The sequence below is a fragment of the Alteribacter aurantiacus DSM 18675 genome, assembly GCF_000429705.1.
GTDB lineage: Bacteria > Bacillota > Bacilli > Bacillales > Salisediminibacteriaceae > Alteribacter > Alteribacter aurantiacus.
On sequence record NZ_KE386941.1, the window covers coordinates 1668163 to 1724529 of the forward strand.

The following is a 56367-nucleotide window of genomic DNA, read 5'->3' on the forward strand; positions in this document are numbered from 1 at the left end:
GCAGGGGAAAAAACGGTTGATTTTTTTGCCTATCTAAACAAAAATAGGGAAATGATAATGTTAGTTTATTACGCAAGTTGACGAAAAATGATACCGATGAATGGGTCAAATAGCATAAATAAAAGAACCCCGAGGACGCTTCATCCTCGGGATTCCTTTGTTTCTATATTCACCCGTTAAGGCTTTCGCTGGTATGTCCATTTCCGGTCTTTGTTTGCTGTAGCCGGAAATTCGTCTCCCGCTTCCATGTGCACTTTGCGGGGATTGTTCACCATGCTTCCTGTCTCTCCGATTTCAACGTAAAATCCGTTGTTCGGTGCCTTATCACCCGGGTTAAATTGACGTCGCTGACCCACGCGCGTTCCCTCCTCATTCGTGATGATCTTAGGATGTGTCTTTTTCATGGGAATTATGAAGGGAGAATTTGTGGGGCGGCGGTGAGATTTGGGCAGAGTTGCTTAGGTGCGGGGTGAGGGTGACGAGGTCCTTCGCCACCCGTAAGAAGCACTTCGTTTTTCTTTAGCGGGGATAAGTATGTAATTGACCAACTTATTTTTCGTTTAGCGGAGTTAATTATGTAATTGGCGGACTTATTTTTCGTTTAGCGGCGTTAGGTCCCAAGCAAGCTAAAAAAGACCGAAAAACAGCTGAACTGCTTTTCGGTCTCCTTACTTATTTACTGTTTTTCTCCTGTTTCGTGAAGATAAACAATTTCTCCGTTGTCTTCATTCAACTCGACGCTCAAGTCTTTATCATCAAAGTACCATTCGTCTTTTTTCTCCACATAGAAGGTTACACCGTTCACTTCTTTCGTGACTGCCGGGTCTTCTGGGTCTTTTTTTGCCATGGCTAGGGAGAAACTGCTTTGGAAGTTACCGCAGCCACCATATCGTACGTAAAAATGGACCGCTTCACCTTCTTCAAGTTCTAACTCTTCTTTAAACCAGTCATACGCTTTATCTGAAATTGTAAGTTCCATTGTTTTTCCCTCCAGCTTGTTTGGGTATATGCTTCTGTTCCCTTGTTCAATCTCTCACTAAACCATGATAACCTCGAACCCTGACTGAACACAATAGGTTAAGCGTTAGTTTGCTCCTTACTCTGATCGATACTCGGCAAGCACAACTTTTTATACCGCTTTACGTAAAAGAAAAAGGCGATTGCCAAAACGATTGCGGCTACACTGATTAGGAATAAAACACTCTGTCCAAGAAGTACCGGTGAATCCATAAAAATCACGGAACGAAAGCCAAGCACTGAATACGTCATGGGGAGCCAGCCGTGCAAGGATTGAAGTGGGGACGCTAATAGTTCGACTGGAAATGTACCTCCACTACCTCCAAGCTGTAGGATTAATAAAATAATCGCCACAAACCGACCTGGATTATCGAGAACTCCCACAAGCATAAAGATCATACTCATGAACACGAAACTTACTAAGTAGGCAAAACCTACAAATGCTCCCGGTGAAGAGACGTCCAAATTGAGACCAAACAAAATGAAAAGTAAAAGAATCGATACTTGAACAAATCCAACAATTAAAACAACACCAAACTTACCGAAAAACCACTGCGTTCCGTTTGCATGGGGTCCGAGTGGCTCGCGGAATGGGAAAATGATCGATAGTGTTAATGCTCCTACATATAACCCAATGGATAAGAAATACGGCGTTAGCCCCTCTCCATACGAATAATCACTTTTGGATTGCGTACTTAAAGACTCTACTGGAGAAGATAACATCATTTCATGTTGATGTCCCGGGTCGAGTTCATTCGTAAATGCACTCACATCCGTGACACGATCGTTCAACTCGCTTGATCCTTCGGCAAGGTCGTCAAGCCCGTTTACCAATCGCTCGCTCGCTTCTTCTGCATCTGTTAAATTATCCGAGAGTGAGTAGGCGCCATCATGGACACGATTTGCTCCTTCACTTAACTCACCGAGTCCGTTCGTCACTTGTTCAGAACGTTGAACGGCAACTCCATATGCGTCTTCCAAAGTAGTCAATCCTTCGTTTACTTTTTGTAATGATTCGTGAAGGTCTTGTTCAATATCGTCCGGATTGACTTGTTCATCCATTTTTTCAAGAGACTGTAGCGCTTGTTCAAACGTATCTAATGACTGGTCCACATCATCTAAAACACCGACCATTCGCTCTATATCAACCGTTGTTTCTTCAATCAGGTCAAAGGCCTCTTCCACATTGGTTAAAAAAGCATCGACCCGATCCTCTCCGGCGGTTACACTTTCTCTAAGGTCATGAACGCGGTTGTTTATGTTCTCCATTTGGTCATGCAGGCTAGATTGAAGTAGAGGCACATCCTCAAATTGCTTCTGCCCTCGTTCATACCATGAAACCACTTCGTCATTCTCATACCATTCTGGCCAATGCTCGTCCAAATAATCAGGTAGTGCTTCGTAGTGATTTTCCACGTCTTCGAGAGTTTCGATCGGCTCTTTCAACAGCTGTTCCACTTCTAGAAGACTCTCTTCTATTTCATCGATTCTTTGTTTTTTCTCTTCGTAGCCTTCGCCAAGCTCATTTCTCCGCTCGTCTACATCAACAACCACCGTTTGAAAGGTTTCTTCTGTTTTTTTCAACCTTTCTTCAATCGTGATCAGCTTCTCTTTTCCATCTTGAAGAGAATCGTTGATTTGACTAACAGATTGTTCAAGGTCGGCTGCTTGTGAAAACCAGTGATCAAACTGTTGGCTAGCTTTCTCGAACTCACCGTTTTGTAGAAGCTTTTCAATTTCACCTGTGGTCTCTCTTACTGTAAAAAAGCTACCCTTCGCTCCTTCAAGCTCATCTGCCTCTTCCACAGCATGAACCACTGATTGCCATTCATTCTTAAGAGTGGTTACACCTTCGTTTAGTTCTGACGAGCCTTCTGATAAATCACCGGCTCCTTGATTGATTTTCACAACCGCTTCAAAAAGGCTTTCACCGCCTTCAAAAGCGTCTTCGTTGCCTCGTTTAATTTGATCGGTCCCTTCTTCTAGCTCAAGAACTTTCTTCGTAAAGGAACTAAAGGAGTCATTTGCGACTTCAATGTAAGCTAACGTAAGGGCCTCAGCTAGTTCATTTTCCATCGTTTCTATGGCTGTACTGGCAATTTGAGAGCTCACATAGTTGTAATCCTCATTGACCTCGTAAAGTAACGTTCCTTTAACCGGTTCAGAATCGATGACACTCGCCACATCTTCAGAAAACGTGTCGGGAATAAGCACGTAAAAATAATAATCAAAGTTCTTCATGCCTTCTCTTGCCGTTTTATTGTCCACAAAATGAAAGTCTAAAGACGGGTCTTTTTTCAACGTCTCAACAAACTCTTCACCCGCTTTTAATTCTTCTCCTTCTACAAACGCACCTTGGTCTTCGTTTACAACGGCAACAGGTAGATCTTCAATTTGTCCGTATGGATCCCAAAAGGACCAGATTAAAGCCCCTCCATACAATAAAGGCATAAGCATAATTCCAATAAGAGCGATAAGAAGTTTCTTTCGCTGAAGAATGCCTCCAAGTTCATGTTTTAAACCTTTCATTTATAACGAACTCCTTTTTGACCATTCTGTTTACATGGTCATTTTTTAAAAGATATAAAAAATGACCATTTTGTTCAATTAGTCATTTATTAGTAAAAAAAAGAGACAATACTACATCTCTTTATTGTGAACAAGGGCATACATGAAATGCTGATCGAGAAGATGGGCAATCGCTTTTTTCCCGAGCGGTCCGTATTTTTCCTCATAATCAAACACGAGTGCCATGTACTGTTTATAGAGTAGGAAGGCCGCAATTCTTGGATTCGACGTATAGATTTTATCTTGCTCTAGTGCAGCAATGAGCTGCTTTTCCAAACAACCAATGATCGCATCTTCCACTTTGTCCATGGCTCGCTTAGAGTGGTCTGTACCAAACATGCGGACCTCGTTGGTAAGCTTCATCATGACTTGATGGTCTTTTCTGAACTCTAAAAGTTCATACAAAGCGGAATGGAGGTTTTCAGACACCGATTGTTCAGGAACAATACAGTTGAAAAAGATATTTTCCATTTCTGAAATGATTTGTTGCAAAACGGCATCAAAGAGATCTTCTTTATTTTTAAACGTCGTATAAATCGTTCCTTTCCCCACACCGGCCAAAGCAGCAACCTTGTCCATTGTTGTTCCTTTAAAGCCGTACATGGAAAAAGCTGAAGCTGCCCCATCCAAAATAAGTTTCCGTTTGTTTTCAAGCATGCGACTGTTCCCTTCTACCGAAAATAAAATGACCAAAATGCTCATTTGGTCATTTTGTTCTCATTCTAGTCTACTCGTTTCTCAACTAAAATTCAACCGCCACTCACAGGGGGAATAAACGCAATCGTATCCCCAGCTTTCACTTTGTCATCACCATTGGCGTACTCTTCATTCACCGCAGGCATGGCTTGATCGATGGCATTTAAATTAGGATGCTTTTCTTTAAGGATGGCGCGGACGTCCGATACGGTTCCTTCTTCCAACGAAAGGTCAAGTTCCCTCGCACCAGCCGCATCTTCCAATTCAGCAAACAACAATACTCGAATCATATAAGGTCCTCCTTTCTTGGCTTCCCACTTGGATACGCGGTCGTTTCTCGTTGGTCACCGATCCACTTCGTTCCGTCTTCCCAATGTTCTTTTTTCCATATTGGCACGATTTCTTTTATCCGCTCAATAGCGTAACGGCAGCCGTCAAAGGAATCTCCTCTGTGTGGGGTCGATACGGCAATCACTACAGCAACATCGCTGATCGCCAGTTCCCCTATTCGGTGGACAATGGACACTTTCGCATCAGGGAATTTCTGGATGATTTCATCTCCGATTTGTGCGAGCTTTTTTTCAGCCATCGGCACGTATGCGTCGTATTTTAAATAAAGAGTCCGTTTTCCTTTCGTCATTTCCCGAACGGTTCCAATAAACGTATTGATTGCACCTGCATTTCGGTCCTCTACCTGTTCTATTACTCGTCCGACGTCAATCGGCGCATCTGTTATTTTAAACACCATGATCCCCTCCAAAAACCAACTCTGTCAATGTTTTGATTACTGTTTCTGTGTCATGAATATGAATAGCCACTCGTTCTTGTTGAATAAAAAAGTCCACATCTGTTTCTTCCCAACAGACGATCGCTTGAACATTTTTACTTTTCCCGACCAGATGCCGATCTCCCGCGTTTCGAACGAGAACGGCTTTCGGATAAGCTGCTCCTTTATATCCTTCAATAAGGAGAACGTCCGGGGATGTGTGAGCAACCAGGTCAACCATCGCTTCAAGAGGTGCCGGGGTAGAGCCGATCCACTGAAACTCATTTCGTGAGACCACTACGGTATTCTCTGCTCCGGCACTTCGAAATCGGCCGCTGTCTTTTTCCAAATCAGCACATTCTAGTGGTTGCTCGTGCCCGTGGTGCTTGATGATGCTTACGGTTCGGTTCATGGTAGTGAGCTGTTTGATCCAGGCTTCCAAAAGCGTCGTTTTGCCGCTGTTTGAATAGCCGGTTACTTGAAAGATGTTCATTTATCTTTTCTCCGGTAAGACGAGTGGTGTTTCGGAGCCTTGTCCACCTATGAGAAGGACGTCCACCTGCTCACCGGCTTTGTACCCGCGACTGCCCCCAGGCAACACGGTGAAGCACGTGGTATGGGCAAGGGAGGTGACTGTGGATGATTTGTCAAAGCCCACTGGCCCAGTCGTTAGTGTGCCGTCGTTTGTGTAACCGACTTCGCTTCGAATAAAGCGGGTAAATGGGTTCGGCTTCGGAAAGTCCTTTGTGAGTGTGGCTTTTGTTTGGGTTAAAAACGGCGTCTTGGAGCCCAAAAACGTTTGGATCACTGGGCGGGTGTATAACTCGAAGCCTACAAAGCATGCACTCGGGTTTCCCGACAGCCCAAAGAGGAAGGTTCCGTCCAGCTCCGCGACGGTGGTCACACTTCCGGGACGCTGGGCGATTTTGTTAAATAAGACACGAGCGCCGAGCTTCTCGTAAATGGCAGGCAGAAAATCGAAGTCGCCCACGCTTACGCCTCCGGTTGTGATGAGCATGTCTACGTCTTTAAGCGATTCAGATATGGCGTGATAGCACGGATCAAAGTCATCGGCCAGTTTTCCGTAATAGCGGGCGGTCGCTCCGGCCTCTTCGACTTGCGCCGCTATCATATAGGCGTTGCTGTTTCTAATTTTCCCCGGTTCCATCGGCTCGTCTACTTCTAGAAGTTCTGTTCCGGTTGCGAAAATGCCTACCACCGGCCTTTTTATGACGTTGATTTTGGCATAGCCGAATGTGGCGAGTACTGCCTTTACACCGGCTGTGATGCGTGTTCCTGCTTGGATTAAGGGGTCTCCTTCTTTCGTTTCTTCTCCTTTAAACGAAACAAAGTCCCCTTTTTTAAATGGTCGTTTGATTTCTATGTATGTTTTTCCGTCTTTTTTCACTTCATTCGTAAGCTCAAACATGCAAATGGCGTCACAACCGTCAGGCATCATCGTCCCTGTCATGACGCGAACAGCTTGTCCTTGTTTTGTGACGGGCTTTGCCACATGCCCCGCTCCGACTGTCTCCATCACTTCCAAGAGTACAGGAGTTTCGGAGGTAGCATGGGTCGTATCTTCACTTTGGACGGCAAACCCGTCTAGAGGTGAGCGATCAAAGGGCGGGATGTCATGATCCGCGTAGATCGGTTCGGCAAGTGTTCGATTATCTGCCTCTTGAATCGTCACCGTTTCTGTTTTGGTGCTTTTTTTCGCCAATTCTATGACCCGCTTTTGGGCTTCGGGCACAGGGATCGGTGTTCGTTTCTCGATCATGATGGTCACACCTTTCGAGCTTGTTTCCTCTAGGATAGCAACGAATCTTCTAACTTTCCAGATAATTGTGTGAGTCGAATGGAAATGAAGAGATTTTTGATAGAAAAAAAGAGCAAAGTCCCTTGGACTTTGCTCACCATTTATCGTTGCAAGTATTTCAAATCGGCTGTGATGGCTTCTAGGTCGAAGCCTTGCTCGCCTCGGTAAAACCGAATCACATCGCCTTCTTCGTCAAAAAGATAAAAGCGTGTTGGATGTACGATGTCGTTTTCAACAGGCTCGACACGAGTGAAGAGTGCTGGTGCAAGGTCGTCTTGAAGGAACTCAGGATCGTAACCGGTTAGAAGCTGCCAGTTATCAAAATGAGCACCGTACGATTCTGCGTAGTCTTCTAGTCGTTCCGGTGTGTCAAAGTCAGGGTCAACGGTAAAGGATACGATGTTAACTCCTTCAATCCCTTCCTCGTCCATGGCTTGTTGAACTTGAACCATGTTTGGTGTCATCGTCATACAAACGGTCGGACACCGAGTAAAGATTGTTTTAACGAGTGTTTTAGATCCTTTAAGGTCCTCATTCGTTACGGTTTCACCGTCTTGATTAACTGCTTCAAATTCAGGCATTCTCCAATGATGCTCTTCTTCCCGTTCCACTTCTGTCAAATCGACGATCGCTTCCGATTCTGCGGCCGGGTCAGAGTACAAAAAGCTGCATCCGGCAAGGACCGTGAGTAAAGCAAGGGCAGCCAAAAAAACGAACTGTTTCATGTATTGCGTCCTCTCTTTCTTTTCCCGCTTAATTGGTTTGAACCATTTCATATTCTTGCAATTCTTCTTTTGCATTGTCAGACTTGTCACGGTTCATCCACTGCTTAAAGATCGTTCCAATCGCAATCCCGTATACAAGTTCTTGAACGACTTTCATGATCGCTCCGCCTAATTGTTGATCATGTAAAGGGCTTAATGGTGGCAAGGAACCGTCACCTGCGAAAAGTTCATAAGGAATCTCTGTTCCAGCAGGTAAACAATACGCCATGGCAATTGCCCAGGTGCTAGGATCGGTGTAAGTGTCGTACAACGGCTCGCCAGCAAAAATGATCAATGCACAGGCAGGTGTGATCAATACACCATTACCAAACATATAACCGATCTTTTTCAATTCGGAAAGCTCATAGCGTGTTTTAATTCTAGGAACGAGGTGCCACCACATGAGCGTTGCAGCCCCGAACATTGCAAGTTGATAGATGTTATGAGCACCTTCGTTTGTTAATAACCGATCAAACATAAACGGCATGTGATAAATTGAGAACATGGCGTTGAACAATAACAGACCAATGATCGCGTTTCCGAAGAACCTCCCAAAAACTTTAAGGGATTTATGTTTGGCCAACGGCTGGAACACCCAAGATGGGATTCCCAATAAAAGCAATGGCGGTGCCATTAAATAAACGATCGCCATACTAAACATGTGCATGCTTAACATCATGTGACCTAAGACATATAATGGTCCACCAAATCCGAAATAAACAGCGATAAGGCCTAAGTGAAAGTATACCTTCCTACTCGTTGGCACAGGCTTTGCACCTTCAAATTTATGTCGCAAAGGTCCAGTGACCCAGAAGTATAATGCTGAAAATAAAAGCAATACGACTATGAGTTCAGGAGTCCAAATACTCCATGCCGGGAAGCTTGAAAAATACGTTTCAATAAACTGACCCAACGTGCCTCACTCCTTTACAAAAGATTAAAGTTCACTAACAATCATCTATGTTATACTGAAAATCCAAAATTGAATTTGAACATACAAACTCCTATCATTCTAACAGAACGAGGGTTTGTATAATATAGTTATAACACGATTTCACAGAAACGACTAACTTCTCATTTAACCACCGCTGACAGGTTTTCCCTTCCTGTTTGGGACAAAAAGGAGGCAATATCCATGGAAAAACATCTCATTGCCGTTGATTTAGACGGCACACTACTTACAGATAATAAAACGATTTCACTTAGAAACCGGGCAGCTCTTGCAAAAGCTCGTGAATTAGGTCACCAAGTAGTGATCGCTACAGGTCGTCCATACCGTGCGAGTGGTCAATACTACAAAGAACTCTTTTTGGATACACCGATTGTCAACTTTAATGGCGCCTTTGTCCATCACCCAAAAGACCGACAATTCGAACCATCTCACCAACCTCTCGATAATAAAACGGCCAAAACGATCATTGAAACGTGTGAAGCGTTTAACGTGAAAAACATGATGGTCGAAGTCATGGATGATTTTTATCTTCGTCATTTAAACCGGGGGTTCGCTGAGGCGTTTACCATTGGAAGTTCACCTGTAGACTACGGAAAGCTTGAGAAACTGCTTCATCACGATCCTACATCTATTCTGGTTCATCCCGAGGAAGGGCAAGAAGATGAGCTCACTCGCCTTCTCGGTCAAGCCCATGCTGAAGTCACAGAGCAACGAAATTGGGGTGCTCCTTGGAATGTGATTGAAATTACAAAAGGGGGCGTAAGTAAGGCATCAGGCTTACAAAAGGTAGCCTCTCATTTAGGGATTCCGCGAGAGCGAATTATCGCGTTTGGTGATGAAAACAACGACCTTGAAATGATTGATTACGTTGGTACCGGTGTGGCTATGAGCAATGCGATTGATGAGTTGAAAGCCATCGCGAATGAGATTACGTACTCAAACGAAGAAGACGGGATTGCTCGCTTTCTTGAAGAACGTTTGAGCTTTACAACAAACACTTCTAAATTAGCTCGGTAATGGGGGTCAGACCCTCGGAAATAATTTCCCATAAGTGTGCAGAAAAAAACCACCGTCGTCCGGTGGTTTTTTGTTTAGACTTTTTGTTCTTGCACAAGGTGAAACCCGATCGATTGAAGGGCGGACTCAAGTGTGGAGAAGGTTTTTATATGACCGAATAGTGAAAAGGACGTTGTGACTTCCTCTTTTGCCATTTCAGCCGACACACCTGTGAGCATGGCACTAACTCCCATTAAACGAAGGGCGTCCATCAATTTTCCCATCGTCGTAGGAAATTGTCCGTCTACAATGATGAGACCTGTCACATCCAATATAAAGTAAGATACCTTCTTTTCCACACAGTGATTGAGCACCGACTCCATCATGCGAGCAGAGCGTTTATCATCAAGAATGCCTTGAATAGGTAAGATTGAAACGCCTTGTGTTAATGGAACGATAGGCACAGTCAGGTAGTTCATCGAGTCTTTTACATCATCTAATTCAATTAAGTAGCTGAGTACTTCAGCCATGGAGTTAAGGTACCGAACATCCTCCTCGCTAAAATGGGTTTCGTGTTTATTCATGACGCATAACGTGCCGAATACCTTTCCCTCATTGTTTCGGAGGGTTACTCCCAGAAACCCCTTTAACTTCAACTGATCTGTTACTTCCAATTGTTTTGTCACTTCATGCCTCGTGAGATCTGGTGTCGTCAAACTGCTATCGTGACTTGAAATGACCAACCTGCAATATGTACCGCTGTATTCGACTTCATAGCCTTCTGGAATGATCTCTTCTTCTTTATTAAATGAGCTAAGTACTTTAATGGCTGTTGGTCCTTTGTTTGTCACGTAAGCTGTATCCACATCCATATGATCACCGATTGCCTTTAAAATAGGATATGACGCTGATCGCAATGAAGGAAATGCCGAAGACTTTACGTTAAATGTATTCAATATATGCCCTCCCCTTTTAACCAAGTGATGTCTTTATGTCTGTACTAAAAGTCCTTTACACTATATTCCTGTTTTCTTCATAAGCTAAACCACAAATCTTAAATGTTTGGAGAGAAAATGTGGTGTACGTTCCAAGAATTTATCCTGTTTTTTATTCATGGCCATGTCCCTTTTGGTACTATCCCTTATACCGCCTTCCAGAATCTTCTTACCCGCCTGTAGAAACAAGCCTGTTTGCTCAATCTCTTCAGGAAAGTCAGGCGTTAATTGAACACGGAAGAACCATCGTCACCCATCTGGCAGCGAATGAAGGTAAAATGTACGATCTTATGACTGCTGCACAGGCGGGAAATGATGATCAAGTCGACCAAATTGTTGGTTCAACAGGCGTTCCAATTGATGTTGAAACAAGCTACACACCACGTTCGGTGACATTTAGGTTAAGACAAAGTACAGCTACGATCCCAAGGTGTTGTACATTGACCATGAATATTGTGTGGACGGATTACTAAAAGGATCAGTGACACGAGGGTTGTTATGAACGAATATCCGAACATCGGTATGCTGTGCAGATACACCGCTACTGAAATATACTTCGCTTTCCGGGGGAAGCGGTTGAGCCTCGCTTTGAGAAGGCACTGAGAAAGTTTGATCTTTAACTTTTTCAGTGCCTTCCTTTGCCCTCCGGAATCTCACCTTCGCTTTGCATCCCGCAGGAGCTTCGTATATTTCATCCGCTCTGTTATAGGTTGTTCGGATTTCGGTTTAAACACTGACTATATGGCCCAGCTCTTTAAATCACCTTCATAAATTTGCTTTAACTGCACAACCTAGACCTGACACTTAAATTGGGAGGTCATAGCTATGAGCAAACATTCAAAATCAAAACGAAACCCGGAGCAAAGCGCTGACGCTGTTGCATCCAAAAACGAACAAGTCGTAAAAAATGATAAACAATACAAAGCACGTAATCTAAAGGAGAAATAAAGGATGGGAAATCGATACTATCAACAAGCCCAGCAAGCGATTCAAGCAGCCCATCAAGCCATGAATGCAGCCCACACGCCTGAGTCTCTGGAGCAAGCTTACCAGGATATCCACCGTGCAAAGCAAGCGTTATCTCAGGCTTTTGCAGATTCCTCTCAAGCGGAACGTCAACAGCTGGGGCAAATGCAAGACGAGCTTTATAACGCCGTTGAAGCCTTTTCTCCTGAAGATTTGACGTAATGAAACATTCAAAACCGTCCTTCGTTCATGAAAAGGACGGTTTTTTACTATGTTAATCGGGTCGTTTGAAAGGGAGCGGAAATGCCCTACAACGAAAGATAAGATGCCACCTATCTACAAAAATGGTCTTAAAATCTGAAAAACTGTAGTCGAATTCACGGCTTCCATGTATCATGAAAGTAGGATCAATTTAGGAGGCCAATCGAGTCATGAACGTTTATCAGGTACCAAAAAATGTAGATACAGATACACGCGTGGCCATTATGCACTTAATGATGGAACAAATGAATGCCCTCGGAGGACCAGTCACAGCAGAAGACCTTCTTAAAACAATCGATCTTTCTCTAACAGATCACTCTTGCGCTGAATTCTTCATAGCCGAGCAAGATGGGGAAATCATTGGCTGCGCTTTCTTTAATATTGGTGTGAGTCTTGAAAAGGGTGGACGCTACATTTGGCTAAACGACCTTTATGTAAAAAGAGACGAACGTCAAAAAGGGATTGCTAAACGGCTTCTCTTAAAGGTATTGTACTGGGCAGAACAAGAAGGATTAAAAGGAATTGAGTTGGAAACCGGAATTAACAACGCGGCTACCAAAAAACTTTACAATTCTCTCGGCTTTTACGATATCATCTCAAAACGATATGGACGTACGTTATAGCAGAGCAACAAGGAAAACGGCGAGCCCGGTAGGAATTCGAAACCCTGCCGGGCGATTTACGTCTCTTCACTATCGATCACCTATTGATGGTTAAAGAAACCAAAATGTCCAAGGACACCAAAAGAAGCTTCAACGAAATCGTCCGCAGCTTTTTCCCGCCACTTCGCCTCTGACGGATAAAACATTTCCATATATCTGTGACGTGTCACTCGCTCTGTGCGAAAATTCTCTGCCCCCTGTTGGGTTAGCTGATTTTCATCGATCGTATACTTCAAACTTCGTAGTGAACCCACCGTTCCTTCACCCAATGTTCCGAACTCAAACGTCGTGGCAAACACGTCCGTTTCCGCCCCCAGTTCATCTTTTAATCCGTACAAGTACTCCGTAATGCCACCAACAATACCGTAAAAACCATCAGAATCATATGCAAAGACCAAAGGATAATTAAAAGCCTCCATCGCTTCTTGTTCACTCATCCCGTCCTGGCCCGTATTAAAAATACTCATTTGATCTCGGGGACCATATCCAGTATGCAAATCAATGTATACAAGCTGTGCCACACCGGTTTCCAGGCCCTCTTTCATGAGCTCTTTCATAAAGGCAGTAGACACTTCATCTTCCAAGCCTCCATAATAGACGCCATTCGGATGAGTAAATTGTCCAGTTACAAGAGCATCCTTAATTGTGTCAGCTCCACTCGCTATAACATGACTTATTGCGCTCAGCATAAATCCTGTATCTTCAATCGCAAGCTGCCTTAGGGGACGGTCCTTTTCGAGTAAACCGTTCACTTCCACATAGGCCTCGTTGAATTCATAATCAAACCGATCTCGATCGTCAATGAAATTCCGGTTCAAGTCAACGTTGTTTTCATTAAACCTCCGGTACTCCTCCATTCCCCATGGGTTCACCGCGTGAACGAGGATGAGGTTCGTCGTTTCTTTATCCAAATCGGGATACACTTTAGCAAAAAACACATCAAGCATACCTAACCCAACATACCCTTCAATTCCGTGAACCCCCGTTGTGATCATGAGTGTACGTTCTGCCTTCTCCGCCTCAACGATAAAGGTATCGATCGTAAGTCGCTCATCCTCTGTAATCCTTAATGCAGAGTGCTCCACACGCCCATAATCACTTCTTAACACGTTTTCGAATTCTAGAAAGTGCTCCTTCGCTGCTTCATAGGTTTCAGGAAAATAAAAGCGTGTTTCGCCTTGATCGGGATGTTCATATTGAATGGAGTGTTCAATAAGGAGTGGGTACAGCAAAAGAAATGCCACAAAGCTACACGCCAACACCGAAACTGTAATCCTAATGAATTTCAGCACATGACTCCCCCTTTCCTGAGCCACTGAAAAAGGTAAAGATCGAACTTTTTCAGTGCCTTCTCCAAAGCTTGATCCTTTCACCACCTTAATTCATAAACCCTCCCTCAGAGTGAATCACTTGTCCGGTAACCCACTTGGCCTCCTCACTCACGAGGAATGCTATCAGGTTCGCCGCATCTTCTGGTGTTCCGATTCGTCCTTGAGGAAATAACGGACCGAGCCCTTTTTTCACCTCATCACTCATCCAACCGGTGTCAGTCGGCCCTGGATTGACCGCATTGATTGTAATCCCTTTTTTCGCAAGGACGGACTGCAATGTAAACACAATCGTTTCTGACGTAGATTTAGTGAGCACATACGACAGCTCCTCAGGCATCGGCCCTTGAGACCAGCCTGTCGTAATGTTTACAATCCGACCTCCCTCTTTTTTATCAAAATGACGAACAAACGCCTGTACGAGTAACGTCATCGCCCGCACATTTATCTCGTAATGACGATCAAGAGTTTCTGTTGAAATGGATTCGATCGTATCATTCACTGACACAGCTGCGTTATTAATGAGAATATCGGGAGCACGCCCAAACTTGGTAATCGCCTCGTGAAACACCTTCTCAACAGCAGATGGGTCGGACAGGTTCACTTCAATCCCTTCACACTGCCGTCCCATCGCCCGAATGTCTCTCTTTAACGCCTCAGGTCCGTCCACATCTTCTCCATATGGCATCTCTCGGTCATATTCTCCCCAATATGTAAAAAGAACGTCCACACCTTTCTCACCAAGCTTTTTGCAAATCCCTGCGCCGAGTCCACGAGTTCGACTCGCTCCTGTCACAATGGCCAATTTTGTCATTTATCTCAACTCCTCACAACACCTATTCGCCAAGCTTTGGTAAAAATCCTTGGATCAGGAGCACTTGAACGGTAACAGAAAAAGACTTCCACACAATCGTGAAAGCCTTACTGCCTTATTCGGCTAAAAAAAGACGTCTATTTTTCTCACCATAGAATAGGTCATTGTTAGAACAGAAGCTGCATCATCCCGAGCATCCCAATTGCACCGCCGACAACCACAATTAATGGCATTCCAATATAAGCAAGGATAATCGCTACACCACCACTTACTGCAGCAAACCACATGTTGTCATGAACCGTAAGAATCCCAGGGAGAATGAGGGCCCCAAGGACCGCATACGGAACCCTTGTGAGCATGCGCTTTGCCCAGTCCGGCCAATTGTCCGTACTGAGCATCACAAGAGGGAGAAGCCTCGGAATGTAGGTTACAACTCCCATCGCTATAATCATCCAAAACATCGTCATTGACATTGTCGCTTCTCCTCCTTCTCATCTGCTTCTTCATGTTCTACTTTACGAACAAGGACCCTTTCCAATCCTTCATACAACAGCACGGCGATGATCGTCGCAAACATGATCGACCATCCCGTGGACAGGAACAAGGCAAATAAACTGTGAAACAATCCACCCATCCCAGCCAGGATGATAACCATCTTCCCTTCCTTTTTAATTGAAGGAATAAGAAGTGCAATAAACAGGGCATATAACGCAATCGCCATGCTTTCTTGAAGAATAAGCGGCAATAATGAGCCCATATAATACCCGACACCGGTAAAGCCAACCCAGCTTCCATATGCTACAGCCGCCACTCCGATCACGTAAAAGGAACGAATTGGCGCTGGTTTGGTTGAAGCTACAGCAAACACTTCATCTGTCATCCCAAACGCATAAAGGGCTCTCTCCCCTTTTGAGCCTTTCTCTGCTTTTTCATGAATGGACGCGCTCATTAACAAGTGCCTTAGATTCACAATAAACGTAGCTAAAACAATTTCTAGTGCCCCGCTTCCAAGAGCAATCATGGATAGGGCCATATATTGAGCCGCTCCTGCGAAGACAACCATGCTCATTAATACCGCTTCAACGACCGTTAGTCCTGTGGCACCTGCAATTAATCCGAATGTGATCGCCACAGGCATATATCCTACTGCAATGGACAAACCATCCATTGCGCCTTTTTTAAAATATGGTGAATCCTTTTTCCCTGTTGATTCTATCGCTGTTAGGCCCATGAACACCTCTCCCGTTCTGCAAAATCTTTTGTTCATTTTACGTCCGAGTGCCAGGGATTACAAGGACTTTTTTCGCAAAACGAAAGATTCTTACATTTCCATATAAAACCTTCATCCTAATTTTCAAATAAGGGTAGACTTGGGTGCTTTATAGGGCGTACACTTGGCTGGACGCAATTTTAAAAGCGAGGTGAATCTCAAATGGTATGGCAAGCATTGATTATATTTGTTGCACAGTTGTTATTCGTTCCCGTTCTCACCCTTAGAACGATTATGATGGTAAAAGGAATGAAAAAGCGTACAGCCGCAATGGGCATCTTGGAAGGTGCGATCTACGTCGGGGCCCTGGGTCTCGTGTTTAGCGACCTTTCCAACTACTACAATATGGCCGCCTACGCCCTTGGTTTTGGTGTCGGACTTTATATCGGGGCCTTGATTGAAGAAAAATTGGCCATTGGCTATGTAACAATAGAAGCGAACATCCCCGAGAGAAACGAAGCGTTAATTAATAGGTTAAGAGAAGTAGGCTTTAGCGTATCCACGAGTCCCGTGGAAGGAATGAATTCAACGAGATACCGTTTGGATTGCACCGCACGCAGAGATCGGGAAAAAGAGTTTATTAAAGTAGTGGAATGGTTTGAACCGAAAGCATTCATCGCCTCCTATGAACCACGAAGCTTTAAAGGCGGCTACATCACAAAAGCAATGAAAAAGCGCCGCGAACGCTTCCTCAAAAAGAAGCAGCGCCAAGAAGAAGAGCGCCAGTCGGCTTAGTTTGGCGGTGGCGGCGATTTGTTGATTGGCGTTTGTCGTGTCAGCAAGGCAGCACCTCAGATGGATGGGGTGCTGCTTTTTTTATGGGGTGGGTTGGCGGTGGGGATGAGGAGGGTTGGGTGATTTAAGGTGAATTTCGGGTGAGTTATAATGAGCTTTGAGCGGGTATGATGAACTTTGGACTATATAAAGAGGATTTGACACACTTCGTCACAATCCGCACCTGGATCGCGGTGTGTCACGAGAGCCCGGCATTGCCTGAATGCTGTCTCGGGAGACGATATCGAGCTTTGATTTCGATTTATCGAGCTCTATTCCGGTTTTATCGTTCTCTATTTTGATTTTATCGAGCTCTATTCCAGGTTTATCGTCCTCTACTTCAATTTTATCGAGCTCTAATCAGAATATATCGACCAATCGACACGATTCGACAATCACTCCCCTCCTCCTCGCCCCTAACGCTAGCGCCCCCACATAAAAAAGCCGCTTCCCAGCTGGGAAGCGACTCTACGCTATTATCCGAAAACTTTGTCAAACGCTTGCTGGGCTCCAGCGAGAATCCCATCCCACTCTGCACCAGGCTCTTTGTTAATTGTAACGAAGTCTTGGAATCCGAAGATGTTGTCTACACCTTCAATCGCCAAAAGTTCTTTTGCAAGGGCGTGATCGGGCTCATCTCCTTTTTTGAAAGATGCGCTCCCGCTTCCTTCAAAAATGACCTCACTTGCTGTAAGCTTCATCGCATTTGGATTCGGTGTTGGCTCTGCACGTACTTCTACTGACATATGTATCATCTCCTTCACTATAATCTTAATCCCATCATACCACATCCACCATTCATTTGAAAAAGATCCTGCTGTGTATCCCCACATGATAACCCTCACTAAAATAGCTTGTGCTCCTTCTCAGTATCAACCACAATATTCCACATTCAACTCGAGTGTTATTGTTATAAAAATCGGGAATGGTCTGATATATTGATTATACAAATGTTATACAACTCACGAAAAGGTGGACGCGCAATGTTTAATTCTGTTATTAAGAAGCCAAAGATTACTTTACTATTTTTACTATTAGTGACCATTATCGGTGCCATTACGTTCACTCAGCTTCCCCAGCGGGAAATCCCTGAAGTGACGTTCGATATTGGGACCATTTCCACGCCTTACCCTGGAGCTTCTCCTGAGGAAGTAGAGCGTCGGGTAACGAACCCGTTGGAAGAAGAACTTTTAAACATTGATGGAATCGCTGACATATCGTCCGTTTCCACATCCGGTTTCTCGAACATCATCGTGGAAATCTCGGAACAAGCCGATCGAAGCCAAGTTTTTTCAACGATTCAGCAAACCGTATCTGATGTGAGCTCTTCTTTTCCTGAACAAGTTCAAGAGCCAGATGTGAGCGAAGAAGTTCAGCTTGGCGCCCTATCATCGTATCACCTCTTAAGTGATGACCGGGAAAACATATATGAAGTAAATGGACTTATTGATGAATGGGAGCAAGAAATCCAAAGCATTCCTGGTGTACAAGGAACGCTTGTAAAAGGGGTCCCGTCTGAAGAGGTCGTCATCGACATCGACTTTGATGCCCTTTTTGAGGAAGGTCTTCAAATGCCAGATGTGATTTCTGCTTTGGATGAAGAATTAAATACCGCTCCCCTTGGGATAGAGCGGGTTGATGACGAAAATGTACAGCTCGCGCTTCCTAGAACGGAGGAGCTGGATGCCCTTGAGTCTCTCAGTCTTGGGCTGAATATGGATGATGAGCCTGTTTATTTATCTGACGTTGGTACGGTATCCCTGGAGCGGGTAGACGAAGAGGATTTGATTACGTATGAAGGGACACCTGCCGCTTCGTTTACGGTGATTCCTGATGCAGGAGTGGACATTCCAGGTCTGCATGAAACGGTAGACGAGCGAATGGAAATGCTCGCAGCAGATCTCCCGACTAACGTGGAGTTGGATTTGTTTTATACACAGAACACGATTGTCCAAGAAATTTTCGGCGATTTGGCTGTCTCGTTTTTGTTTGCCATTTTAGCCGTTATCATTGTGACTCTTCTTGGGTTGAATGTATCATCGGCGGTCATTGTATCACTGGCCATTCCAGTTTCGATCTTAATCGGACTCGTGCCACTGCCCTTTTTAAACGTTGACTTGAATCAAATCTCTATAATCGGAATTATTATTGCCCTTGGTATTCTCGTCGACGATGCCATTGTTGTGGGTGACAATATTCAAAGAAAGTACCAAGAAGGCTTGTCACCTCTTGAGGGAGCCCTTGAAGGAAGCAAGGAAGTGCGTGTATCCATTATCACGTCAACCCTTGCGATTGTGTTTACGTTCCTTCCACTTGTCTTTATTACTGGAGCGAACGGAGACTTCATTCGTGCCTTGCCAAGTGTTCTCATTACGACGATTATTGCGTCGACGATTATCGCTTTGTCTCTCGTACCAATTTACTTAATTTGGTTACAGCGACGAAAAGTCCGTAAACAAGGAACAACAGGTATAGAGCAACCGGGTGTTAAAGTGGGGCTCCTCGGTAAGCAAATCGACCGCCTTGCCGATTGGTACAGTAACACCCTCCTAAGACGGGTTGTTAAGCACCCTGTAAAAGTCGGTCTTGCCGGACTTGTCTTTTGTATTTTGTGTTACGGTCTCATCCCGTTTATCCCGGTCGTGTTTTTCCCGAGTGCGGATCGACCTGAAGTAACGGTAGAGGTGCGCATGCCTGCGGGGACACCGATTGAAGAAACAGAAAATGTATTATTTGATATGGAAGAATTCATCACCTCAGAAGATCAAAACGTCATTGAAACAGCTGTTTATACCGGTTCAGGTCTTCCACCGTTGTTTGGAGAGGGAATGAACAATACCGGTGAAGAAACCGGTCAGGTCCTTCTTCGAGTCGATCGGGAGTTGCAAAGTGCTGAGGCAACGATTGATCGTTGGAGTGATACGCTTCAAGAGGCATACCCTGATGCTGTAATCGAACTGTCTTCCATTGAAGCAGGACCTCCTGTAGGGGCACCGATTGCAATTAAAATTCAGGGTCCCGAAATGGATGAATTGAAGACGTTACGAGACGACTTACAAGATTTCATCCGCTCCACTCCAGATAGCGGTAATGTTGTAGACGATCTCGGTGACGACCGTCCGACACTACTATACGAACCGAACAGAGACGTGATGGAGGAAAATGGCATTACGTTGAACCAAATTAGCGAACAAATTGGTCTTGCCACAGACGGCATTCCTGTTGGAACGTTTGATGATGGGCTAAACACCTATGATATGCAGCTGATCGTCAATGGAGATCAAGAAGAGCTTGTTCTTGAAGATTTTGAAATTCCAAGCCAAGTTTCGGGTGAAGGAGGAATGCCGGAATTTATTGGTCTGGATGAGCTCGTCACAGAAACGAGAACGGAACAGACACCTCTTATTGCGAGGGAAAATGGCGATCGCACGATTACGGTCCGCGTGTTTCCTGGTGAAGCCGATCAACAGGAGCTGGAAAGTGAGATTGAGTCGTATGTTGCTGATGTGACAACATCTGGTGACTTTGATAACGACTATACGATTTCAATTGGTGGTGAAACGGAAGATCGCTCTGATTTCTTCGTTGAACTGGCCATGTTGTTTATCGTCGTTGTGTTCTTGATTTACATTGTGATGGCGATTCAATTCTATTCCCTTGTGATGCCGCTACTTGTGATGAGTACCGTGTTCTTGGCGATCACAGGAGCCATTATCGGCTTGTTCATTACGCAAACGGGACTAGGATTTATGGCCATGATGGGGATCGTTTCTCTTTCCGGAATCGTTGTTCGAAATTCGATTGTCCTGATCGAGTTTATTGAACAGCGACGTCGTGAAGGAATGGCTCTTGAGGATGCGGTTGTCAATGCGGGTAACGTCCGATTAAGACCGATTTTACTCACGGCGATTACGGCGATTGCAGCACTGTTGCCGGTTGCCTTTAGTGGAGATGTGTTGTTTGTTCCACTGGCGATTTCGATCATTTCCGGGCTGTTGTTCTCTGCCGTGTTTACCGTAATTCTCGTACCTGCTTTCTATACAGCACTTAAACGTAAATCAGCTAGAAGAGAAGAAGAAAAAACCACAACGTAAACAAAACCGCCCCTGATCGTTCGGGGGCGGTTTTTGTGTGCCATTAAGTTTTTATTTTCGTCATTTCATAACAAATGGTTAAAAAACGAAGGCCGAATACGGTCATCGTATGAGTGGCTTGGAGGCGCCCATCTTCTTCTCTCACATGAAACACTTCATTTAACGGAAGCTTTACAGTTATGTTTTTTAATGTAAAGTAAATCCCTTCGTCACCAAGGACCCCGTTGTTCTTTTTACTTGTTAAATAGAGGCCGTCGTTGTGATCATTGTCAGGCCTTAACACACCGGTCATCACACCTTTAGGGAAAGGAAGAGCGATGTTCATGTAGGTGACATGGCGGCTTTTATGGGACGAGTAAAACGCTGAGAATATGGGATCGTTCGTTTCTTTATTGTAGCGAATCCATGCTCGTACATCCGGTCGTTCATCTTTCTTTTCGTCAATGGCGAGGATATCGCCCTCCATCGTTGCGTGACCTGTTGGTGGAAGATTGATTTGACCCATGCGGGTTGTAACGGGTCTTACGAGTGCGCTCATCCACTTCCACCGCCACTGAACGTTCGAGGATAAGGTGTAGGTGGTTGTGTGAACGTAAAAGTCTTTGACACTACTAGATACTCGGGACGGTGAAAAGCCGTTCCTTTCATATGCCTCCCAATTAGCGAGGAGGCCCTCTGCTTTTTTACCCACAGCCGTCCAATGGTGGTTCGTTGCTACGTTCGGGCCAACATATCCTTTGGCTCGAAGATGGCTGATGGGAAAGGCTTGTTCGTCATACCTAGGCCTTGGTTTTACAAGAAGCCACGCGGTGGTGCCGAGAACGGAAAACACAAAGGCGTTCACAGCGCCATGATAGCGAAGCATCTCTCCGGTGGGCACAAGTTGGATGTTCAGATGAATCGCGGCTCCGTGCAGCGTGGTGTAACTCATGGTGAATAAGAGAGAGGCTGTTGCCACAGCGGCAAGAAGCCCGGCTAAGCCACCGATCCTAACTGTATTAAGGAGCACCCATATGCAGAGCCAAAAAATGAATACGACGTAAAATACGACCATAACAAATTCAAGAGGTGGTCCTTGAGCTATCCCGATCGCCACCAAGGGCGATCCGATGATTAAACCTAGAGCTAACACTGTAAAGCTCATCATTGAAGGGGTTGTAAGCTGTTTTTGATTCACATACCACCTGCCGAAAAGCCCTGCAAACAAGGGAAGGATGAAGGCGGAATAATGGTAGTGAATCGCTGTTAGGTCGACTGTCATGGTTGAATAGGGCATCCAGTCCGCTGCACCGGCCCTTGCGAGAACGAACCAAATGCCTCCTGCGAACAAGAACATCTGCCCTGCATCCATGACGGCTTCTTCTGGGGCACTGACTCCCTTGCGAATAAGGTGAAGCCCTCCGTTTATTGCCACTAGTAACGTAAAAAACGCCCACACCACGGCAAGAAGCGCGGCCCACATCCCGATTTCTATGGACAGTGCTATCATCGCTACGAAGGCAAAGGGGTAGGAATACCGGGCTAAGAAGAAGGTGCGTTGTCGATGCAGAGACTTTGGATTGTCTGTTGCTGCAAGGCACAATAAACTAGGGACAAGGACGAAAAAAGCAAGTACCAATGCGAGATCAATGATGGGTGGTCCGGTGAAAATGGCCCAAACCACACCGGTTCCAAGCCCAAGTAGAATATTTTGTTTAGTGGTCATTGGCAGTCCTTCTCTCTTTGTAAGTGGTATGGGCATAGCCTTCATAGGAGATGAGCCGGCCGAACAACCGGCTTTTCACGTCGACCTGCACATGAAAGGCTTGTTCTTTTTCATCATAATGTTCGTTTACAATTACTTGTGGTGCGAGGATTTGTGGGAGGAGCACTTTCCAGCTACCAACATTCAGCCACGTTTGGTCTGAAACGATTCTAAGTCCCCTGTCTTCGCTTACAGTCATGCGAAGAGAAGAGGTTATTCTGCCTGAAATGCCGAGGTCATCCATGATCACCCGCCGGGACGGGTCCGCGTACATCACGGCGTCAAAGGCACGGGTGCAATTTTGAAAGTGGAACCGCCGGGTCCATGCGACTCGATCGATCCCCTTCTCGTCTTGATATGCTTTTGTGACGATAGAAAAAGGAACTCGTTCTCCTCTTTCCGGAAAAAAGAGGTGGTCCTTTGCTCCAAGGTGCCAAAGGGGGCGCTGCCATCCTTTACCTCCGGTGATGGTAAGGTAACCTTTCCCGGTTGCCTGAAAGGCGCCTTTTAATTGCAGGCCGAATTTCTTTTTCATTTCAGGGTGAAGCTGATCAAAGGCTTCACCCAACACTTTCTCATAAATGCCGGTCATTTCCGCTTCCTCCTGCATCGCCTTGCCAGCGGTAAATCGTTGACATTCATTGCTCCAATCATGCCAAGGGCAATCACCGCCACGTTTAGGGTAGCCGGATTAAAGGGGAGGGTAAACACGTCCGGTTGCACAAACATTGGGCCAAGACCGAGTAGAAAAACCGCTACAGACGATCCGGCAAACAACCATTTCTTATTGATTGGCATTAAAAAAAGAAGTCCAATCGCACATTGAATCAATCCGATCAATCGGACAACAACCTGTTCTGCACCTGAAAAAAGACCGCTAGCCATGACCATGGCTACTTCACCGGTCTCAGGAAACAGGAGCTTCGGTACAAGTCCTTGGTATAGCCACACAAATGCCAAAGCAAAACAAAGGATCACGTGGATGAGTGATCTTCTTAGGGAATCCTCAGGGGTAATGCCTTTCTCAAGCCATAGTCTGAGTGAATCAAAGCTCCAGCTCGTTGCCCATCCAATCATCGGTCTAAAAACCAACTTGTCTACGAATTTGCCAAAAGAGCCCCACCTTGTTTTGTAATCGTATTGGGTTAAAAACGTAATCCGACCTGCTTCTTCTTGTTTGTACTTCCAATAGCCGCTGCCTTCTTTAATCAACGAAAGTGGCTGCCCACTGAAAAAGCCGAGTGACGATGTCCGATCTCCGGAATCGGTGGTTCTTTCACCTTTGCTCACGCCTGTCCCTTTAATTCCGAGTCCGAATCCGATTTTCGTTTCATATGTAAAGTGCTGCGGATCGTCCTCATGTTCTTTTTCTAAGTAATGAATCTTTGAAAACCGCAAGTCCCACCGCTCGTGCAAGTGGGGCTTTTGGGTGTAGTCCCATAGGTGATCCATCTGTGTATGTATGTTTGTTTCTACGTAGATTGGTTTTTGTTTCTTCAACCTCTCACCTCTCCTTTCTCTATAAATTGGAAAGATGGTTCAACTATAGCATAGTGCAGGGAAAAAGACTCGAGGCTAAAACAAAAGTGTTATAACCACCACGAACAAATACGATGCATTCGAAATAAACCTCTACTGATATATACTTCATTATGGTCGTACAATGTTCGAATCCTTATATAAGGCTATTTGCGTAACGGTTGTGGCTTTTTTAATGTAATTCTTCATCGCTAGAATTCTGGTTGAAGCAAACGGGCCCTTCGCTTTCCGTGGCGGTGCTAGCAAGCCTCCTCGGGCTACGCCCTGTGGGGTCTTGCATTGCCCCCACTGCCACAGGAGTCTTGGGCCCTTCTGCTTCAACTTTTCTTGTAGAAAAGCAACAATTCTTCCTAAAACAGTGTTATATAAAACATTTCAATCTGTCCCATCCTCAATCGATAATAAATGGAACTTCCAACCTAAAACGTGCTTAGTCCGCTCCACTCTTGGAAGCGATAAAGAAAACGGGTGGTGGTCGACTCGTCCGCGAACTCTTCGTATCCAATTGTAAATTGAGCCTCTTCGTTCATCCAGATGGTATCAAAATAGGTCTTTACGTCTTGCATCACGTCAGCGTCGCGATTGGCTACAACTTTTACATTCGTTTCTAAATTCAGGTCACCGAGATTACGTTTTGTGAAATTCGACGAACCTCCGATGACGATCGATTCCTCTTGGCGTTCCACATGCACCAACTTCGTGTGGAATTGTTCTCCTTGAGTGTTATACCATTTTACTTCGAGCCTTCCTGCTGAGTCGTGCACAAGCTCTGATGCCACCGGGCGATTCGGAACGCCGTTCTTTTCCCGTCCAAAAGCGTCTTTATTGGCATCCAAGATTACACGAACATGAGCCCCTCTCTCGGACGCCTCTTTTAGCCCTTCAATTACGAGGCGATCAGATAAATAAAACGCGCCTAAATAAACGGTGTCTCCTTCTTCTGTCAAAGCCAACTCCTCAATAAGGGTTTCCCTTATCTTCCCCTCCGTTATAAGCTGGACGCGAGTATCACTAGAGCTGGCATTCATTGCTTCTTCACTGATAACGACTCTTTCAAACCACTGCTCATCCGCACCACTCATCAACGCCACCGCTTTTTCCGACTCCACGAGATCCTTAAGGACTACTCCTTTTAGGGTAAAGGCTATGTTGGAATGATGAGCACTGGCATCATGTGGGTTGGCTGATGTGACCAATCCTTCCTTTTCCGTTACAAGAACCTTTCGGTGGTTCGCTTTGAAGTTTAAAAGACTTAAATAAGAACGAACGGTTCCATCAGGCGAATCAGGGCTGAACGGGTTCGGTAACCACCCACTGTCTTCTGAGTTTCCGAGCCATTCAATGCCTGCTCGCCACACGCCGGAAAAGGCCGGATTCGAATCTCTTAGCTCAGACAAATCGGTCATCACCAAACGAATTCCGGCTGCTTCTAATGATTTTAGACTTTCAGGATAATAGGAGCCATAAAAGGTATTGATCGGGTCCGTAATCACGATGATTTCCATGTTTGGATCGGTCTCTTTTTTTTCGATCAACATGTCTACTAGATCCCCTGAGACATTCGGATATTCCGTTGACCTTTCGTATTCATCGTTGAATAAAAACATATCCAACAATACGAATTCCTCCGCTTCTTCAATCATATCGTGTACTTGCTCAAAAATGCCGTGTTCATACACCGTTTCTCCATCGGCACCCGGGTACGTCATGTCAGTCAAAAATTCAACTTCACCTTCATGGAGCTCTCCAGCAAAGGAAAGGCCTTTCGGTAGCGGCTTATTCGCTCCATACACACTCGTTAAGATTAAAAACAACATGACTAAAGCGAGAAACGCCGTTGCTATTCTTTTTTTGGTCCAGCGGGTTCTTTGTTTTTTACCCATAACTACTACACTCATCGGTTCTCCACTCCCTCTGCAAAATCAAGGTACAATCAGCTAAATTTTACCACACATCACATGAAATATATGTAAAATTCAGATAAAGAATAACCGCTCCCAAAATGAAAGCGGCCTTCTGCGTCTATCTCCATACAGATTGATATTTCTTTTTGTATTTCTTGTCTGATTCCAGTTCAATCAATGAGAGAGCGACATCTTTTACTTCGTGGTCGTCCATTTCCATGTATAGCTGATGAAGGCCGACCACAATATCATACCGAACGAGGGTATGATGCATTTGTTCATCATCTTTAAACCGGTCTTCAAGGTGAGACGTCACGAGATCTCTTTGCTTGTTCCCTCCAAGTGCCACCTTCCAGATCGCCTGAAGAGAATGCCTTGCCGTGACGGTTTTATCATCCTTCGTCACTTGCCAAAGTGTGGAGAAGTCGTCCAAAATCCGATCCTCCGGGTCACTGTGCGCTGCGAGTCCTGCTAGGAGTTGAGCCCCTCGAGATCTCCGATGGTTGTCTTTGTCCGTGAGCCAATCAGTAAGCTTATCCCACATCTCATATGCCCACTCTACCTCCTGGTCCACTTCTTCCTTCAGCTGCAAAAAAGCTTCCATTTGGAAAGCCTTATCTTTTCCTTCTAGCTGCTCAAACAGCGCCATTGTTTTTTCATCCATACAATCACCTTCTATGTATATTTTATAATGCTAATAGCTGACTACTCTTTTACCGTGTCATACAAACGATTCTTATCTCATCCCCTGGTGAGTCAAGCCACTCTGGAAACTCTTCTAGGTGCCAAGCCTGACACGTTCAACAGCTTTCAATTCTCACCACTTCACTCTCTTATTTTATCGGTAAAAGCGTTACCGCGTCACAGTGATTCACTAGATTTTACTCTCCCTTGCTATTCGACAGTGGCTCACCTCCATCCTTCACGTTTTTTTCCAAGAAGGGAGAAAAGAAAGTCGGTTTTAAACAGGTTAGGTTCTGTTTTAAACAAGTTAGGTTCTCTTTTAAACAGGTTTACCTCTGATTTAAACAGGTTAGACTCTCACTTAAACAGGTTAGCCCCCCTTCCCATCAGCCAACTACTATGTATATGTAAATTTCCGCTACCCGCACCACATGCCCGTTCCCCCATGAGATCTAATCTTCACATTCCGACACAAAAAAAATCGCCCTGCAACAGAGCAAGCTTGTCCGCGTTTTTTTCAACTGGCAAGACCCTACGTTACACAGGGTCCAATCCCTCTTCTTCTCTTTTTTTCTATGTTCACCTATTCATTAACTTAATGGGCAAAAAGAAATCCGCGCATAGCGGATAAGGATCGCTAGTCGAGATCGTGGAGTTCTTTGCGTTGATCCGCAAGTTTCTTTAGTTTAAGTTTAATCTCCTCGCACGCTTCAACGTCGCCCGCTTCCATCGCATCATGTAATTCCATTAACGAGTAATCAATCTCTGCACCAAGGACGTAATCCATTACCTCAGGATCTACCTCACGTTTATGGCCTTGTCGTTTGCGAATCGTTCTGTATGAGCTCATCTCTTTCTCACCTCCACCAATTTTCATTACAGAAACAATTTTCCCGTTATCGAAACAACTCACATAAATCCAGCCATCGGTTTCTGTTTTGACGATTCCCCTGCCTTTACCTTCCGTAATCAGTTCCTCCAGGAGAATCGCGACTTCCTCGATATCTACCTGCAGCTCTTCCATGACAATTGCAGTGCCCTCGTTTTCCTGTTTCCTGATCGGAATCATCGCTTGTCCTTGGTCATTTTTTATTAGAAGTTCTACTGTCTCTTCTTCGTAACGCCATGTCAGGCGGAAATCAGCTTGAAGCAATTTATGAATGAAGGTTTTAAGCATCGGTTTGGAGATTCGAACAAAAATATCTTGAAACTCGGCCTTGAACCGAAAGTCTTCCATGACCACGCTCCTTTCGATTTTCTTATTTTTATCCTATGTCGCTCCCCTGAAAAAAGAATGACTTTCACCGTCCAATTCCAATAAATTTTGTTTGTCCACCCAGCCCAAAATCGGTAAAATAGGTGCATAACCACAAAAAGGGGACAAAACCATTGGCACGCTTGACCGAACGATTGCTCACTCACAACATCAACCTAAAAGATTGCATCCCCGTGGCAAAAGCCATTAGCTTACAAATGATAAAAAAAGATGAACCAGACCTTACTCATATGAAGAATCGACCACCCGGCACAACCTACCGCCTCTTCTTTCTCACAATCACGCTGCTCGTCACACAAGACCTCGTGAATAAACGCTACCTCACCTTACGAAAACCGACCTTAAACCGCTTTTTGGAAAAAGGGATGAACGATCCCTTGTATCAAGAAACACAATCCGCCGAAGAGGTGGCTTTGACTGAGGAGCTTCTCGCGCACATCGGCCGCCATTTGCCCATTCTTCCCAAAGAAAACAGTCCCAAAAGGAAAGAAGAGGTCGACAAGTGGATCGACACGTGGAACACGGCTCCTCATGCCGAGAAATACAAGGCGTACTACCGCTCGCTTACGAACACTGAATTTCAGTACCATGCCAGTAAAGAGGCACTGGAGACGCTCAGGGATCATCGCCTCCACCCCGGAACGAAACGGGTCTACTTTGAACTGCTCGCTTTTCACGAAAAGTGGGAGCAGGGCCTAAGAGATCTTTTAGCCGACGAAAAAGATCCATTAGTGTCCACGCCTGAACAGCGATCGTTTATAAAAGGAAGCCTTAGACACCCCGTCTCCTTTTCGTTTTTGCACCAGTGGATTGAGAGGCTCATTGAAAAACGGACTCGACCTCATTACCAAGAAGCGATCCACTTTCTTTTGGTTTTAAAAGACGCATACAACGAGCAAGGAAACGAAGACCGTTTTAAGATATGGCTCAACGTTCTTCGGAAAAAATACACCAGCTATCACGCCTTCAGAAAGGAGCTCGACCGTTTTGAAGAAGAAATGTAACCTCGGTCTTTTACAAACCGACACCGAATCAGCATGGTTTATATGGCTCAATCACGTACAAAAAAGAGAAGACGTTCTTTTACTCAAGCAGCGCTTGTTTGAAACGGACGAGCCTTCTTTTTTCGGTACAGCTTTTTCCATTACCGAGACTTACAATGAGGAACATGAGGTGATCACTGGGATTGTAGTGGACAAACACATGGTCCACTCTCTCGTTCCTCTGTTTCCTGAAGTGGAACACTGGACGAAACAAACGCCTATACCTTCTCGTTTCGGTCGCTGGACACTTCCTGAGGAGCCTAATGTCCCTCTTTTTATAACCAAAAAAGGAATCGAACCGTCATACCGAACGATGATCGACGGTCTCCTCATGCCCAGTCGCCCAGATTCTTTTTATCGCCTGTCAAACGATCACGATGAGCGAATCCGTAAGTGGGTACATGCCCTTTTTACTCCCGGGGAAGTGTATGAGCTACCACTACACGTGTACCATTATTGTTTAAACGAGCTCGATTACAAAGGAGCCCCGACCTTTCATTTAAGTTTGACCATTCATGAACCGGATCTATTTTCGGACAGTTGGGGTGCTGAGCTTTTCGTTACACATCGAGAAGCCAAACGAACCGTTCCCTTAAGAGACGTAGTCAAAGGCGATCACCCGTTTACGCAAAACCCGGTACCGGTCGTTAAAGAGACGATTCAAACGTTATCTTCTGTCCCCGCTCTCTCGGAGTTAAGCTTATCGACCCCAAAAGTTGAATTGGAGGACGAAGATGTCTATCAGTTTTTGCAATCTTATCAAGGGATGTGTGAAGAGGCCGGTGTCCGTGTGCTCGTCCCTCAAAGCTGGGAAAAGCCTGCTCAGTTGTCTGTTACAGGGGAAGTGTCTCCTGCCCACATCGATGGTGGTGCTTCCGTTCGCTGGCTTTTTTCACACCACGAGACTTCTGTACCAGAGGACAAAATCAGGGAATGGGTCGACGAACAACGGCATTTTATCTACTTTGATAACCGTTGGATGCATTGGGACCTTCAAAAAGCATCGGAGTACTTGCAAAGGATTGATGCGATTCGTTCGACCAACCGAGTGACATTGTTTCAAGCCATTCAACAAATGGCGTACATGCCAGATTACGACCAAACCATTTATGAGGAACCTCCTGAAGACACAATAAACTGGACGTTATCTGACTCTTGGTTTGAGCAGGTTACGGCACTTGCTGATGTCACCATTCGTCCTATGTGGCAACAGACACTCAAGTCGTACCAACAAGAAGGAACCAAGTGGCTGATTGCTATGCGCAAATTAGGGTTAGGGTGTTGTTTGGCCGATGATATGGGGCTTGGTAAAACCGTTCAAGCGATCGCATACACCGACCAGATTGAACGCCCGTCACCGGTACTCATCGTTTGCCCTACTTCTCTGTTGGAAAACTGGCGCACAGAATATGAGCGGTTCGCGCCCGAGCTCGATGTGATCGTTTATTATGGGTCAAAAAGGACACGAGAGTCGATCGATCTTGAGGGTGCTGATATTGTATTGACCACGTATGGTTTGTTGCTTCGTGACACTTCCGTGTTTCAAAGAAATACGTGGACAGCGGTATTACTGGACGAGGCCCAAATGATCAAAAACAGCCAAACGAAGCTTTGGAAAGAAGCCAAAACACTACCAACGGATCACCGAATTGCCATTACTGGAACTCCGGTTGAAAACCGCCTTTCTGAATTGTGGTCGTTGTTTGATTGGTTCGCTGAAGGTTATTTAGGGTCTTTACCAGACTTTTTAATTCGATTTTCGGCCGACCCTAAAGGTCGACTGAGCCAAACGATTGCCCCTTTTGTATTAAGACGTACAAAGGAGCAGCAACGGGCTGATTGGAAGCTGCCTGAGAAGACGGCTCGATCGGTCTCTGTCGAGTTAACCAAAGAACAACACCTTTTATATAAAGCGGTGGTTGAAGAAACGATGGAAAAGATGGAGTTTCTGGCTCCTCACGAACGAAAAGGCGTGTTCTTTAAAGGAATCACACGCTTGAAGCAGATATGTAACCACCCGGCTCACTTTCTTGATGAACGGCATCCTCTTAAAGGTCGTTCTGGAAAATGGGAAGCCCTCATTTATACATTGGATGAGCTTCTAACAGAGAACAAGAGAACGGTTATTTTTACCCAATACAAAAAGATGGGGTATTTGATTCAAGAAGGGATTAGAGAGACCTTTGGTTTGGACGTTGAATTTTTGAACGGGTCAATGAAAATGAGAGATCGCTATGACTTGGTCGGTCGATTCAATGAGGGACGCTCGGCACCTGTTCTCCTCGTTTCGATTCGAGCTGGTGGAACTGGTTTGAACATAACGGGAGCTACGGAGGTGGTTCACTATGATCGCTGGTGGAACCCGGCGGTTGATAATCAGGCTTCTGACCGTGTGCACCGGATCGGTCAAACGAAGCCCGTCACTATACATGCTCTCACTACAAAAGGGACCATTGAAGAGTCTATTGAAACTGCTTTAGCACAAAAACAAGAGCTGTACGCTTCTTTGTTTGGCGGTGAACGCCATCGACCGGTTTGGGAAATGAATCAGGATGAAGTGAAGAGCTTGTTTTATGGGGGGTAGTGGCGGGTGAAGTGCGTCGGGAAGGGGGTAGTAGATGCTAACTCGACTAAACGCAAAACTAACTCGACTAAGCACCCCCTTTCCACCTCCCGAAAACCGCTCATGTGTAAACGAAGAAGAACCCATCTTAGCTGAGCTAAGATGGGTTCTTCTCTAGTCGACCGCAACTTGTTTATTTACGGTAAACTTGCTTTTATCAATTTGTTCATTGTCGACAGAGAAGATATTGAGCATCGCTTCAACATCTAAGGTTTGACCACTAATGTCTTCGTCAGCAGTCCACGTTTCTTCAAGAACGAGAGACTCGCCCGGGGCAATCGTTTCAGATACGAGCGCCTGGGTGAACATCATTCCTTCAGCGAAATGGTACAGAACCGTACCTGATTCGTCTTTTACTAAAATATCGAACTTTTGACCTGAGGCAAAGTCAATTTGTTTGTCGTGATCGGTATCGTTATCAATGGTCATGGTAAAGTGAAACTGGCCGTCTGATTCTTCTACATCAAGGGTAAAGGTAAGATCATATTCGGTCACAGAATCGGTCCCTTCCGTCTCGTCTGACGATTCATCGTCTTTTGTTTGTTCTTCTTCGTCTGTATGGTCATCAGGTGTATCACCTGTGGTGTCATCGGCTGTGCCACATGCAACTAATCCAAAAACTAGCATTGTGCTGGCAATTGTTTGAAGCCACTTTTTACTCTTTTTCATGTAAGAAAGCCCCCTTCATATGACTGAACTACATCATTAGTCGACGTGTTTGTAAAAAGGTTACACTTTCTTCAATCTCTTCGGAAGAGGCCAAAGATACCCGTCGTTTGCACGATGTTTGTAAATGCAGTAGGGTCCACTTCGTCAATGATTTGCCTTAAATGGTAAAGCTCATAACGAGTAATCACGATCATAAGGATTTCTTTGTCCTCTTTCGTATAACCACCTTTAGCCGGAATTCGAGTGACCCCACGGACGATGCGCTCATGAAACACCTTTTGCAGTTCATCTGGTCGCTTGGTGACAATCATTGCGGTCAGCTTCACATGACGAGTGTGGATTGTATCAATGATTCGCGATGTGACATAAAGGGTCAAGAGTGTGTAAAGGGCTTTTTCCATTCCGAACATGAGCCCGGAAGTAATAACAATGATCGCGTTCATGAAGAAGAAATAGACACCAAGAGAGCGGTCACTGTGCTTCGCCATGATGAGTGCGATAATGTCAACACCACCGGATGAAGCGCCGTACTTCAAGACCAGTCCTCCCCCAATTCCGCCTAGCACTCCTCCAAAAACAGAGTTTAAGATAATGTCATCGGATATGGTTGTGACCGGGATCACTTCAAGAAAGAACGTCGTTGCGGCAACGTTAATAAAGCTGTATAGTGTAAAGCTTTTCCCGACCTTTTTCCACCCTAAAATAGCGACTGGAATATTGAGTAATAAGAGCATAATACCTGGTGACACAAAAGCAAGGGGAATCAACTCAGATATAATCTGAGCCAAACCTGTAAAACCACTGGCAAAGACACTTGCTGGAATGAGGAAGAAATTTAAAGCAACGGCCAACACCACTGCAGCTGCAATCGTAATAATGAGCTTTTTTGCTTCCTCGACGGGATTAATATGTGCGAGCATGGTGAAACTCCTCTCCTATGTTTAGGGGCAATCATATATGTAAGACATGCGATTGGGACAGCGCTTAACCTTTATTTAAGCCGCTCCGATTTCAAAGAGTTATTATACGTTGTTTTCGTTAGTTTGTCTTGAAATCACATGAAAAAACCACCATGGACCCATGATGGCTTTTTCTTTACAGCTAAACGCTTAGGAATAAGCGCTCAGATGAGTGAGTTAATTGTTCATGTTTTCGTTGTAATAATTGACGGAGTACATCGCGCCTTCGTCTACCATGGAGTTATCGTCTACATCATGAGGATCAGAGTGACCGACTTTTTCATTTAAATACGGGTTATGGTCTTCTTTTGTTTCATTCTTCACCTTAGCTTTTATGCGGTTAAAAGAATGTGCCAACTTTTGACGGTTTTCTTCTTTTCCAAAATAAAATGATCCTGCTGCTACTGCAGTTGCAACGATTGTCGATGTAATGATTTTGTTTGAAGCCATTGTTCCCCACCCCTACTTTTTTTGTTTGGATATGATTACTTTACCCCTTATCTCTTTCGCTAAACATCACATATCTTCCTTCTAAAATAACCATATTATGAACAGGTGAGAAGGCACTGAAAAAGGTGGTTTTCCATTTTCAGTGGTCTCTGGTGAAAGGAGGGAACACAATGGCATATAATCCAAATCGGGATCCGAATAAAAAGGCTCGCGACAACCAAGCTAAACAAGAAAAAAAGAACCTTGAAGAGCAAGCAAACCGTCAAAACACGGATAGACATAGTTATTCTAAAAAGTCAGATCATCTTTAAATGAAGAACCTTCACACCATTTCAGGTAAAGCCGCCCTAGTGGCTTCACCCTACTCTCACGTCACATTTCAACACAAAAAAGGAGGCCTTTTCTTTCTAAGGCCTCCTTACTTTATGTGATCTCCGAAACGTTCACCAAGCTTAGCTAAGCTGCACGTCTACCGGAAATTAAATTAATGACTGCTACAATTAAAGCAACAACCAATAATAGGTGAATCAAACCGCCACCAACTTCAAAGCTGAATCCAAGTAACCACATTAAAATGATAATACCAACAATTGTCCAAAGCATGTTTTGTACCTCCTGTTTTTTTGTTTTGGTTTAGTGTAACTGTGTTCGTAACTGTGAATGTTCTTGCTGCATTATAAGGAATGATAGGAAAATGCCTGATTGATGTATTGGCCGATCCTCCTTTCAACTCTCTTATGTGCTGCTTGTTGATTAAGTACCCTTGAAAAAATCAGGTTAAACATGACCCCTAAAAAAAATGTCGCAAACGGGTTATTCGTACTATTCCCATTCAAACAAAAAAAATGACCTTCTACCTAAAAAGGTAAAAGGTCACGTGCATTATTTCAGATTTTTTAGTTCTTCCACGTTTTCAATGCGCTTCTCCATGCCTGTGTTCACTTCCGTATCCCACTCAAGCATGCCACCTTTGTAGTTCGTCACGCGGTCGTATCCTTTATCTTTTAGGAAGAGAGCGACATTTTGTGAGCGATTGCCGCTTCGGCAAATAAAGATGTACTCCTTCTCCTTATCAAACCCTTCAACCATCTCAGGAACAGCGTTCATAGGTAAGAGTGGTACACCAGGAATGTGACCGGCGTCATACTCTTCCGGTTCGCGAATGTCGATCACTACCGTGTCTTCAGGTTTGTTTCCCAACAGCTCTTTCAATTCATTTACGTCTACTTGTTTAATGCCATCTACTTCTTTTGTCACTTTAATCACCTCGTTGGTTTACTATATACATTTCCCAGTATATAAAAGGTCGTCGTAAAAACTCAAACTAAGTATCCAAATCGTCATCTTTATCATTTTTCTCATGGTCTTGCTTACGTTTTAGCATGTACAGACGATACGCGTGTGAAACGACTACCTTTGAAACTGCGTATGTTGGAACGGCAAGGAGTAGACCGAAAAGCCCAGCGAACTGCCCTGCTACAAGCAATAACAAGATGATCGTTAGTGGATGAACCGCCAGCTTTTTCCCCATAACTTGAGGAGAGATTACATTACTTTCAATTTGTTGCACCACAACGATCGCGATCAATACTTTTACAACCATCCATGGCGAATCAATGATCGCTACGATTACCGCTGGAATGGTACCAATCCATGGTCCGATAAACGGGATCACGTTCGTTACCATCGCCACTAAAGCTAGGATCAGCGAGTATTCAATGCCAATGATCAAGAACGAAATGTACATCAATACACCGACACAGAAACTTACAATGATTTGCCCTTGAATGTATGAACTTAACGCCGTGTCCAGATCGTTTAAAATACGATGGCCTTCTCCGCGTTGTTTTTTTGGCAAATATTTAAGAACTTGATCAGGAAGTTTTTCCCCGTCTTTTAGCATGTAGAAAAGAATGAACGGGATAATGATCGCTAAAATTAGAATGCTCGTCACGACGCCGATGACACTGGCAATGTTTCTTGTAACAATCTCAAACGCATTGGACAAGTATTCCGTGAAGTTTTCTGTAATTTCTTCAATCGAGAAGTTGTCTGTCTCTTGGAACTGATTGATCCATTCGTTATTTTGCAGTTCAATTAACAGGTTCCGCATTTCGTTAAATAACCCTGGTGCATTGTCGACCAAGTTGTTCCACTGCTCTTGAAGGGTTGGTCCTACAAGGAACACAAAACCAGTCATCAGACCAATCGCCCCTAAATAAATCAGCAGGATCGATAAAGGCTTAGGAACCTTTTGCCTATGTAATAAACCTACGATCGGTCGCAGTAAATAAAACAAGACCCCTGCAATCAAGAAAGGGATGAACAACGTTCCGAACAACACTTGAATGGGAGTGAAAATGAAAGGTACCTTTGTAGCTAAATAGATAATGAGTAAGACAAACGTAAGTCCGTATAAAAATCTAAAAAACTTGGACTGGGGCAACTTTTTCACCAACCTTTATGATAGTAGTGTGATTATAGCATAATTTCCCTTAATTTTATGTATAAAACCCTTGTACAAAAACACCCGCCACGAATACGTAGCGGGTAGAGAATGGTTATTGTGGGGCAAGCTTTTTCGTTTGCCTTTGACAAGACTGGCGTTTGATCAGCTTGTGAGGAATAATCATTTTTCTTGGGTTTACGTCGGGCTTTAGAATTTTTTCGATCAATAGTGTGGTAGCTTCGTATCCGAGGCTATAAATGTTAATATCCACAGTTGTCATGGGAGGAGAAGAGAGCTCGGAGATCATCAAGTTATTGAAGCTCACAATGGATACATCATCCGGCACACTCACATCCATCTCACTCAGCATTCGAAGGACACCAAAGGTCATGATATCATCCGCCACTAAAAGAGCCGTAGGTGGTTCCTTTAAACTCATGAGGGCAATAACCGCTTCTTGTCCCCCCTCTTGCAATTCCTCGTGAAAAACAACGTACTCGTCTCGCATTTTAATGCCCGCGTTCTTTAACGCCCTCTCATATCCTTCCATATGGTCAACAGTAACGACAAAATCTAAGTTTCCGCCCACAAAGGCAATGCGCTCATGACCGAGTAACAATAAATACTCTGTAACGGTTTTTGCAGCTTTAAAGTTGTCGTTGTTCACAAACGTAATTTCAGACATCCGTGAATCATATGGCCGCCCAATAACAGTAAACGGGAAGTTTTGTTCATACAAGTAAGACATGACTTTATCATTGACTCTGGAGTACAACAGGATAATGCCGTCCACACGACGACCTTGTACCATATGTTGGACTTCCTCGAAGATTTCTTCTTCCGTTTGACCTGTTGATAAGTACATTCCATATTCAAGCATATGGGCTTTCGTACTGATCCCTCTAATAACTTCCGGGAAGAACGGGTTTTGGAACGTTTTATTTGCTGAATTGGGCATCACTAATCCAATTGTTTTTGTGCTTTTATTGGCCAAGCTTCTTGCGTTAAAATTCGGGTGATAACCGAGATCTTCCATTGCCTCTCGCACTCGTTCTTTCGTCCGTTGACTAATTCGCGAACTATTTGCAATCACGCGGGAGACTGTGGAAGGAGCAACATTTGCTTTTTTAGCCACATCTTTAATGGTTACGGTCATGGGCGTTTCATCCCTTCGCTTAAAAATACAGATCTATCTGCTTATCGTTATAACAACGTTGTTCATGTTGTTTTTTTGAAATTGAACATGCTTTCCATTTACTCGTGCTTCCGTTACGTCTGACAAGCCGTGAGCTACGAGCGTAACCTTGTCAAAGCCAGGTGTATAGCTGGTGTTTACATCTTCAGCTGTAACCGTTAACACCCCATTATCATAGGACATCTGAACATACTTTTCAAACGCATGGTTGTTTTCATACTCAAATGTTTCCCCGTCATCTTCATAAATCGTGTATGAAGCTTCCTTTTTTACTCCGAAGTAGGCATGAAGTTGGTAATCGTCTTCTTGCACAAGAGTCGATTGCTTAGGCGATCCTTGGGCAATCATGGTGTCTACTTTTATGAAAAGTGGCAATGTATCTATTGGCGCTTTTGCAATGATGTGATCTCCACCGCTCACCTTTTCATCCGTCCAGTAATTCACCCACTCCCCTTCAGGCAAATAGACCAATCGTTGTTCTGTGTCAGGAGTCGTTACAGGGGCTACGATTACGTTCGCTCCAATCATGAACTGGTCGCTCAAGTTAAACGTGTGCTTATCTTCTGGATACTCTAAAACAAGAGGACGCATAACTGGGATACCAGTCACGCTCGCCTCTTTGAACAACCTGTAAAGCTCAGGCATCCAAATGTAACGGAGGTGGATGTATTTCTTCACATTGGCTTCCACATCTTCCCCAAAGCTCCACGGCTCTTGCCTTTGCGTGCCAATCGCGCTGTGGTTTCTAAAATAAGGCGTAAACGTACCAAATTGTGTCCATCTGGCAAGTAGCTGTCCATTTGAGTCGTGAGCAAAGCCACCAACGTCAGGTCCACAAAACGGAACGCCGCTCATCCCTAGGTTCATACACATGGGAATGGCAAGCTGAAGGTGCTCCCAAAAACTACGGTTATCCCCTGTCCAGACGCTCGCATAACGTTGCACTCCCGCATAGCCTGCACGAGTCAAAAGGAAGGTCCTCTTGCCGTCAAGGTTGTTCTTCATCCCTTCGTACGTGGCCTCTCCCATCTTTAGGCCATAGATATTGTGAAGCTCACGATGGGTTTTGGGAACTCCGTTGTTATCATGTACCACTTTTGTATCCATCGTTTTCGTTTCGTTGAATACGGCCGGCTCGTTCATGTCATTCCAAATGCCTTCAATTCCTAAATCGGAATAGAACGTGTGCTTGTCTCCCCACCACGTTTGAACGTCCTCGTTTGTAAAATCAGGGAAGGCGCTTTTCCCGGGCCACACATCTCCATAGTAGACATTTCCTTCAAGGTACTTACAGAACCTGTCATCACCGATGCCCTCTTGATACGTGACATACTCCGGGTCTTCTTTTACACCTGGATCTACAATGGGAACGATCCGAATTCCTTGTTCTTTTAAATCCGCCACGAGTTGTTTGGCATTCGGAAAGCGGTCTTCATCAAAGGTAAACACTCTGTACTCGTCCATATAGTGAATATCCAGGTAGATCGCATCGACCGGGATTTCTTTATTAAGAAAGTTCCCTACAAGCTCACGAACTTCCGCTTCCGTTTCATAGCTGTAACGAGATTGATGATAACCAAGAGCCCATTTCGGCGGAAGAGGCATTGTACCTGTGAGGGTCGTATATTGATTTAACACTTCTTTCATTGTTGGTCCGGCAAGAATATAGTAATCCATTTGACCGGTTTCACCACTGAAATGAAATGTTCCGTCTTCTGTTCGCATAGTAAACTGTGTTTTTCCCGTGTTATCAAAAAACAGACCGTGAGCACGCCCTTGTCGTAACGTCATGAAAAACGGAATGGATTGATATAAAGCATCGGTTTCCGGGTTGTGTGGGGCATAGACGTCTGTATTCCACATGGTCATCTTTTCGCCTTGTTTATCTAGAAAACCGGTTTTTTCACCAAAGCCGTAATAGTGCTCATCGGGGTGGGCTTGTTTGTAGCAGATGACTTCCCCAGAGGGACTGTGCCCCATCCCTTTTTGACCTTCACCGATGATGAGATCGCCGTTAGTGTCCAAGAAAGATACTCTCATGGGAGATTTCTCAATGTATACGGTTAAAGCGTCTGTTCCAAGGCGAATAGCTTCTTTGTCCTCTACTACTTCTACGTTTACAATCCCCTGTTTTTGAATGACGGCAAAGCTTCCTTCTACTACAGGGTCTTGCTTATGGTTCATCACAACTCTAGCTACATGGTTAGAATAAAAGACTATTGTAACTCTCCCATATTCGCAGCTAAATAGGAAATGGTTATTCTCTTGTTTAAAAGAGGTCACATCTCCAATGTCTCGAAAAGTGGTACCTTCAATCTTACTTTTGTTGCCCGGATGTATGGCAAAGCTTGTATCTTGCATTATTGAATCCTCCCAATCCATTTCTTGAAGTACTCTATGATGTAGGAAAAGAAAAAGATACGGCAGGAAGAGGGACATCTTCCTCATCGACCGTATCTCTCTTCGTTCCATTTCTCTTACCCTTTCGTTGCCCCTGACGTAAGTCCTGAAATAAGGTAGCGTTGAAGGAACAAGTATACTAATGCAATCGGAACAGCGATTAAAATCGCACCGGCTGCAAATCGTGTAAAGTTGTTGGCAAACTGATCGTTTACAAAGTTGAACAGACCGAGTGCCAATGTAAAGTTCTCAGGGCTTCTAAGAACGATACGAGGTAAAATAAAGTCCATAAACGGCGCCATAAAGTTAAACAATGCGACTACCGCAAGAATCGGCTTTGCTAGTGGAAGCATGATTTGGAAGAACACACGGAAGTGTCCCGCACCATCAATTCGTGCACTCTCATCCAGCTCACGAGGAATCGTGTCAAAGTACCCTTTTACGAGGAAGGCGTTCATTGGAATCGCACCACCGACGTAAATAATGATCAGACCGAGCAGGGAATCAAGAAGTCCTACAAGGTTTAACAAGATGTACAATGCAACCATCGCCATGAGTACCGGGAACATTTGTAGAAGTAAGAAGGCGTAAAGACCGTTTTTTCTACCAATAAACCGGTAACGAGAGAACGCATAAGCCACAAGTGAAACCATCAATGTTGCAAAAAATGAAGTAGACAATGCTACGATCAATGTGTTTTTATACCACGTGACGTAGTTACTTCGTGGGTCTGTAAACAACCACTCGTAATGAACGAAAGACCAGTTCTCAGGAATCATTCGGGCACCGTAGAGACTTGTGCCTGGGTTAAGTGATAAACCGAATGCCCAAAGAAGAGGGTACAAAATGATCACGAACATCACAGCAACAACACTGTAAATAGCTGTTAACTCAAGGAAGTTTTTTCTTTTTTTACTCATTGGTTTTTTCTTTTTTACTGCAGTGCTCATTTAAATGTTCCCCTCCTCTTTAAACGATCGTGTACGTCGGAACTGGAAGAATGCGAATACAACTACGATCAGTCCCAAGATAATGGATATGGCAGCTGCCATGTTAAACTGCTGATTTTCAAATGTTAGACCGTATACCCAGGAGATTAAGATGTCTGTTCCTCCGGCAACCTGTCCACGAACCGGTGGTCCACCTTGGTTGAACAGATAAATAATATTAAAGTTGTTGAAGTTTCCTGCGTACTGCATGATCAATAAGGGTGCTGTTGCAAACATCACGTGTGGGAACGTAATATTGCTGAATTTTTGCCAACGGTTGGCTCCATCAATATCCGCAGCTTCATACCAGTCGGCTGAAATGCTTTGAAGCACACCGGTGAACAATGCGAATACGAATGGGAATCCAAGCCATGTCTGAATCATGATCAAGGCTACTTTTGCCCAGAATGGATCACTCATCCATGGAATCCCCGTTCCGAACAACGGTATAATAATGTCTCGGTTAATCGCACCGAAGTTGTCGTTAAATAGTGCAGAAAAAATGATAATGGTTACAAAGGCCGGCACAGCCCATGGCAAGATAAAGACAGTACGAATAAGACGCTTTCCTTTTACTCGTTTGTCATTTACGATAATCGCCAAGAATAAAGCCAGTCCGATTTGAAGTGTCGTAGCAACAAACGTCCAAATTAACGTCCATGATAGAACATTGATGAAGGTGTTTCTCCACTCGTTGATCGTGAACAATCGAACGAAGTTATCAAAACCGACCCACTCAAGCAAGTTCCTAGGTGGTGCGTTGTATAAGTTATAGTTTGTAAACGCTAAGAACACCATAAAGAGTAGTGGAAAGATAACAACAAAGATAAGTAAAAACAGTCCCGGTGCTACTAAATAATAAGGGAATCCTGTATCCCAGGCGTTTTTGAAACCTTCTTTAAGACCTGGTACTTCCCAACCTAATTGAATTCTCTTTGCGTCTTTATGAGCATCGATAATATTAATAACATAGAACGTAATAAAGAAAGCTAGAAATATAAGTGATAGAATACCGTAGCTTAAAAAGATACGGGAATCATCATCACGTGGTGTTTCACCGAGTGTAATCAATCCTTGTAAACCATCGGCGATAAAACCGTACATCACACCAACGAAAGCCGCAAAGAGAATGAATAAGGTCGCACCTTTCCAATATCGTTTGTTGTACACCTGCCCGAACCCCGGAATAATGGAGAGCAAAGCAGCTACAGTTGGATTGTGTCGTTTGTTGACGATTTTCACATCTGGTTGGTTATCGTTTGTAGCCATAGTCGCATCCTCCTGCTTTTAAAGAATCGGGATTGGAGAATGTCTTCCCCAATCCCTACTTTTCATTAATACTATTGCATAATTGCGATTTGCTCGCGGATTTGTGCAACAGCTTCTTCCATTACTTCTTGTGGATCTTCACCTTGAGAGATGAACTGAAGTGCGTCACTAACCGGCTCCCACACTTGGCTCATTTCAGGAACGTTTGGCATCGGCTCTGCCACTTGTGTCTGTTCAAAGATAGGACCCATAAACTCGTCATCGATTTCTACAGCAGTGTGGGCAGGAAGCTCACCAGCCGTTTCAAAATACGTCTCAGAGCTTTCAGCGTTTGTGATGAATAATGCTAGTTCAGTAGCCCAGTACTGGTCGTCACTGTATTCAGATACTAACCAACCTTTGTTACCGGAGAAGGAGTTAAGCTGTTCGCCATCCCACTCAGGAAGCATAGAAACAGCAAGGCTGTCACCTAAAGCATCACGGTAGTCAGGAATCGCCCAAGGACCTGTAATAACAGCTCCAACTTTTCCGTCTTGGAAAAGACCGTTCATGATGTCGCCATCAATCCCTGTTGGCATGTAGCCTTCTTCAAACCAAGATTGAATTAATGCTGCACCTTCAACCGCTCCATCATTATCAAGACCAATATCTTCAGTGTCATAAGCACCGTCAGCATCTTGATTGAAGATGTATCCGCCAGCTCCAGTTAGGAACGGGTAAGAGAAGTATAGGTTCGTTGCTTCCATTAAGAATCCATACTCATCAGCACTTGCATCAGTTAGAGATTCTGCAATTTCCATTAGTTCATCAAGCGTTTGTGGCGCTTCTTCTACTAGATCTGTGTTGTAGAAAAGGGCATATGTTTCAACTACTGCAGGAATTCCGTATTGAACACCTTCGTAGCTTAACGATTGAACTGCTTCTTCGTTATACTCAGCAAGACGTTCTTCTTGATCAGCTGTAAGCTCAAGCTCTGCAGCAAGACCTTGTAATACGATATCTCCCATACGGTCATGCGGTTGGAAGAACAGGTCCGGACCTTGACCAGATGGACCATCTAGAGAAATTGCATCGGTTTGATCCAACATAGAGAATGGTGTGATGTTTACTTCAATACCATGCTCGTCTTCAAAACGTTGTGTAATTTCTTCGTAAGCATCCAACTGAGAGTCCTCATCGTTAACCCACATGGATAGAGATTCAGGTTTTTCTGGAGCATCACCTTCTGCTGCAGCGTCACCGTCTTCACCTTCGTCTTCTCCAGCGTCTTCTCCGTTTTCATCTGTGTCCGGATCTGCTGGTTCTTCATTGTCATCTCCGCCACCACATGCCACTAATGCGATAGAAAGTACGAGCATCATCATTAGCGTTAAAAGAAACTTACCTTTAAACATGTTGTTTCCCCCTTTAAGTAAATGGTTACATCGCGTGCAACCTGTTGCCTGTCCACCTCTCACCCGTCCCCTCGGTATATATGTAATCGGTTTCAAAGATTGTAAGATTCGAATCCGCTTTCATATATATGTAGAAGCTCTTTTCCCGCTTTTTGAATCTGTGAGCGGGACAAAGGGAGGTTGCGCAAGAAGTCGGACAACCGTTTGCACAATTGAGGCAAAAACAATTCCACGGTAGCGCCGTGAAATCGTTTGCATCACTATTACAACTTCATTATATATTTGGGTCTTAGGAAATACAACCCCTTTTGCAAAAAAAATGTAATCGTTTTCTTTATTGTTGTAACGTGGCTGCCGTTTCTTTTAAAACTTTCGTAGATTCGGCCAATTCCTTTTGTTTTTTTGATTGAAGATCGATGGTATCAGCTACTTTTGAAGATTGATTGTCGAGCTCTTTCGCTACATCTGCCAGCTTTGCTACAGCAGTAACCACCTCATGTATGGCCTTGTTGATCTGTTCAATGGCTACAGATGTCTCTTCGTGCTCCACTTGCAGTGACTTACTTTCAGACTCAATAGTGGTAAATAGAGTGAGCGCTTTTTCTGACTGCACTCTTGCCGTTAAACTTGCCTCTTGAAACGAGTTGAACGTTTCTTGCATCTCTAACGTTTCCTTTGTAATCTGTTCCACGGCCGATTTGGCGTTTTTAGAAAAGTCAGCTGTGCCTTTCGACAGTTTGCGAATTTCATCTGCTACCACTGCAAAGCTCCTACCTGCTTCACCTGCTTTTGCTGCCTCAATGGAGGCATTAATAGCAAGTAAATTCGTTTGAGAGGAAATGTCATCAATCCCTTTCATAAACGCGGATATGTTTTCAATTTCTAGAGCGATTCCACTCACTCGTTTCCCCATCACAAGAGTTTCATCCGAAAGTGTGCTCACATCCTGGGCCATTCCACTCACAACTCGAGAACCGCGATCTGCCAACCCACTCATCTCTACCATTTTCTTATAAACTTTACCTGAAGAATCTTCAATTTCTTGTGCACTGGCACTTACCTCTTCCGTAATGGCAGATATACTCTCTGTCTCTATGGACTGTGCTTCTACATTAGCTTTAAGATCCTTGATTGTTATCAAGACATCCGACATATGCCTTAATTGATTATCTGACTCGGTGGATACGGCCTCACTTACATCAAGTACTTGTATGCTCGCCCGTTCGCTTGTAATCATGGACTCACCTAGTTGATGCCCCATCTGACTCAGACTCTCGTCGATCTCTTTGAATTCATCATTTCGATGCAAGTGGTGATCAAAGGTAAAATTCCCATCTTTATATTCCCGGATCCTTGCAAGTACTTGAGTGACTCCTTTATTTAAATCGCGGATAAACCAAACTACAGCCATCATCGGCACCAAAACAAGAAAGCCAATTGCTGCATATAAAATCATTTCCATCATGGTAAGAGCTCGATCAAGCTCAGATGAAGCCTCATCACGAGTACTTTCGAGAGATTGCTGTATCCTTGTATTCGCTTGGTTAAGGTTTTGTTCGGTTCGTAAAATGTCTGGAGCTACCCTGTTTCGGATTCTCTCAATTTCATCCCCAACAAAGATGGATTGAAAATAGGTTTGACTGATGTTTTCATAGTTAGTCATGCTTTCACCGAAAAGAGGTAGATAGTTGTTCAATTCACTATCCTCATGTAATGAGGTGTTTAACTGGTCAAAAAGCACACGGCCTTCATCTAGAAGCTCATCGGCCCTATCGATTCGCTCTTCATTATAACCGCTTGTAACAAGCTGAAAATGAAGAAGACCTACTTGATTGATTTTGTTCAAGAGTGATGAATAGCTTTCTTGAAACGTCGCCGACTCATTTAACGTTGTCGTTTGGGTGTTCACATTCTTATTGGCATACAAGATTGCCGCTCCCCCAGCCATACTTACAATCACAATTAAACATAATAAAAAACCTAACTTATGTACTAGCTTTGTCTTTTTACGCGCCCTCTTTCTCGACACCATTCCCCCTCCTCCGAATCTAAATGCAATCGTTTGCATCAGATGAGGACATTATACCATGAAAGCACTTACGAAAATCGGGACCATTCCCTACTCTTTCCTTCCTTCTTGTAGCGGTCGAGCCACTTCTTTTTCTCTCATTCTTCTGAACTCTCTTGGCGAAATGCCTTCCACTCTTTTAAACAACCTAGAAAAATAACTTCGGTCTTGGATCCCTACTTCTGTGCTGATCGCCCCGAGGTCCATGTTCGTTGTGATTAACAAGTCTTTGGCCACCTCTAATCGGTAACGACTGACATACTGAACAGGTGTAAGCCCCGTGACTCTTTTTAAACACCTTGAAACATAATCAGGGTGGTACAAAAGCTCTTTAGCAATGTTCGTAAGAGTAAGAGCTGAATCAGCATAATGCTCTCTAATAAAGTGAATGGTCTCTTCAGCTACTCGCTCTGCACTCGTTGGTAATTGGATTGCTTCTTGTTGCAATAATAAAAGGCCTTCATAAAATAATGATTGTTGTTTCATCTTATCCATAGGTGATTGAGAGTGGTTTAGTAAGCTTAAGTGATCGAGCAAGTTCTCCACTCTCTCTTTGTTTTGAATCTTACCGTATCTAGGAATATGCAGGAGAAAATCAGCCGGTTCGGTAAACGTACTTTCCCTGACCAATACGTGAGACCAATCAAACAGTTTGTTATCCGCTAAGGTATAAGATCCAGGAAACACAAAATGAACCCAGAAGAAGCGAGTATCTTCCTCGCACCCTTTGAATCCCCCGTGACGGAGTCCTGGTGCCAACAATAAGTATTCTCCTTGTTGAACTTCATATTCATCGTCTACTTCCTTCATATATAATGTACCTTTTTCTACTATTAAAAGATCAAACACTTCAAAGGTTCTCCAAAAGTGCTTTTGGCTTTGTTTAAAACTTCCTTTTCCACACTTAATAAAAACGGGCATAGGCGGTACATGGGCCTTCAAAAGGTTCATAACAACCTCCAAGTCGGATTTGTCCTATTATTATCGTTATTATACCTTTTAAATCTGATATTGTCCTTATAGACTAATGATAGCTTAATTCGTTAATGTCCAAACAGGACACAGGAGGTAATCATGTCACAACGAGAAAACACCACGAGAAAAAAACTAACTTTATTTGCCCTCACGTGGCCGATCTTCATTGAAATCTTTTTACATATGTTAATGGGAAATGCCGATACACTCATGCTCAGTCAATATGATGACAATGCAGTAGCTGCCGTAGGCGTATCCAACCAACTCATGAGTGTCATTATCGTCATGTTTGGGTTTGTTGCTACAGGGACGACTATTTTAATTGCTCAATACTTAGGAGCTAAAAAGGATTTAGAAGCAAGTCGAATTGCCGTGGTTTCTCTTGTAGCCAACTTGGCTTTTGGATTAATCCTAAGTGCCGTGCTCTTTCTACTCGGACCTTCTCTTTTACAATTAATGAATCTACCTCCGGAATTGATGGATACAGCTCTGATGTATCTTCGTATTGTAGGAGGATTCGCCTTTGTTCAGGCGTTAATCATGACAGCAGGTGCCGTTATCAAAAGTCATGGTTTCACACGCGATGCCATGTGGATCACCCTTGGCATGAATGTATTGAATGTAATCGGAAACTACTTATTTATTTTTGGACCCATGGGCTTTCCTGAGCTCGGTGCAACAGGTGTGGCGATTAGTACAGCAGCAAGCAGAACCATTGGTCTAGTCGTACTCATGGTTGTTTTATATAAAAGAGTGAATGGAGAACTTCCCTTCTCTTATTTATTCCAAGCTTTCCCTAGAACAGAGATGAAGCAATTGATGAAAATTGGGATCCCCTCTGCCGGTGAGCACCTCTCATATAACATGAGTCAAGTGGTCATTACTATGTTCGTCGCATCGATGGGAACCATTGAACTTACAACACGGGTATATGCGATTAATATTATGATGTTCGCTTTTCTCTTTGCCTTTGCGATCGGTCAAGGAACACAGATCATCGTTGGCCATTTGGTCGGAGAAGGAAAGCTTGAAGAAGCATATCAACGTTGCTTGAAAAGTCTATGGATCGGTTTTGGAGTCTCCCTAGGAGCGGCAAGCTTATTCGCTGTTTTTCGTGAGAACCTGTTATCCATTTTTACAGACAATCCACAAATCATTGAACTTGGTGGCATGTTGTTGCTACTTACGATTATATTGGAGCCGGGGCGCGCATTTAATTTGATTGTGATCAACTGCCTTCGAGCTGCCGGGGATGTGAAATACCCGGTTTATATCGGGATTCTCTCTATGTGGGGAGTGTCTGTCACCATTTCGTATACGGCAGGCATTGTGTTAGGGCTAGGACTAGTCGGTATTTGGATCGCTTTAATCGCTGATGAATGGTTAAGGGGACTTTTGATGCTTAGACGGTGGAAAAAAGGAGAATGGAAACGCATGTCCTTTGTGGATGTTAAGGAAAAGGCACACGGGTAAACGATCCTAGTGAGCTGAACCTATTAGAGATTTTCGGAACTACCACTTTATTTGAAAGTATTAAAGGCATGGAAAAGCTCCATGTCTTTTTTGATTTGGATGACATCTGTTTCAAGCAAATGATCCAATCCACTCATCATTAACCACCTCCTTCTATATCATAGAGGAAACCAAACCTCTATGAGTTTGAAAAAAACATTTTCTAATTCACAAGTTTAAGATCTATTTTTGGATGGTATAAAGATGGATTTATGTCTGTTAATGATGAAGAATATATTACTAATAATATCTTTTCAGAAAATTAATAGGTTTGTGACATTTATAATGAGGGAATAGAGGTATGTTTAATGTGCAATCCCCAGCTTTATTTATGCAAAATTAAGTATAATCATTCACTAACACAGAAAACAGAGAGATTTTTTACCTTTTGTTACAAATTAATCCACACAACCGACAAACTCTGACAAATCTAGTTTTCTATGGGGTGAATCTATGATGTTCCCGCTTACAAGTACAATTTTTTTGACAACTTCATAGATTTCTGCTTAAATGTAAAAAGGGTACTAACAATTTTTATACAATGGTTAGTATGAAACTATATTAATTTCAAGGGGGAATTTGCATGAAGAAGTTTTACACAATGTTTGCATCCGCTTTGACACTCGGTATGCTATTGTCTGCGTGTGGCGATGGCGATACGGAAGAAAACGGCGGTGCAGATGACGGTGACTCTGACAACGGCCAAGAAGAAACAGCTGGCGATGTTGACGTAACTGGTTTACAAATTGGTACAGGTAGTACTGGGGGTACATATTATCCTCTAGGACAAGAAATGGCGAACGTAATCAACGCAAACGTTGAAGGTTACGACGGATTCGACCTCAGTGCTGTGGCTACAGGAGCTTCTGTAGACAACCTTGCACAGATTTTCCAAGGCGAACTTGACCTAGGAATGAGTGTACACCTTCCAGCTCTAGATGCAGCTGAAGGTACTGGTGAATTTGACGGAGCTCAAGTAGATAACTTCGGTTTTATGGGCCACATTTATCCTGAAGTCATGCAAGTTGTCGTTCGTGCGGATGCAGGAATCGAATCTGTTGCTGATCTTGAGGGTATGGATATTGCCATTGGACCACCAGGTTCAGGTACGCAAGAGGCTGCTCGCTTGATTCTTGAAGCTTACGGTCTTGAAGATGGTGATTACAACGCGTTTGATGAAGGTTTTGGTGACGCTGCAGGACGCCTGCAAGATGGTAACTTAGATGCTTCTTTCGGTCTTCTTGGACTACCGGCCGGAAGCATTGAAGAGCTTTCTTTACAACGTGATATTGAGCTTCTTTCTTTATCTGATGAAGCTGTAGCTTACATCGAAGAAAACAGTGGATACGAGCTTCTTGAAATTCCAGCTGATTCTTACGACTTTATGGATGAGCCTGTAAACGCAATTACGGCTTACGCTGTTTTGGTCGGTTCTACTGATACGATTGACGAAGATCTTGGATACGAAATTACGAGAGCCCTTTACGAAAACTGGGAAGATGTTTCTCATGCACAAGGTCAGCACTTAGACCCTGAGAACATCATGAACGGTTCAGATGGCCTTCCAATGCACCCAGGTGCGGAGCGATTCTTTGAAGAGCAAGGCTACCTTGACTAATTGAATGTGACGGGCCGGACGTGGGTTTTTTGTCCGGCCTTTTTTAAAGAAGTTACACCTATTTCTTTTTGAGTTTTTAAAATCTTGTAAAGATTGTTTTCCCATAAGAACTATGATAAAACGTTAGTAGCGAATGTTTTGCTCCGCTAAAGAAGTTGTTATGCGGAATACCGACGAAAAAGCAGGAAGTTAGATCGCTTTCTCCTACTTTTTCGTCGGTTTTTAGTTCGTACTTTTGAAAGGACGGTGATTACATGGCAGATCTAACCAATCAGCAAGCAATGGATGAAAAAGAACAACAAAAAATGCTCGCGAAATATGACAAAGAAGCAACGTTCAGACAAGATCTCGGCCGTTGGAAATGGGTCATAGCCTTCGTCGCTATTTCCCTAACAGTCTTTCACTTATACCGCGCAACACCAGCAATCGGTCCGCTCGTATACTTAGTACAAGGAGCCGTTCACCTTGGTACAGCAATGGGTCTTATCTTTTTGCTCTATCCTGCTACAAAATCGGGGATTACTAAAAGAGGGATTGCATTTTATGATGTAATCTTGGCTCTCCTTGCCATGGGAAGCTCATTTTATATCTTATTCCGTTATGACTGGATAACAGGACCTGCACGAATTTTAGGGTTTACGACTGTGGATATTATTGTAGCTACAATTGGAATTGTTCTACTTCTAGAGGCCACTCGTCGTGCAGTGGGATTACCGATTGTCGTTATTGCTGCTACAGCAATTCTTTACGGTTTGTATGGAACAAACTTACCGTACGGATTTGGTCACGGAGGATTTGACTGGTCTGGCCTCTCAAGGCGTTTGTTCTTCTCTTCTGAGGCGATCTTCGGGATTCCGATTCAGATCTCCTCAACCTATATTTTCTTGTTCTTATTCTTCGGTGTCATGTTAGTACGAACGGGAGTAGGACAATTTTTTAACGACCTTGCATTTGGTTTAACAGGTCGGTTTACTGGTGGTACAGCGAAAGCGGCCGTTGCTGCTTCTGCCATGCAAGGAACAGTAACAGGGAGTTCGGTTGCCAATACAGTAGCATCTGGTTCCTTTACCATTCCGATGATGAAACGTGCAAAATTCAGACCTGAATTTGCCGCTGCTGCTGAAGCATCCGCTTCAACAGGTGGACAAATCATGCCACCAATCATGGGAGCAGCTGCTTTTATCATGGCTGAATACATTAGTGATGTATCATATAGTGACATTATCATTATCGGTATCATTCCAGCATTACTTTACTTTACTGGTGTGTTTTTAGGCACACACTTTGAAGCAAAACGTTATGGTATTCATGGCCTGCCAAAGAGTGAGCTTCCATCCGCCAAGGGATTACTCAAGCGTATGGACCTCATTTTGCCATTGTTCACCATTATTTATATGCTCGTTTCCGGATTCACACCAACAGCTGCGGCCTTGACAGGGATCGGAACAGCCTTCTTAGTAAGTATGTTCAGAAAAGAAACACGAATGGGACCAAGGAGCATTATTGATGCTCTTGAGCAAGGTGCCCGCGTTGCCCTTCCGGTTATCGCAGCGTGTGCGAGTGCCGGTATTATCGTAGGTGTGGTTGTATTTACAGGTTTAGGTGGGAAAATTGCAGGGGCTCTCCTTACCATTGCAGGAGACAGCCTGTTCTTACTTCTCTTCTTTACAATGATTGCTTGTATCATTTTAGGAATGGGACTGCCAACAACAGCCAACTACGTTGTTACAGCTTCTATGGCTGCTCCGGCATTAATTGCCTTTGATGTGCCACCAATTGCAGCCCATTTCTTCGTTTTCTACTTTGGTATTGTTGCGGATATTACTCCGCCAGTATGTTTGGCTGCCTACGCTGGAGCCGGAATTGCCAGGGCCAATCCGATGAAAGCCGGTGTAACGGCCTTGAAATTGGCGATTGCCGCTTTTATCATCCCGTATGTGTTTGTATACAGTCCGGTTCTTCTATTAGAGGATGCTACGTTCGCTACATTAACTCCGGTTCTTGTTACAGCCATTATTGGAATGGTCGCCATCAGTGCCGCAATGATGGGATACTTCTTCGCGAAGCCTTACTGGTATGAGCGCATCTTGCTAATCGTAGCAGGTATTATGCTCATTATCCCTGGGAACCTCTTCATCTCGCTCGGTGGACTTGTTCTTCTTGTGATCATTGGTGTGGTCCAAAGAATTAGAAATCCTGAAGGTGCGAAAAACAACGCACCTGCATAATAGCGAAACGCCCCCGCAATCCGAACTCGGATCGCAGGGGCGTTTTTTATTTCGTTTATATAAACGAGAAAGTGACGAGTTCGATTTGATTATTGCCGGTTGACATGGGTGGATTTGCGGATGAACTTCATTATTTTGCGGCTTTGATTCTATGATTTACGGGTTCGTATTCTGATTTTACGGGTTCACTACCCTTATTAACGAGAAGTGCTCTCTTTTTTACGGGTTACCTATTTTTATTCACGGGTTAGCCAAAATAACTAAACTCCTCCTCTTACGTGATAAACTCAAACCACCATCACTCTTCAAACACATCAAAATTATCCCAAAGCCCTTCCAAGTCGTGAAGGCGTTTCTCAACTTTTACGTGTTCTGCTCTTGTCACAGCGGTTACCAAAGCATTGACAATGCTTAGGGGCGCTGAAAAAGAATCGATAAACGAATTGATCTCTGTGGCTGCTATCAGCTTTAAGTCTCCTAAAGGAACGAGAGGGCTCATGTAGTGGTCCGTGATGATGAGGGTTTTTGCTCCGCGTTGTTTCGCGTATTTGAGTACCTCTACTGTTCGCTTAGTATACCTTGCAAAACCGAAGCCGATCACCAAGTCATTTTCTTTAATATCCAATAAGTGCTCAGACACACCGTCACCTTGACGGATCATCTCCGTATTTTGAAGGACCATGTCCAAATAAAACTCCATGAAGCTTCCAATACTAGCTGCACTTCTATATGCAATAATATAGATTCTGTTTGCATCAATAATTTCTTGCACAGCTTGCTCGAAGTGTGCCGTGTTCAACTGATTGAGGGTTGTTTTAAGGTTTTGAATGTCGTCTCCTAAGATCTCTGTCACGACGTCAGACGTTGAACCGTCTTTGTCCGTGGTTTTAACAAGTACTTCGGCTGAGGTCATCTTTCGTTGCATGGCTTCTTGCAAATGCCTTTGGAGGTCTGGATAACCTTTGTAGTTTAAAAAAAAGGCAAACCGGATGACCGTTGCTTCCCCTACACCTACATGCTTTGCAAGTTTCGATGCTGTTAAAAAAGGCGCTGTCTCCCGGTTTTCAATTAAGTAATTGGCAATTTTTTTATGAGATTTACTCATGGTTTCTTGATAGTTGATCATCCGCTCATACACTTCATTTTCGAACATCATCAAACGCTCCTTTTTCCCCTGTCCGCTTATTCCTTGCTTCATTTTTGTTTAAAGATTCTGTGTAAAGCATCCATTGTTTGTTTGAGTTCCTTTTCTCCATGCGCTGTTGAAATGCTGTATCTATTTAATGGTTTTGTGTAAATCCCTTCGTTAATCAGATGCAGGTCAAGTTCTTTTCTAAATTGAAGATTGGTTTTTTTCATATCCCGATAATGGTTCACTTGTTCAATTGTAAATATGGGATTGAAGATTGTACCCATTCCTATCGTTTTCATTGGTACAGATTTTTTCTTAAAGAAACTTTCTAGTTCCATTCTTAGATCTTCTGTAAAATCGACTGTTTTTTCATACTCTGACTCTAGCACTTCCAGTGTAGCGAGTCCGGCTGCTAGGATGAGCGGATGACCGTTGTAAGTTCCGCTGTGAAACAAGGTGTCTATTGCTGAAGAATTTTTACTTTGCATGGTATCAAAAACATCGCTTCCGTCCTTAGGGCTTGACACGTCCATGATCTCTTTTTTTCCGCCTACCATACCAAATGGAAAACCACCGCCGACGACTTTCCCCAACGTGGTGATGTCAGGCGATACTTGGTACACCGTTTGTGCTCCGCCCATTGAAGATCGAAAACCTGTTTTTACTTCATCGAAGATAAGGACAATTCCTTCTTCTTCCGTTGTTTTACGTAGTCTGTTAATGAATTCTCGCTCAGCTGGGATAAATCCTCCTTGAACGGGCTCAATGATCACGGCTGCGAGCTCTTGGCGATGCTTTTTTAACAGTCGATCACAGGCCTCAGGATGATTGAACGGCAATATTAGTGTGTTCTCTTCCCCACCGGGTAACAACCCTGCTGATTCAGGTACAGTATAGGGTTCGTCAAAAGGACCGGATTGTTGTTCGTCAGGATTGATACTGTATAGCATTTCGTTATACCCACCGTGGTAATGTCCTTCAAATTTTGCCACTTTGGTTTTTCCGGTGTACGCATAGGCAAGTCTTAATGCCAACAATGTTGCTTCAGTGCCTGAGTTCGTGTAACGAATTCGCTCCATCGATGGTAGGTAATGCTTTATTTTTTGAGCAAATCTGGTTTCAAGTTCGTGTGGGGTTCCAAACAAATAGGTCCCGTCCGTTTGAATTTGTTTTTGAAGAGCTTTTTGAATCCGATCATGACCATGCCCTAATGCCAGTGCACCATAGCTCATCAGATAGTCGACATAGTCATTTCCATCAACATCGGTTAGCCACGCTCCATTTCCATGCTTCATTACAATTGGGTACGGAGCAAAGTGCTTGATGTTCGCAGTGACACCACCCGGTAAATGTTCCTTACTTTCACAATGAATCCGGTAAGATTCTTTCGTCCGGCTGAAATATGAGGCCAAAGGATGTGAAAAAGAGTGAATAGCCATTTTAATTAAGCGCCTTCCTTTCATCACTCCACTTTTATGAAGTATTTATTTCATTATATGGCAAATCGACGAAGAGATGAAGAGAAAATTTCGCCCATTTTTCAAAATGAATGATATATTTCAAAAATATTATAATATTCTAAAAATTGGCTAAATTCATATATTATTGGTATACTGAACTGGAATCAACGCTGCTAACTACGACTATTGGAGGGTGTAAAAATGGTGCAACCTAAGTACATTATGAACCTCGATAAGATCGAACACATCACTGATGAAGAAAAAGAAAAATTAAAGCAGATTACAGAAAAATTCGTTTTTAGAGTAAACGATTATTATCTTAATCTTATTGATTGGAAAGATCCGAACGATCCCATTCGAAAACTTGTCATTCCTAATGAAGGGGAACTTGAAGAATATGGACGTTGGGATGCTTCCGATGAAGATACGAACTACGTTGTTCCAGGATGCCAACATAAGTACACAACGACTGCCCTTTTAATCGTTTCAGAAGTTTGCGGTGCCTATTGCCGCTATTGTTTCCGAAAGCGCTTATTCCGTAACGACATTAAAGAAGCCATGTCAGATGTTCAACCGGGGATTGAGTACATTAAAGAGCACCCGGAAATCAACAATGTTCTTCTAACTGGCGGTGATTCACTCATTTTAGCGACTAAAAAGCTAAGAAGAATCATTGAACAATTACGAGAGATTGATCATGTTAAAATCATACGCCTCGGCTCAAAAATGCCTGTTTTTAACCCGATGCGTATTTATGAAGATGAAGAGTTGTTAAAGTTGATTCGTGAGTACTCCACTGCTGAAAAACGCATTTATGTGATGGCTCATATTAACCATCCGAATGAAATCACAGAAGAAGCGAAACGAGGGTTTGAAGCCCTACACGATGCAGGAGCGATTGTTGTTAACCAAACCCCAGTCCTTAAAGGGATTAATCATGAACCGGAAGTCCTTGCTGAACTATTAGATAGACTATCGTGGGCGGGAGTCACACCTTATTACTTCTTTATTAACCGTCCGGTAGCCGGAAACAACGATTTCGTTCTAACGTTGGAAGAGGCTTATCAAGCTGTTGAAAAAGCAAAAGCCATTACATCTGGTCTTGGTAAACGCGTTCGTCTCTCTATGAGCCATACTTCTGGAAAGGTCGAAATCCTTGCTATCGAAGACGGTAAGGCTTACTTGAAATATCATCAATCACGTGACGGTGAATATGGAAAATTCATGGTTCTCGATTGCCCAAAAGAGGCGGCTTGGTTTGATGACCTTCCAGGAAATACAGATCACTGGAAGCAACCGAACAAAAAAATGGAGACGTTTGAGTCGGCGAACGAAAAAATAAATCAAAAAGAAAAGACTCCTATTGAGTCTTAAGGACACTGATAGGCACTGAACTTTCCTTATTCAGTGGTCTGCCTAGGTCATACTAGACGTTTTTATGAAAGCATTCGCAACAGCGGGTGCTTTTTTTTGATAAGGTTTCGTGCCAAATACTCCATTGGGACCTCTCCTGTTCTCTTATTGAAGGTCCCAGATTGTCAAAGCACAAAAAGAAACTGACCTCATACGAGCCAGCTTCTTTTAACCCTATTCATCTATGGTGCTTTTGCTAAGACTTCTATATTTTTGTGCTTTTAATAATCAAAGTTGTCATCATCATCAGCTGTCATATACCCCATGTGCGGCATCCCCTGTGATTGGTGGCGTCCCTGCTGCGATTGTTCCATTTGAGCATGGCCTCCGTTGCTTGGCATCATCGGCATTCCGTGTTGACCTCCGTTGCCTGGCATCGACATCCCGTTCTGGCTTCCGTTGCCTGGCATGCCATGATGATGATCTGTCATCATCTGATTAGGGTCGCCTGGCATTTGGCCCATCCCCATCACATTCGGGCCTCCTGGCATTTGGCCCATTCCCATCACATTCGGGTCGCCTGGCATCTGACCCATCCCCATCATCTGATTCGGGCCTCCTGGCATCTGATCCATTCCCATCATCTGATTCGGGCTTCCTGGCATTTGACCCATCCCCATCACATTCGGGCC

The 56367-nt window shown here is 43.9% G+C and carries 51 protein-coding genes and 1 pseudogene; 14 read left to right on the forward strand and 38 right to left on the reverse strand.

What is annotated here, in order from left to right; genetic code table 11:
- Window positions 1–176: 176 nt before the first annotated feature.
- From G476_RS0111745 to ctaG, 10 genes are all read right to left on the reverse strand, one after another.
- Window positions 177–356 carry a YjzC family protein gene (locus G476_RS0111745; RefSeq protein ID WP_026690280.1) on the reverse strand — a complete coding sequence of 60 codons (180 nt, stop codon included), beginning with the start codon at window positions 354–356 and terminating at the stop codon, window positions 177–179.
- Between the two features lie 320 nt (window positions 357–676).
- Window positions 677–979 (reverse strand): HesB/YadR/YfhF family protein, encoded by a 303-nt coding sequence (locus tag G476_RS0111750; RefSeq protein WP_026690281.1) that lies wholly within the window; start codon window positions 977–979, stop codon window positions 677–679.
- 98 nt (window positions 980–1077) lie between these two features.
- A complete protein-coding gene (locus tag G476_RS0111755) occupies window positions 1078–3546 on the reverse strand; it encodes a YhgE/Pip domain-containing protein (RefSeq protein WP_026690282.1) in 2469 nt (822 codons plus the stop codon).
- A 111-nt stretch (window positions 3547–3657) separates the two neighbouring features.
- Complete coding sequence (locus G476_RS0111760; protein WP_026690283.1) at window positions 3658–4242, reverse strand: TetR/AcrR family transcriptional regulator; 585 nt, start codon at window positions 4240–4242, stop codon at window positions 3658–3660.
- 92 nt (window positions 4243–4334) lie between these two features.
- Complete coding sequence (gene moaD / locus G476_RS0111765; RefSeq protein ID WP_026690284.1) at window positions 4335–4571, reverse strand: molybdopterin converting factor subunit 1; 237 nt, start codon at window positions 4569–4571, stop codon at window positions 4335–4337.
- Window positions 4568–5029: a molybdenum cofactor biosynthesis protein MoaE gene (locus G476_RS0111770; RefSeq protein WP_035186429.1), complete on the reverse strand. Its 462-nt coding sequence runs from the start codon at window positions 5027–5029 to the stop codon at window positions 4568–4570. Before G476_RS0111770 ends, moaD begins: the two co-directional genes overlap by 4 nt.
- The gene (gene mobB, locus G476_RS21850; RefSeq protein ID WP_051314768.1) at window positions 5019–5540 is read right to left on the reverse strand and encodes a molybdopterin-guanine dinucleotide biosynthesis protein B; all 522 of its coding nucleotides are present in this window, start codon (window positions 5538–5540) and stop codon (window positions 5019–5021) included. Before mobB ends, G476_RS0111770 begins: the two co-directional genes overlap by 11 nt.
- Window positions 5541–6827, reverse strand: a complete 1287-nt coding sequence (locus tag G476_RS0111780) for a molybdopterin molybdotransferase MoeA (protein ID WP_026690286.1) — start codon at window positions 6825–6827, stop codon at window positions 5541–5543.
- Window positions 6828–6967: 140 nt separating this feature from the next.
- Window positions 6968–7591, reverse strand: coding sequence for an SCO family protein (locus G476_RS0111785; protein ID WP_035186431.1), 624 nt, complete (start codon window positions 7589–7591; stop codon window positions 6968–6970).
- A gap of 28 nt (window positions 7592–7619) precedes the next feature.
- Window positions 7620–8543 carry a cytochrome c oxidase assembly factor CtaG gene (ctaG, locus tag G476_RS0111790; protein ID WP_245579656.1) on the reverse strand — a complete coding sequence of 308 codons (924 nt, stop codon included), beginning with the start codon at window positions 8541–8543 and terminating at the stop codon, window positions 7620–7622.
- A gap of 222 nt (window positions 8544–8765) precedes the next feature.
- On the opposite strand from ctaG, the gene G476_RS0111795 reads away from it, so the two are divergent.
- Window positions 8766–9599, forward strand: coding sequence for a Cof-type HAD-IIB family hydrolase (locus G476_RS0111795; RefSeq protein WP_026690289.1), 834 nt, complete (start codon window positions 8766–8768; stop codon window positions 9597–9599).
- Between the two features lie 74 nt (window positions 9600–9673).
- On the opposite strand, the gene G476_RS0111800 is transcribed toward G476_RS0111795, so the two are convergent.
- Window positions 9674–10534, reverse strand: coding sequence for an STAS domain-containing protein (locus G476_RS0111800; RefSeq protein ID WP_245579657.1), 861 nt, complete (start codon window positions 10532–10534; stop codon window positions 9674–9676).
- Between the two features lie 122 nt (window positions 10535–10656).
- Here G476_RS0111800 and G476_RS0111805 point away from each other — a divergent pair, with 122 nt between their 5' ends.
- From G476_RS0111805 to G476_RS0111820, 4 genes are all read left to right on the forward strand, one after another.
- Window positions 10657–11046 (forward strand): YuzC family spore coat inner layer protein, encoded by a 390-nt coding sequence (locus G476_RS0111805; protein WP_156906560.1) that lies wholly within the window; start codon window positions 10657–10659, stop codon window positions 11044–11046.
- A 352-nt stretch (window positions 11047–11398) separates the two neighbouring features.
- Complete coding sequence (locus G476_RS24055; protein ID WP_281170449.1) at window positions 11399–11521, forward strand: hypothetical protein; 123 nt, start codon at window positions 11399–11401, stop codon at window positions 11519–11521.
- 3 nt (window positions 11522–11524) lie between these two features.
- Window positions 11525–11761, forward strand: coding sequence for a DUF3813 domain-containing protein (locus G476_RS0111815; RefSeq protein ID WP_026690292.1), 237 nt, complete (start codon window positions 11525–11527; stop codon window positions 11759–11761).
- A 209-nt stretch (window positions 11762–11970) separates the two neighbouring features.
- Window positions 11971–12423: a GNAT family N-acetyltransferase gene (locus tag G476_RS0111820; protein WP_026690293.1), complete on the forward strand. Its 453-nt coding sequence runs from the start codon at window positions 11971–11973 to the stop codon at window positions 12421–12423.
- Window positions 12424–12503: 80 nt separating this feature from the next.
- On the opposite strand, the gene G476_RS0111825 is transcribed toward G476_RS0111820, so the two are convergent.
- The 4 genes from G476_RS0111825 to G476_RS0111840 form a co-directional block, all read right to left on the reverse strand.
- A complete protein-coding gene (locus G476_RS0111825) occupies window positions 12504–13754 on the reverse strand; it encodes a M14 family metallopeptidase (protein ID WP_169720887.1) in 1251 nt (416 codons plus the stop codon).
- A gap of 85 nt (window positions 13755–13839) precedes the next feature.
- Window positions 13840–14604 (reverse strand): SDR family oxidoreductase, encoded by a 765-nt coding sequence (locus tag G476_RS0111830; protein ID WP_026690295.1) that lies wholly within the window; start codon window positions 14602–14604, stop codon window positions 13840–13842.
- Between the two features lie 167 nt (window positions 14605–14771).
- The gene (locus tag G476_RS0111835; protein WP_026690296.1) at window positions 14772–15077 is read right to left on the reverse strand and encodes an AzlD domain-containing protein; all 306 of its coding nucleotides are present in this window, start codon (window positions 15075–15077) and stop codon (window positions 14772–14774) included.
- Complete coding sequence (locus G476_RS0111840; protein ID WP_051314769.1) at window positions 15068–15835, reverse strand: AzlC family ABC transporter permease; 768 nt, start codon at window positions 15833–15835, stop codon at window positions 15068–15070. Before G476_RS0111840 ends, G476_RS0111835 begins: the two co-directional genes overlap by 10 nt.
- Before the next feature lie 201 nt (window positions 15836–16036).
- Between G476_RS0111840 and G476_RS0111845 the strand changes: the two genes are divergently transcribed.
- Complete coding sequence (locus tag G476_RS0111845) at window positions 16037–16609, forward strand: DUF2179 domain-containing protein (protein WP_026690298.1); 573 nt, start codon at window positions 16037–16039, stop codon at window positions 16607–16609.
- A gap of 515 nt (window positions 16610–17124) precedes the next feature.
- On the opposite strand, the gene G476_RS0111850 is transcribed toward G476_RS0111845, so the two are convergent.
- Entirely contained in the window at window positions 17125–17394 is a 270-nt protein-coding gene (locus tag G476_RS0111850) for a NifU N-terminal domain-containing protein (protein ID WP_026690299.1), read from the reverse strand.
- Window positions 17395–17631: 237 nt separating this feature from the next.
- Here G476_RS0111850 and G476_RS0111855 point away from each other — a divergent pair, with 237 nt between their 5' ends.
- Window positions 17632–20742, forward strand: a complete 3111-nt coding sequence (locus G476_RS0111855; RefSeq protein ID WP_026690300.1) for an efflux RND transporter permease subunit — start codon at window positions 17632–17634, stop codon at window positions 20740–20742.
- A 43-nt stretch (window positions 20743–20785) separates the two neighbouring features.
- On the opposite strand, the gene G476_RS0111860 is transcribed toward G476_RS0111855, so the two are convergent.
- The 6 genes from G476_RS0111860 to G476_RS0111885 all read right to left on the reverse strand — a co-directional run bounded on the left by G476_RS0111860 (window position 20786) and on the right by G476_RS0111885 (window position 27850).
- The gene (locus G476_RS0111860; RefSeq protein WP_026690301.1) at window positions 20786–22447 is read right to left on the reverse strand and encodes a YndJ family protein; all 1662 of its coding nucleotides are present in this window, start codon (window positions 22445–22447) and stop codon (window positions 20786–20788) included.
- A complete protein-coding gene (locus G476_RS21855; RefSeq protein WP_051314770.1) occupies window positions 22437–23078 on the reverse strand; it encodes a DUF4166 domain-containing protein in 642 nt (213 codons plus the stop codon). Before G476_RS21855 ends, G476_RS0111860 begins: the two co-directional genes overlap by 11 nt.
- Window positions 23075–23986 carry a DoxX-like family protein gene (locus G476_RS0111870; protein WP_026690302.1) on the reverse strand — a complete coding sequence of 304 codons (912 nt, stop codon included), beginning with the start codon at window positions 23984–23986 and terminating at the stop codon, window positions 23075–23077. The genes G476_RS21855 and G476_RS0111870 overlap by 4 nt, the downstream gene beginning before the upstream one ends.
- Before the next feature lie 458 nt (window positions 23987–24444).
- Entirely contained in the window at window positions 24445–25923 is a 1479-nt protein-coding gene (locus tag G476_RS21860; RefSeq protein ID WP_245579658.1) for a phospholipase D family protein, read from the reverse strand.
- Window positions 25924–26047: 124 nt separating this feature from the next.
- The gene (locus G476_RS0111880) at window positions 26048–26593 is read right to left on the reverse strand and encodes a hypothetical protein (RefSeq protein ID WP_026690303.1); all 546 of its coding nucleotides are present in this window, start codon (window positions 26591–26593) and stop codon (window positions 26048–26050) included.
- A 657-nt stretch (window positions 26594–27250) separates the two neighbouring features.
- A complete protein-coding gene (locus G476_RS0111885; protein ID WP_026690304.1) occupies window positions 27251–27850 on the reverse strand; it encodes a hypothetical protein in 600 nt (199 codons plus the stop codon).
- A 152-nt stretch (window positions 27851–28002) separates the two neighbouring features.
- On the opposite strand from G476_RS0111885, the gene G476_RS0111890 reads away from it, so the two are divergent.
- Window positions 28003–28893, forward strand: coding sequence for a hypothetical protein (locus G476_RS0111890; protein WP_026690305.1), 891 nt, complete (start codon window positions 28003–28005; stop codon window positions 28891–28893).
- Window positions 28877–31516, forward strand: a complete 2640-nt coding sequence (locus tag G476_RS0111895; protein WP_026690306.1) for a DEAD/DEAH box helicase — start codon at window positions 28877–28879, stop codon at window positions 31514–31516. The genes G476_RS0111890 and G476_RS0111895 overlap by 17 nt, the downstream gene beginning before the upstream one ends.
- Before the next feature lie 153 nt (window positions 31517–31669).
- Here G476_RS0111895 and G476_RS22885 read toward each other — a convergent pair whose 3' ends face one another.
- The 3 genes from G476_RS22885 to G476_RS21870 form a co-directional block, all read right to left on the reverse strand.
- A complete protein-coding gene (locus tag G476_RS22885) occupies window positions 31670–32224 on the reverse strand; it encodes a BsuPI-related putative proteinase inhibitor (protein ID WP_026690307.1) in 555 nt (184 codons plus the stop codon).
- Between the two features lie 71 nt (window positions 32225–32295).
- Window positions 32296–33144, reverse strand: coding sequence for a YitT family protein (locus tag G476_RS0111910; RefSeq protein WP_205620295.1), 849 nt, complete (start codon window positions 33142–33144; stop codon window positions 32296–32298).
- A gap of 216 nt (window positions 33145–33360) precedes the next feature.
- Window positions 33361–33633, reverse strand: coding sequence for a hypothetical protein (locus tag G476_RS21870; RefSeq protein ID WP_035186433.1), 273 nt, complete (start codon window positions 33631–33633; stop codon window positions 33361–33363).
- Window positions 33634–33803: 170 nt separating this feature from the next.
- Between G476_RS21870 and G476_RS23825 the strand changes: the two genes are divergently transcribed.
- Window positions 33804–33944, forward strand: coding sequence for a hypothetical protein (locus tag G476_RS23825; protein WP_169720888.1), 141 nt, complete (start codon window positions 33804–33806; stop codon window positions 33942–33944).
- A 145-nt stretch (window positions 33945–34089) separates the two neighbouring features.
- Here G476_RS23825 and G476_RS23575 read toward each other — a convergent pair whose 3' ends face one another.
- The 10 genes from G476_RS23575 to G476_RS0111970 all read right to left on the reverse strand — a co-directional run bounded on the left by G476_RS23575 (window position 34090) and on the right by G476_RS0111970 (window position 46348).
- Entirely contained in the window at window positions 34090–34236 is a 147-nt protein-coding gene (locus G476_RS23575) for a lmo0937 family membrane protein (RefSeq protein WP_122897591.1), read from the reverse strand.
- Between the two features lie 279 nt (window positions 34237–34515).
- Window positions 34516–34890 carry a rhodanese-like domain-containing protein gene (locus G476_RS0111930; protein ID WP_026690309.1) on the reverse strand — a complete coding sequence of 125 codons (375 nt, stop codon included), beginning with the start codon at window positions 34888–34890 and terminating at the stop codon, window positions 34516–34518.
- A gap of 67 nt (window positions 34891–34957) precedes the next feature.
- A complete protein-coding gene (locus tag G476_RS0111935; protein WP_026690310.1) occupies window positions 34958–36079 on the reverse strand; it encodes an AI-2E family transporter in 1122 nt (373 codons plus the stop codon).
- A gap of 115 nt (window positions 36080–36194) precedes the next feature.
- Entirely contained in the window at window positions 36195–37238 is a 1044-nt protein-coding gene (locus G476_RS0111940) for a LacI family DNA-binding transcriptional regulator (protein ID WP_026690311.1), read from the reverse strand.
- Window positions 37239–37271: 33 nt separating this feature from the next.
- Window positions 37272–39638 (reverse strand): glycoside hydrolase family 31 protein, encoded by a 2367-nt coding sequence (locus G476_RS0111945; protein WP_051314771.1) that lies wholly within the window; start codon window positions 39636–39638, stop codon window positions 37272–37274.
- A gap of 116 nt (window positions 39639–39754) precedes the next feature.
- Window positions 39755–40597, reverse strand: a complete 843-nt coding sequence (locus tag G476_RS0111950; protein ID WP_026690313.1) for a sugar ABC transporter permease — start codon at window positions 40595–40597, stop codon at window positions 39755–39757.
- Between the two features lie 30 nt (window positions 40598–40627).
- On the reverse strand, window positions 40628–41935 hold the full coding sequence (locus G476_RS0111955; RefSeq protein WP_026690314.1) for a sugar ABC transporter permease: 1308 nt from the start codon (window positions 41933–41935) through the stop codon (window positions 40628–40630).
- Between the two features lie 71 nt (window positions 41936–42006).
- Window positions 42007–43329, reverse strand: coding sequence for an extracellular solute-binding protein (locus G476_RS0111960; protein WP_026690315.1), 1323 nt, complete (start codon window positions 43327–43329; stop codon window positions 42007–42009).
- Between the two features lie 334 nt (window positions 43330–43663).
- A complete protein-coding gene (locus G476_RS0111965; protein ID WP_169720889.1) occupies window positions 43664–45361 on the reverse strand; it encodes a methyl-accepting chemotaxis protein in 1698 nt (565 codons plus the stop codon).
- Between the two features lie 87 nt (window positions 45362–45448).
- Entirely contained in the window at window positions 45449–46348 is a 900-nt protein-coding gene (locus tag G476_RS0111970) for a helix-turn-helix transcriptional regulator (RefSeq protein WP_026690317.1), read from the reverse strand.
- A gap of 123 nt (window positions 46349–46471) precedes the next feature.
- On the opposite strand from G476_RS0111970, the gene G476_RS0111975 reads away from it, so the two are divergent.
- From G476_RS0111975 to G476_RS0111990, 3 genes are all read left to right on the forward strand, one after another.
- On the forward strand, window positions 46472–47845 hold the full coding sequence (locus tag G476_RS0111975) for an MATE family efflux transporter (RefSeq protein WP_026690318.1): 1374 nt from the start codon (window positions 46472–46474) through the stop codon (window positions 47843–47845).
- A 622-nt stretch (window positions 47846–48467) separates the two neighbouring features.
- Entirely contained in the window at window positions 48468–49502 is a 1035-nt protein-coding gene (locus G476_RS0111985; protein WP_026690319.1) for a TAXI family TRAP transporter solute-binding subunit, read from the forward strand.
- A gap of 254 nt (window positions 49503–49756) precedes the next feature.
- Entirely contained in the window at window positions 49757–51730 is a 1974-nt protein-coding gene (locus G476_RS0111990; protein WP_026690320.1) for a TRAP transporter permease, read from the forward strand.
- Between the two features lie 298 nt (window positions 51731–52028).
- Here the strand turns inward: G476_RS0111990 and G476_RS0111995 are convergent, their stop codons facing one another.
- Entirely contained in the window at window positions 52029–52883 is an 855-nt protein-coding gene (locus G476_RS0111995; protein ID WP_026690321.1) for a MurR/RpiR family transcriptional regulator, read from the reverse strand.
- A 41-nt stretch (window positions 52884–52924) separates the two neighbouring features.
- Entirely contained in the window at window positions 52925–54325 is a 1401-nt protein-coding gene (locus tag G476_RS0112000) for an aspartate aminotransferase family protein (protein ID WP_245579659.1), read from the reverse strand.
- Window positions 54326–54523: 198 nt separating this feature from the next.
- Here G476_RS0112000 and G476_RS0112005 point away from each other — a divergent pair, with 198 nt between their 5' ends.
- Window positions 54524–55696, forward strand: a complete 1173-nt coding sequence (locus G476_RS0112005) for a KamA family radical SAM protein (RefSeq protein ID WP_026690323.1) — start codon at window positions 54524–54526, stop codon at window positions 55694–55696.
- Window positions 55697–55956: 260 nt separating this feature from the next.
- Here G476_RS0112005 and G476_RS0112010 read toward each other — a convergent pair.
- Window positions 55957–56367, reverse strand: a pseudogene (locus G476_RS0112010) (hypothetical protein); the annotation flags it as partial.

Coding starts and splice junctions, on each gene's coding strand:
- G476_RS0111855 (WP_026690300.1), top strand. CDS start 17,632: ATGTTTAATTCTGTTATTAAGAAGCCAAAGATTACTTTACTATTTTTA.
- G476_RS0111830 (WP_026690295.1), bottom strand. CDS start 14,604: ATGACAAAATTGGCCATTGTGACAGGAGCGAGTCGAACTCGTGGACTC.
- G476_RS0111850 (WP_026690299.1), bottom strand. CDS start 17,394: ATGTCAGTAGAAGTACGTGCAGAGCCAACACCGAATCCAAATGCGATG.
- G476_RS0111965 (WP_169720889.1), bottom strand. CDS start 45,361: ATGGTGTCGAGAAAGAGGGCGCGTAAAAAGACAAAGCTAGTACATAAG.
- G476_RS22885 (WP_026690307.1), bottom strand. CDS start 32,224: ATGAAAAAGAGTAAAAAGTGGCTTCAAACAATTGCCAGCACAATGCTA.
- moaD (WP_026690284.1), bottom strand. CDS start 4,571: ATGATTCGAGTATTGTTGTTTGCTGAATTGGAAGATGCGGCTGGTGCG.
- G476_RS0111840 (WP_051314769.1), bottom strand. CDS start 15,835: ATGGGCCTAACAGCGATAGAATCAACAGGGAAAAAGGATTCACCATAT.
- G476_RS0111835 (WP_026690296.1), bottom strand. CDS start 15,077: ATGTCAATGACGATGTTTTGGATGATTATAGCGATGGGAGTTGTAACC.
- G476_RS0111910 (WP_205620295.1), bottom strand. CDS start 33,144: ATGCTCGCACATATTAATCCCGTCGAGGAAGCAAAAAAGCTCATTATT.
- G476_RS21855 (WP_051314770.1), bottom strand. CDS start 23,078: ATGACCGGCATTTATGAGAAAGTGTTGGGTGAAGCCTTTGATCAGCTT.
- G476_RS0111960 (WP_026690315.1), bottom strand. CDS start 43,329: ATGTTTAAAGGTAAGTTTCTTTTAACGCTAATGATGATGCTCGTACTT.
- G476_RS0112005 (WP_026690323.1), top strand. CDS start 54,524: ATGGTGCAACCTAAGTACATTATGAACCTCGATAAGATCGAACACATC.
- G476_RS0111815 (WP_026690292.1), top strand. CDS start 11,525: ATGGGAAATCGATACTATCAACAAGCCCAGCAAGCGATTCAAGCAGCC.
- G476_RS0112000 (WP_245579659.1), bottom strand. CDS start 54,325: ATGAAAGGAAGGCGCTTAATTAAAATGGCTATTCACTCTTTTTCACAT.
- G476_RS21870 (WP_035186433.1), bottom strand. CDS start 33,633: ATGGCTTCAAACAAAATCATTACATCGACAATCGTTGCAACTGCAGTA.
- G476_RS0111760 (WP_026690283.1), bottom strand. CDS start 4,242: ATGCTTGAAAACAAACGGAAACTTATTTTGGATGGGGCAGCTTCAGCT.
- mobB (WP_051314768.1), bottom strand. CDS start 5,540: ATGAACATCTTTCAAGTAACCGGCTATTCAAACAGCGGCAAAACGACG.
- G476_RS0111780 (WP_026690286.1), bottom strand. CDS start 6,827: ATGATCGAGAAACGAACACCGATCCCTGTGCCCGAAGCCCAAAAGCGG.
- G476_RS0111950 (WP_026690313.1), bottom strand. CDS start 40,597: ATGAGTAAAAAAAGAAAAAACTTCCTTGAGTTAACAGCTATTTACAGT.
- G476_RS0111955 (WP_026690314.1), bottom strand. CDS start 41,935: ATGGCTACAAACGATAACCAACCAGATGTGAAAATCGTCAACAAACGA.
- G476_RS0111770 (WP_035186429.1), bottom strand. CDS start 5,029: ATGGTGTTTAAAATAACAGATGCGCCGATTGACGTCGGACGAGTAATA.
- G476_RS0111860 (WP_026690301.1), bottom strand. CDS start 22,447: ATGACCACTAAACAAAATATTCTACTTGGGCTTGGAACCGGTGTGGTT.
- G476_RS0111940 (WP_026690311.1), bottom strand. CDS start 37,238: ATGACCGTAACCATTAAAGATGTGGCTAAAAAAGCAAATGTTGCTCCT.
- G476_RS0111795 (WP_026690289.1), top strand. CDS start 8,766: ATGGAAAAACATCTCATTGCCGTTGATTTAGACGGCACACTACTTACA.
- G476_RS0111995 (WP_026690321.1), bottom strand. CDS start 52,883: ATGTTCGAAAATGAAGTGTATGAGCGGATGATCAACTATCAAGAAACC.
- G476_RS23825 (WP_169720888.1), top strand. CDS start 33,804: ATGGCATATAATCCAAATCGGGATCCGAATAAAAAGGCTCGCGACAAC.
- G476_RS23575 (WP_122897591.1), bottom strand. CDS start 34,236: ATGCTTTGGACAATTGTTGGTATTATCATTTTAATGTGGTTACTTGGA.
- G476_RS0111985 (WP_026690319.1), top strand. CDS start 48,468: ATGAAGAAGTTTTACACAATGTTTGCATCCGCTTTGACACTCGGTATG.
- G476_RS0111880 (WP_026690303.1), bottom strand. CDS start 26,593: ATGGATGAAAAAACAATGGCGCTGTTTGAGCAGCTAGAAGGAAAAGAT.
- G476_RS0111885 (WP_026690304.1), bottom strand. CDS start 27,850: ATGGAAGACTTTCGGTTCAAGGCCGAGTTTCAAGATATTTTTGTTCGA.
- G476_RS0111785 (WP_035186431.1), bottom strand. CDS start 7,591: ATGAAACAGTTCGTTTTTTTGGCTGCCCTTGCTTTACTCACGGTCCTT.
- G476_RS0111975 (WP_026690318.1), top strand. CDS start 46,472: ATGTCACAACGAGAAAACACCACGAGAAAAAAACTAACTTTATTTGCC.
- G476_RS0111990 (WP_026690320.1), top strand. CDS start 49,757: ATGGCAGATCTAACCAATCAGCAAGCAATGGATGAAAAAGAACAACAA.
- G476_RS21860 (WP_245579658.1), bottom strand. CDS start 25,923: ATGAGTGTAGTAGTTATGGGTAAAAAACAAAGAACCCGCTGGACCAAA.
- G476_RS0111820 (WP_026690293.1), top strand. CDS start 11,971: ATGAACGTTTATCAGGTACCAAAAAATGTAGATACAGATACACGCGTG.
- G476_RS0111750 (WP_026690281.1), bottom strand. CDS start 979: ATGGAACTTACAATTTCAGATAAAGCGTATGACTGGTTTAAAGAAGAG.
- G476_RS24055 (WP_281170449.1), top strand. CDS start 11,399: ATGAGCAAACATTCAAAATCAAAACGAAACCCGGAGCAAAGCGCTGAC.
- G476_RS0111970 (WP_026690317.1), bottom strand. CDS start 46,348: ATGAACCTTTTGAAGGCCCATGTACCGCCTATGCCCGTTTTTATTAAG.
- G476_RS0111945 (WP_051314771.1), bottom strand. CDS start 39,638: ATGCAAGATACAAGCTTTGCCATACATCCGGGCAACAAAAGTAAGATT.
- G476_RS0111845 (WP_026690298.1), top strand. CDS start 16,037: ATGGTATGGCAAGCATTGATTATATTTGTTGCACAGTTGTTATTCGTT.
- G476_RS0111755 (WP_026690282.1), bottom strand. CDS start 3,546: ATGAAAGGTTTAAAACATGAACTTGGAGGCATTCTTCAGCGAAAGAAA.